The sequence below is a fragment of the Streptomyces purpurascens genome (genome assembly GCF_045040895.1).
Taxonomy (GTDB): Bacteria; Actinomycetota; Actinomycetes; order Streptomycetales; family Streptomycetaceae; genus Streptomyces; species Streptomyces purpurascens.
In genome coordinates, this window is sequence record NZ_CP108341.1 from 8822777 (window position 1) to 8880447 (window position 57671).

The 57671-nt window shown below is 70.4% G+C and carries 48 protein-coding genes and 2 pseudogenes (2 of these 50 running past the window's edge); 29 read left to right on the forward strand and 21 right to left on the reverse strand.

The features are described 5' to 3' along the window. Positions 1-19: the final stretch of a HAMP domain-containing protein gene (locus tag OHU35_RS40030; protein WP_405508891.1), read on the forward strand. The gene continues 4259 nt to the left of window position 1, outside the view; 19 of the gene's 4278 nt are visible here — the last part of the coding sequence; the start codon falls outside the window, past its left edge; it ends in the stop codon at positions 17-19. A gap of 67 nt (positions 20-86) precedes the next feature. Further along, complete coding sequence (locus tag OHU35_RS40035; RefSeq protein ID WP_405508893.1) at positions 87-2555, forward strand: SpoIIE family protein phosphatase; 2469 nt, start codon at positions 87-89, stop codon at positions 2553-2555. A gap of 21 nt (positions 2556-2576) precedes the next feature. Here OHU35_RS40035 and OHU35_RS40040 read toward each other — a convergent pair whose 3' ends face one another. Together OHU35_RS40040 and OHU35_RS40045 are read right to left on the reverse strand one after the other, a co-directional pair. Then, the gene (locus OHU35_RS40040) at positions 2577-3695 is read right to left on the reverse strand and encodes an NAD(P)/FAD-dependent oxidoreductase (protein WP_405508895.1); all 1119 of its coding nucleotides are present in this window, start codon (positions 3693-3695) and stop codon (positions 2577-2579) included. Next, positions 3692-6685, reverse strand: coding sequence for a LodA/GoxA family CTQ-dependent oxidase (locus OHU35_RS40045; protein WP_405508896.1), 2994 nt, complete (start codon positions 6683-6685; stop codon positions 3692-3694). The genes OHU35_RS40040 and OHU35_RS40045 overlap by 4 nt, the downstream gene beginning before the upstream one ends. A gap of 226 nt (positions 6686-6911) precedes the next feature. Between OHU35_RS40045 and OHU35_RS40050 the strand changes: the two genes are divergently transcribed. From OHU35_RS40050 to OHU35_RS40135, 18 genes are all read left to right on the forward strand, one after another. Continuing rightward, positions 6912-7160 (forward strand): hypothetical protein, encoded by a 249-nt coding sequence (locus OHU35_RS40050; protein ID WP_189727680.1) that lies wholly within the window; start codon positions 6912-6914, stop codon positions 7158-7160. Then, positions 7160-9439 (forward strand): heavy metal translocating P-type ATPase, encoded by a 2280-nt coding sequence (locus OHU35_RS40055; protein ID WP_405508898.1) that lies wholly within the window; start codon positions 7160-7162, stop codon positions 9437-9439. The genes OHU35_RS40050 and OHU35_RS40055 overlap by 1 nt, the downstream gene beginning before the upstream one ends. Further along, positions 9436-9960 (forward strand): copper chaperone PCu(A)C, encoded by a 525-nt coding sequence (locus tag OHU35_RS40060; protein WP_405508900.1) that lies wholly within the window; start codon positions 9436-9438, stop codon positions 9958-9960. Before OHU35_RS40055 ends, OHU35_RS40060 begins: the two co-directional genes overlap by 4 nt. Positions 9961-9969: 9 nt before the next feature. Beyond that, positions 9970-10665 (forward strand): hypothetical protein, encoded by a 696-nt coding sequence (locus OHU35_RS40065; protein ID WP_405508902.1) that lies wholly within the window; start codon positions 9970-9972, stop codon positions 10663-10665. Between the two features lie 105 nt (positions 10666-10770). Next, positions 10771-11394, forward strand: a complete 624-nt coding sequence (locus OHU35_RS40070) for a sigma-70 family RNA polymerase sigma factor (RefSeq protein WP_229873206.1) — start codon at positions 10771-10773, stop codon at positions 11392-11394. Between the two features lie 99 nt (positions 11395-11493). Next, entirely contained in the window at positions 11494-12258 is a 765-nt protein-coding gene (locus tag OHU35_RS40075) for an aspartyl/asparaginyl beta-hydroxylase domain-containing protein (RefSeq protein ID WP_405508904.1), read from the forward strand. Further along, on the forward strand, positions 12255-13673 hold the full coding sequence (locus OHU35_RS40080) for an MFS transporter (protein WP_405508906.1): 1419 nt from the start codon (positions 12255-12257) through the stop codon (positions 13671-13673). Before OHU35_RS40075 ends, OHU35_RS40080 begins: the two co-directional genes overlap by 4 nt. Before the next feature lie 21 nt (positions 13674-13694). After that, positions 13695-14585: a TauD/TfdA dioxygenase family protein gene (locus OHU35_RS40085; RefSeq protein ID WP_405508908.1), complete on the forward strand. Its 891-nt coding sequence runs from the start codon at positions 13695-13697 to the stop codon at positions 14583-14585. Then, a complete protein-coding gene (locus OHU35_RS40090; RefSeq protein WP_189727508.1) occupies positions 14582-15079 on the forward strand; it encodes an FcoT family thioesterase in 498 nt (165 codons plus the stop codon). Before OHU35_RS40085 ends, OHU35_RS40090 begins: the two co-directional genes overlap by 4 nt. Positions 15080-15097: 18 nt before the next feature. Next, entirely contained in the window at positions 15098-16615 is a 1518-nt protein-coding gene (locus OHU35_RS40095) for a long-chain-fatty-acid--CoA ligase (RefSeq protein ID WP_189727507.1), read from the forward strand. 32 nt (positions 16616-16647) lie between these two features. Further along, positions 16648-16893 carry a phosphopantetheine-binding protein gene (locus tag OHU35_RS40100; protein ID WP_189727506.1) on the forward strand — a complete coding sequence of 82 codons (246 nt, stop codon included), beginning with the start codon at positions 16648-16650 and terminating at the stop codon, positions 16891-16893. Further along, complete coding sequence (locus OHU35_RS40105) at positions 16890-21149, forward strand: amino acid adenylation domain-containing protein (protein WP_359892372.1); 4260 nt, start codon at positions 16890-16892, stop codon at positions 21147-21149. The genes OHU35_RS40100 and OHU35_RS40105 overlap by 4 nt, the downstream gene beginning before the upstream one ends. Before the next feature lie 123 nt (positions 21150-21272). Next, positions 21273-22316 (forward strand): ABC transporter substrate-binding protein, encoded by a 1044-nt coding sequence (locus tag OHU35_RS40110; RefSeq protein WP_405508911.1) that lies wholly within the window; start codon positions 21273-21275, stop codon positions 22314-22316. A gap of 56 nt (positions 22317-22372) precedes the next feature. Then, complete coding sequence (locus OHU35_RS40115; protein WP_405509420.1) at positions 22373-23347, forward strand: FecCD family ABC transporter permease; 975 nt, start codon at positions 22373-22375, stop codon at positions 23345-23347. Further along, positions 23344-24237, forward strand: coding sequence for an ABC transporter ATP-binding protein (locus tag OHU35_RS40120; RefSeq protein WP_405508913.1), 894 nt, complete (start codon positions 23344-23346; stop codon positions 24235-24237). The genes OHU35_RS40115 and OHU35_RS40120 overlap by 4 nt, the downstream gene beginning before the upstream one ends. Positions 24238-24439: 202 nt before the next feature. Next, positions 24440-25465: a magnesium and cobalt transport protein CorA gene (locus tag OHU35_RS40125; protein WP_189727503.1), complete on the forward strand. Its 1026-nt coding sequence runs from the start codon at positions 24440-24442 to the stop codon at positions 25463-25465. A 64-nt stretch (positions 25466-25529) separates the two neighbouring features. Continuing rightward, complete coding sequence (locus tag OHU35_RS40130; RefSeq protein ID WP_359892360.1) at positions 25530-26627, forward strand: magnesium and cobalt transport protein CorA; 1098 nt, start codon at positions 25530-25532, stop codon at positions 26625-26627. A gap of 56 nt (positions 26628-26683) precedes the next feature. After that, on the forward strand, positions 26684-27391 hold the full coding sequence (locus OHU35_RS40135; protein ID WP_405508916.1) for a 2-phosphosulfolactate phosphatase: 708 nt from the start codon (positions 26684-26686) through the stop codon (positions 27389-27391). A 17-nt stretch (positions 27392-27408) separates the two neighbouring features. Here OHU35_RS40135 and OHU35_RS40140 read toward each other — a convergent pair. Continuing rightward, positions 27409-27866, reverse strand: a pseudogene (locus OHU35_RS40140) (zinc-binding dehydrogenase); the annotation flags it as partial. A gap of 41 nt (positions 27867-27907) precedes the next feature. Here OHU35_RS40140 and OHU35_RS40145 point away from each other — a divergent pair. Beyond that, entirely contained in the window at positions 27908-28240 is a 333-nt protein-coding gene (locus tag OHU35_RS40145) for an alpha/beta fold hydrolase (RefSeq protein ID WP_405509421.1), read from the forward strand. Positions 28241-28399: 159 nt separating this feature from the next. Next, entirely contained in the window at positions 28400-29266 is an 867-nt protein-coding gene (locus tag OHU35_RS40150) for an alpha/beta fold hydrolase (protein WP_189727499.1), read from the forward strand. 79 nt (positions 29267-29345) lie between these two features. Here the strand turns inward: OHU35_RS40150 and OHU35_RS40155 are convergent, their stop codons facing one another. Together OHU35_RS40155 and OHU35_RS40160 are read right to left on the reverse strand one after the other, a co-directional pair. After that, positions 29346-29918: a TetR/AcrR family transcriptional regulator gene (locus OHU35_RS40155; RefSeq protein WP_189727498.1), complete on the reverse strand. Its 573-nt coding sequence runs from the start codon at positions 29916-29918 to the stop codon at positions 29346-29348. Positions 29919-30052: 134 nt separating this feature from the next. Further along, positions 30053-30520, reverse strand: a complete 468-nt coding sequence (locus OHU35_RS40160; protein ID WP_359892351.1) for a helix-turn-helix domain-containing protein — start codon at positions 30518-30520, stop codon at positions 30053-30055. 93 nt (positions 30521-30613) lie between these two features. On the opposite strand from OHU35_RS40160, the gene OHU35_RS40165 reads away from it, so the two are divergent. Beyond that, positions 30614-31111, forward strand: coding sequence for a PaaI family thioesterase (locus OHU35_RS40165; protein WP_189727496.1), 498 nt, complete (start codon positions 30614-30616; stop codon positions 31109-31111). Positions 31112-31168: 57 nt separating this feature from the next. Here the strand turns inward: OHU35_RS40165 and OHU35_RS40170 are convergent, their stop codons facing one another. Then, on the reverse strand, positions 31169-32236 hold the full coding sequence (locus tag OHU35_RS40170; protein WP_359892347.1) for an alkene reductase: 1068 nt from the start codon (positions 32234-32236) through the stop codon (positions 31169-31171). A 342-nt stretch (positions 32237-32578) separates the two neighbouring features. On the opposite strand from OHU35_RS40170, the gene OHU35_RS40175 reads away from it, so the two are divergent. Further along, complete coding sequence (locus tag OHU35_RS40175; RefSeq protein ID WP_405508919.1) at positions 32579-33424, forward strand: LLM class flavin-dependent oxidoreductase; 846 nt, start codon at positions 32579-32581, stop codon at positions 33422-33424. A gap of 89 nt (positions 33425-33513) precedes the next feature. On the opposite strand, the gene OHU35_RS40180 is transcribed toward OHU35_RS40175, so the two are convergent. Further along, entirely contained in the window at positions 33514-35277 is a 1764-nt protein-coding gene (locus tag OHU35_RS40180; protein ID WP_405508921.1) for an FAD-dependent oxidoreductase, read from the reverse strand. Between the two features lie 281 nt (positions 35278-35558). Between OHU35_RS40180 and OHU35_RS40185 the strand changes: the two genes are divergently transcribed. Beyond that, positions 35559-36179, forward strand: a complete 621-nt coding sequence (locus OHU35_RS40185) for a DinB family protein (RefSeq protein WP_405508922.1) — start codon at positions 35559-35561, stop codon at positions 36177-36179. 95 nt (positions 36180-36274) lie between these two features. Here the strand turns inward: OHU35_RS40185 and OHU35_RS40190 are convergent, their stop codons facing one another. From OHU35_RS40190 to OHU35_RS40245, 12 genes are all read right to left on the reverse strand, one after another. Further along, complete coding sequence (locus tag OHU35_RS40190) at positions 36275-37174, reverse strand: TauD/TfdA family dioxygenase (RefSeq protein ID WP_359892335.1); 900 nt, start codon at positions 37172-37174, stop codon at positions 36275-36277. A 55-nt stretch (positions 37175-37229) separates the two neighbouring features. Continuing rightward, the gene (locus OHU35_RS40195; RefSeq protein WP_189727490.1) at positions 37230-37598 is read right to left on the reverse strand and encodes a ferredoxin family protein; all 369 of its coding nucleotides are present in this window, start codon (positions 37596-37598) and stop codon (positions 37230-37232) included. Further along, positions 37595-39199, reverse strand: a complete 1605-nt coding sequence (locus OHU35_RS40200) for an FAD-binding protein (protein WP_359892331.1) — start codon at positions 39197-39199, stop codon at positions 37595-37597. Before OHU35_RS40200 ends, OHU35_RS40195 begins: the two co-directional genes overlap by 4 nt. Beyond that, entirely contained in the window at positions 39196-40551 is a 1356-nt protein-coding gene (locus OHU35_RS40205) for an LLM class flavin-dependent oxidoreductase (protein ID WP_189727488.1), read from the reverse strand. The genes OHU35_RS40200 and OHU35_RS40205 overlap by 4 nt, the downstream gene beginning before the upstream one ends. Before the next feature lie 46 nt (positions 40552-40597). After that, positions 40598-41509 carry an ABC transporter permease gene (locus tag OHU35_RS40210; RefSeq protein WP_405508925.1) on the reverse strand — a complete coding sequence of 304 codons (912 nt, stop codon included), beginning with the start codon at positions 41507-41509 and terminating at the stop codon, positions 40598-40600. Continuing rightward, positions 41506-42342: an ABC transporter ATP-binding protein gene (locus OHU35_RS40215; RefSeq protein ID WP_189727486.1), complete on the reverse strand. Its 837-nt coding sequence runs from the start codon at positions 42340-42342 to the stop codon at positions 41506-41508. Before OHU35_RS40215 ends, OHU35_RS40210 begins: the two co-directional genes overlap by 4 nt. A gap of 6 nt (positions 42343-42348) precedes the next feature. Beyond that, positions 42349-43365: an ABC transporter substrate-binding protein gene (locus OHU35_RS40220; protein WP_405508928.1), complete on the reverse strand. Its 1017-nt coding sequence runs from the start codon at positions 43363-43365 to the stop codon at positions 42349-42351. A 450-nt stretch (positions 43366-43815) separates the two neighbouring features. Further along, on the reverse strand, positions 43816-45042 hold the full coding sequence (locus tag OHU35_RS40225; RefSeq protein WP_189727484.1) for an acyl-CoA dehydrogenase family protein: 1227 nt from the start codon (positions 45040-45042) through the stop codon (positions 43816-43818). Positions 45043-45055: 13 nt separating this feature from the next. After that, complete coding sequence (locus OHU35_RS40230; protein ID WP_405508929.1) at positions 45056-45631, reverse strand: winged helix-turn-helix domain-containing protein; 576 nt, start codon at positions 45629-45631, stop codon at positions 45056-45058. A 293-nt stretch (positions 45632-45924) separates the two neighbouring features. Further along, positions 45925-46446, reverse strand: a complete 522-nt coding sequence (locus tag OHU35_RS40235; RefSeq protein WP_359892319.1) for an AAA family ATPase — start codon at positions 46444-46446, stop codon at positions 45925-45927. Between the two features lie 4 nt (positions 46447-46450). After that, on the reverse strand, positions 46451-47518 hold the full coding sequence (locus tag OHU35_RS40240) for an LLM class flavin-dependent oxidoreductase (RefSeq protein ID WP_405508931.1): 1068 nt from the start codon (positions 47516-47518) through the stop codon (positions 46451-46453). Then, complete coding sequence (locus tag OHU35_RS40245; protein WP_405508933.1) at positions 47515-48345, reverse strand: DUF1684 domain-containing protein; 831 nt, start codon at positions 48343-48345, stop codon at positions 47515-47517. The genes OHU35_RS40240 and OHU35_RS40245 overlap by 4 nt, the downstream gene beginning before the upstream one ends. Positions 48346-48987: 642 nt before the next feature. On the opposite strand from OHU35_RS40245, the gene OHU35_RS40250 reads away from it, so the two are divergent. Next, positions 48988-50262, forward strand: coding sequence for a sulfite oxidase (locus OHU35_RS40250; protein WP_359892312.1), 1275 nt, complete (start codon positions 48988-48990; stop codon positions 50260-50262). A 49-nt stretch (positions 50263-50311) separates the two neighbouring features. Here the strand turns inward: OHU35_RS40250 and OHU35_RS40255 are convergent. Beyond that, positions 50312-50416, reverse strand: a pseudogene (locus OHU35_RS40255) (ABC transporter substrate-binding protein); the annotation flags it as partial. Between the two features lie 735 nt (positions 50417-51151). Between OHU35_RS40255 and OHU35_RS40260 the strand changes: the two are divergent. From OHU35_RS40260 to OHU35_RS40270, 3 genes are all read left to right on the forward strand, one after another. Next, positions 51152-51436, forward strand: a complete 285-nt coding sequence (locus OHU35_RS40260; RefSeq protein WP_405508934.1) for a hypothetical protein — start codon at positions 51152-51154, stop codon at positions 51434-51436. Beyond that, positions 51433-51813: a nuclear transport factor 2 family protein gene (locus OHU35_RS40265; protein WP_359892307.1), complete on the forward strand. Its 381-nt coding sequence runs from the start codon at positions 51433-51435 to the stop codon at positions 51811-51813. Before OHU35_RS40260 ends, OHU35_RS40265 begins: the two co-directional genes overlap by 4 nt. Before the next feature lie 214 nt (positions 51814-52027). Further along, the gene (locus OHU35_RS40270; protein WP_405508936.1) at positions 52028-57253 is read left to right on the forward strand and encodes a family 43 glycosylhydrolase; all 5226 of its coding nucleotides are present in this window, start codon (positions 52028-52030) and stop codon (positions 57251-57253) included. A gap of 248 nt (positions 57254-57501) precedes the next feature. On the opposite strand, the gene menC is transcribed toward OHU35_RS40270, so the two are convergent. After that, positions 57502-57671, reverse strand: the end of a protein-coding gene (menC, locus tag OHU35_RS40275; protein WP_405508938.1) for an o-succinylbenzoate synthase. It continues 946 nt past the right edge of the window; only the last 170 of its 1116 coding nucleotides appear in the window; the start codon falls outside the window, past its right edge — the gene reads right to left on this strand; its stop codon occupies positions 57502-57504.

Below are 57671 nucleotides of genomic sequence, written 5' to 3' on the forward strand. Positions count from 1 at the left end.
GCACTGGCTGTCCGCGTGACGCCGAAACCCACCGACATCACGACGCCTCCCACACGGTGTGCGGGTCAGAAGGAGCAAGCGTCCACGTGAGCAACACCGATCTGTCCGGGGATCCCTTGGACGATGAGCCGCGACGGCACGGCGCCGCGGCGGGCCCCTCGGCCGACGAGCCCACCGAGGGTGACGGCATCCCGGTCGCCGAGCCGCCCGGCGGACCGCTGACCTCTCCGGTCGGCCGGCTGGCCGTCACGGTGGAACGCCTGCGCCACGAGGTCCAAGCGGCGCACGCAGCGGCCGATGGACGCGCCCTCATGGATCTCGCCAAGGGCGTGCTCGTCGAGCGCCTGCACTGCGGTCCCGCCGAAGCCGCCCGGCAACTGTCCGAACTCGCCGAACAGTCGGCGATGACCCCTCTCGAGCTGGCCGTCGACATCATCAACCAGGCGGCACACGACCGTCTGACCGAAGTCGCGGTCGACTTCGCCACGGCGGTCCGGGGCACCCCACCCGCCATCCCACCCACCGTGTCCGCCGCCGTACGCCTGCGCACGGCGGAATGCAGTGCCCTGGCCGCCGAGGACACCCAGGCGGTCGCCGACTCCCTCTTGCAGCACGCGCTGGAACCGCTCGGGGCGACCGGCGTGGCGATCTGGGCGGCCGGCGCCGACGGCTCCCTGACGCTCGCGGGCAGCTCCGGGTTTCCCGAGGGCGAGGCGGAGCGCTGGCGCTATGTGCCGCCGGGCGTGGCGACCGTCGCCCGCACCGCGCTGACCGAGCGCAGGCCCGAGTGGATTCGATCCCTGGCAGCCGGGCCTCCGTCCATCGGCCGCACCCACCACCCCGACGGAGGAAGGGTCGCCGTCCCCACCGGCGTGGGCGGACGGATCCACGGCGTGCTCGAGATCTGCTGGCCGGCCCCGCTGGCCGCGCAACCGCCCGTCGTCGTCCGCCAGTTCGAAGCCCTCGCGGAACTGTGCGCCCACACCCTGGAGATCCACTCACCCTCCGCTTCCACGACGCCCGACGGCTCTCCGCCCAGGACCGTCCTGTCGGAACTGGCGGACCTGGCCGACTCGCTGTACGACCCCGCGCTGGTGCTCATCCCCCAAGTGGACGACACCGGACATCTCACCGATTTCCGTATCCACCACGTCAACCAGAGCTTCCGCGACCCCGCGGGGCGCCCCCGCAGCACCGTCGACGGCGCCCTGCTGCTGGAGGCCTATCCCCTGGCCGCGGACGAGAGCGGCCTCTTCAGCCACCTGGAACGGGTCTACGCCACGGGCGAGCCGTTCCGGGCCGGCCACATGACACTCACCGCGCTCGTGGACCAGGTGCCGCTGTCCTCCGTCGCCGAGGTCAGCATGACCCGGCACGGCGACAGCGTGCTGCTGATCTGGCGGATCGAGGACGAGATGGCACGCCTGGCCAATCTGCTCGAGCACGCCCAACGCCTCGGCCGGATCGGCGGTTTCGAGGAGAACTTCGTCACCGGCGAGATCACCTGGAACAGCCAGCTGTTCGCCCTCTACGGCAGGGCCGAGTCCGACGGGCCCGCCCCCGTCGAGGACCTGCGGGCCCACGCCCACCCGGACGACGCCGTCGCCATCGGCCGCTTCCTGCGGACCGTACTGCACCACCGCAAGCCGGCGTCGGCGGCCTTCCGCCTGCTGCGCCCGGACGGGGTGACGCGCCACATCAGGGTGGTCGCCGAACCCGTCGTGGACATCGACGACAGCCTGCTCGCCGTGCGGGGCGCCTACCAGGACGTCTCGGCGCAGCACTGGACGGAGGTCGCCCTCGCCGCCACCCGCGACCAACTCGCCCACACCGAACAGCAGTCCGCGGAGCGGAACCGGCTGGCCCTGCAACTGCAACAGGCCATCATGCCCTCCACGGCAGCACCCCTGGACGCGCCGGGACTGCGCACGGCCGTGCGCTACCGGCCCGCCGAGACCGATCACCTCGTGGGCGGCGACTGGTACGACGCCGTGGTCCTGCCCTCGAAGCACATCCTGCTGAGCGTCGGGGACGTCGCCGGGCACGGCATCGAGGCGGCCACCAGCATGGTCGTGCTCCGCAACGCCCTGCGCGGTCTGGCCGTCACCGGAGCGGGCCCGGCCCAACTGCTGTCCTGGCTGAACAGCGTCGCCCACCACCTCTCCGACTCGGTGACGGCGACCGCGGTCTGCGCGCTGTACGACCCCTCCTCCCGTGTCCTGCGCTGGGCCCGCGCCGGGCATCTGCCGCCGGTTCTCGTACGGGACGGACAGGCGACGACCCTGCCCCTGCTCAAGGGGCTGCTGCTCGGCGCGGCGTCGGACATCACCTACCAGGAGGCCGAGATGCGGCTGGAGGTCGGCGACACCTTGCTGATGTACACCGACGGACTGGTGGAACGCAGGGACCGCTCCATGGAGGAGTCCCTGAAGCACCTCCTGATGACCGCCAGCGCCAAGAAGACCACCCTCGACCAGCGCCTCGACCATCTGCTCACCTACAGCAGATCCGACACGGACGACGACACCTGCATCATCAGCATCGAAGTCATGTAGATCGACGTCATGCGGGCGGCCTCAGGCCGTCGTGGATGAGCGGCGCTCCCAGAACGTGTGCCCCGGCCAGCGTCGCTCCTGGGCGTAGGTCTCGGCGTGATGCCGCTCGTAGGCGTCCGTGATCCCCTCGAGGAACCGGGAGTAGTCGTCGAGGGCGGCCGTCTGGCCGGACAGGCACAGGTCGACGGTTCGGCCGGCGCGGGCTCCGGTGTGCAGGGCGGTGAGGAGGCCCTGGGAGGACAGCGGGTCGAAGGCGAGGGCGGCGTCTCCGGCGGCGATCCAGCCGGGGCCCGCCGCCGGGCACAGACGCAGCCCGTGGGCCGCGGTCCAGCGTGGCGCCGGGGCATGGGCCGGGTCGTAGCCGTCGAGGCGGGTACGGACGTGGCGGGTGTCCCCGATCGCGCCGAGGAAGCCCTCGGTGGTGCGCAGGGCGGAGTGGGTCAGGTCGGTGTCGGTGAGGTGCGCGACCAGCCGTCCCGCCGGAACCCTGGCCGTGTACCACCAGCCGCCTGGGACCGCCTCGACGAGCGTGCGGAGCTCGGTGTCCTCGGTGCGCCGGCCGGGGAGCCGTCGCCCGAACAACGCGTACACGGCGACGAGCCGGTCTTGCTTGCGGCGCCGGCCCCGCCGGCGGCCGATCACGGCGCGACGGCCGGTGGCGTCCACGACCCACTCGCAGCGCACCTCTTCGAGCCGGCCGCCTTCGCGGAGCAGTACGCGCCGGTCGCCCGGGTGCGGGGGACGGGGTGGCGGCGGCGCGGCCTCGGCCCGGCGCACTTCGGCGCCGGCGGACTCGGCGGCGCCGCGCAGAAACGCGTCGAACCCGCTTCGATCGAGGTGCCAGCCGTGCCCGTGCGGGTCGTGGAGGTGGCTGCGGCCGTGGAGGGTCTCCGATCCCCAGGAGGCGTAGGTCCCCACGCATCGCAGGTGAGGCCCCGCGGCGAACTCGTCCCACAGGCCCAGATCGTGCAGCAGCGGTCCGGCCGCCGGCAGGAGGGTCTCGCCGATCCGGGACAAGGAGGACCGGGGACCGTCCGTGCCCGGGTCGACGAGCAGGACGCGACGGCCGGCCCGCGCCAGGACCAGCGCCGCGACGGCGCCCGCCGGACCGCCTCCGGCCACGACCACCTCGAAGGTCACCGCTCGTCCGGGAAGCGCTCGACCTTCTCGAAGTAACCCGCCATCACCTGCTCTTCGGGTACGTCCGTCTGGGCGAGGGCCGCGGCCACGACGCCGTCGCCCGAGTCCGCCGCCTCCGGCACATGCAGGCACCGCAGATTCCGCAGAGCGGGCGGAGGCTGCTCCGGATGGAAGCTCACCGCGGTCTCCACGAACATCGTCGTGGGCAGCTCCGGGTCGTCCGAGGCACCCGTGCGGCGTTCGACGAGTCCGAGTTTGCCGAAGTCCTTGACCATGGCGTTCATCTGCTCGATGCGGTCCGGCGGCAGCCATCTGTCCCACACGGCCCGGCGCTCGAAGGCGGTCCGGCGTTCCTCCGCCGGGCCGCCGGGGGCGATCGCCTTCTCGTAGTCCTGCTCCGTGAGGACGTGGTTGGGCACCCGGGCGGGCCAGAAGGTGGGCAGGTAGGGGTCGTAGCGCGGGCCGTACCCGAGGTAGTAGCCGGAGCGGCAGCGGGCGGTGTCGGTCTGCCAGGGCACCGCCATCCAGCGCGTGAGATCGCCCGGGCCCTGCCCGTACAGGGGACCGCCGGCGCCGAGCGCCGTCTGCGGAGTCAGCATCGCGCCGTAGTCGGGCTCGGGCGTGCCGGGATCGCGGTGCCGTACCCGGAACGGTGCCGCGTACAGGGTGCTGTGGCGCATCGGCCAGGACATCTCGCACCCCGGGTGGAACGCGTCGGCCAGACAGAACGACAGGGCCGCGCGGTCGAGCATGCCAGGCCGCTCTCTCAGCGGCACCGCGTCGAGGTTCTCGGGCGGCACCGCCGAAGGGTCGTGGTCGGCGACGAAGTCCCCCGCGGCCCATCGGGCCAGCGAACGGTACTGCAACGAGGTCAGCGTCAGATGCTGCCGCGGGTAGACCGGCCGCACACTCATCGTGTCGCCGTAGAGCGGCGGCCAGGGCACCGGCGAGAGCCCGTCGCGGTCGAGGTCCCGCATCGTGGCCCAGATCTGCTGTCGCAACTCCGCGTTGCGCGGCCCGGGGTCGGCCAGCCTGGCGAGCCGCCCGGGTGCCAGGAAGTGCTCCCGCCCGCCGTGCCCGAACAGCGCGGCGATCCCTCGATTGACCCACTGGAGGTCGCACAGACGCCGCAGGATCGGCAGGACGTCACGGGTGAAGGAGACCTTGTCCGGCGGTGGCAGGCTGCCGGCCGAGACGAAGACGTCACGCATCAGGTCGTACATCGTGCGTACGGACGTCAGCTCCGGCGCGAAGTTCGGCGGGGCCACCACCACCCAGGCCGGTTCGACGGGAACGGAACGGCCGTCGACGCGCACCATCGCGCTCACCGGCCCGTCGGAGATGTCGTCGTGCCAGCCGTCGTTGTTGGCGAAGTGCGTGGCCTGAGCGTGGTCCACCGAGGCCGAGACGCCGTGTCCGCCGAGGAACAACAGCCGGCCGACGGCGTCGGTGCGCACCTCGCCCAGCTGGACGGGCTTGCCGAGGAAGCGGCCCGTGTCGAACCGGTACTCGGGCCGGCCCAGGCGGTCGCGGCCCCGGATCGAGCGCGGACCGGGGTCGATGACCAGCTTGCCGCGCTCCGCGGGCGGCACCTTGGGATTGCGGGGCGTGGTGGTGGGCGCGGCCGTGGCTTCGGGGATGTCCAGGGCGAGCTGGAACTGGTACCAGGCGGCCTTCTTGTTGGCCACCCGCACGGTCCACCGGATGTCCGCGTTGTCCGCGGTCAGCTCGGCGACCGGTTCCCCGGCGGCGTTGTAGCCGTAGACGCGGAAGCGCGCCGCCTGCCGCTTCAGGGCGCCGGTCGCGTCCTTGTACGAGCCGGTGGGGAGCGGGGGAGGGGCGTCCACCTCCGGTGCGAGGAAGAACTCGTCCGCGCTGTCGCCGACCCGCGCCACTCCGATGGCGGGATGGATCGCGGCCCGCACGATCCGGGTGTCACGCCCGTGGGGTTCGGTGGACGGCGGCCGTGCGGGACCCGGTTCCGCGACCGGAACGCCGTTCGCGTCGCGGCGTCGTGCGGCCGACGCCCGGTACACGACCTTGCGGGCGTCGGCCACACTGCCGACCGGCCGGTGCTCGGCCAGGCAGTGCCAGGGGTTGTAGGCCAGGTTCTCGCCGTAGGCGTCCTGACCGCGCGCCCGGACATCCTGCTGATGCAGAGTCAGCCGCGCCACGCGGACCGGTGCGCTCAGCGACTCCTCCCAGCGCACGGTGGCACGGTCCAGAGGCATCCGGTCCGGGTCCGTGCGGAACTGCACCATCAGGTCGAAGGCGGCCTCGCCCGCGGCCAGCCGGTGCCGCAGATCTCCCCGCATGAAGGAGGGGTCCTCGTCCGGGGGTGCCGCCTGCGGGTCACCGGGCGGGCAGGAGACCGGTGCGAGCACGTACTTCACATGGCGGTCGGCCCCGAACGCGTACGGCAGCACGCCCCAGTACCTGGCCGTCAGCGTGCTCTCCTCGGGCTTGCGCATGGCCAGCAGGATGCTGCGGGTCTCCGGATGCGCGTTCTGGTACGCCACCGGGTCCTGCTGGAACTCGCACATGTCCCGGGCGGTGTCGACGAAGAACACGTCATGGTTCTGCAGAATGAGATCCTGCGTGTCCGTCTGGCCCTCGTCCTCCAGCAGCTTCGGGCCGGGAACGCCGAACAGCTTGATACCCATGCCGAGGGTCCGGCGGAAGTCCGGACGGTCCGGCAGGATGTCGCTGGAGAATCGAACCCAGGCGGTCAGACCGTCCTGCTGGTCCCGGGCGGCCTTGAGGAATCCGATACAGAGGTCCGGCGGCAGATCGGGGGCGACCGTGAGCACTCCTCGGGCGGTGCCGTGGTACTTGACGAAGACCGGCCGCAGCACCGGGTCCTGGCCCTGGGAGATCCGCTGCCCCATGCGCTTGTCCACGAATTCGGCCACGATGCCGGCGATCGGCTCGGCCGCGCAGTCGGCCAGGGGTCGCGAGGAGTTCTGGGGCTGGTCGGCTGTCCCGGACATGGGCGCGCTCTCCCGCTGGTCTGGCTGATTCGGCGTTCGTTCCCTGCTCATAGGTGGAACAAGTCCGCAGAAAATATGCCTAAGTCGCTCGTTCGGCGTAGTGCTCCGCCCTCGTGTGACACGCGCCATAGACACGCTCAGGAACTCACCTGACGGCCCGTCCGACCACTGAACCGTGCGGCGCGATCCGAGCGACGTCGTACGACGTGACCTGGAGACGCGGTTGATGAACGAGGCCCAGCAGTCCCCTTCGAGCGGCGTGGGCGAGGGCCTGCGGAAAGCGGCGCCTCCGCCCGCGCTCTGCGGCTTCCTTCTGCTGCTGGTTCTGATCTTCGCGGTGTCCTGTGCCGTGGGCGTCGGCGCCGGCCCTGTCGCACCCGGGATGCACGGTGACAGCACGAGCCGCGACGGCGGCGACCCGGGCGGTGGCGGGGGCATGGGAGACATGGACGGCATGCAGGGGGGACACGGCTGATGGGGGCTGAACCAGGGGCGGTGCTGGTGACGACCGACCTGACCGTCGGCGGCATGACCTGCGCGGCCTGTGTGACCCGGGTCGAGAAGAAGCTCGGCAAGCTGGACGGGGTCACCGCGACAGTCAATCTGGCCACCGGCATGGCGCGCGTGAGCCATCCGGCGGACATCGGTCCGGAGGAACTCGTCGCCACCGTCGAGAAGGCCGGCTACACCGCCGCCCTGCCCGAGCCGCCCACGGCGGAGGAGCCGGCGGACGATGACGGCGACGATGACGAGGGCACACGGCGGGAACGGAACCGCTTGGTCGTCACCGCCCTGCTCGCGTTGCCCGTGCTGGTCCTGTCCATGGCGCCCGCGCTGCAGTTCCGCAACTGGCAGTGGCTGTGCTTCGCACTCACCGCGCCCGTGGCCGTGTGGGGTGCCTGGCCCTTCCATGTGCGGGCGGTCCGGGGGCTGCGGCACTCGGCGGCGACGATGGACACGCTCGTGTCGCTGGGCGTGGTGGCGTCCTTCGCCTGGTCGGCGTACGCGCTCTTTCTCGGGGGCGCGGGCGATCCCTGGATGCGGATGCCGTTCACCCTCGTACCCACCGCCTCGGACGGCGTCGCGCACCTCTACCTCGAAGCGGCCGTGGGCGTACCGCTGTTCGTGCTCGCCGGGCGGTTCCTGGAGGCACGGGCGCGGCACGGGACGGGGGAGGCGCTGCGATCGCTGGCCAGGCTCGCGGCCAAGGAGGTCTCCGTCCGGGCGGACGACGGCTCGGAACGGCTCATCGCGATCGAGGAGTTGAGAGCCGGACAGGTCTTCCTCGTGCGGCCGGGCGAGCGGGTGGCCACCGACGGGCAGGTGACGGAGGGCAGTTCGGCCGTGGATCTGTCCCTGGTCACCGGCGAGAGCGAGCCCCTGGAAGTCGGACCGGGATCAGCGGTGGTGGGCGGCGCCGTCAACGCCGGAGGACTGCTGCTCGTACGCGCCACGGCCGTCGGTGCCGACACACAACTCGCCCGGATCACCCGGCTGGTGACCGAGGCACAGGCCGGTAAGGCACGCGCCCAGCGGCTGGCCGACTCGGTGGCCGGGGTGTTCGTGCCGGTCGTGCTCGCTCTGGCCGTCACCGCGCTCGGGTTCTGGCTGGGCGCCGGTGCCGATCCGCAGGCCGCGCTCACCGCCTGCGTCGCGGTCCTGGTGGTCGCCTGCCCGTGCGCGCTGGGCCTCGCCACACCGACCGCGCTGATGGCCGCGACCGGCCGGGGCGCTCAGCTGGGCGTTCTGGTCACCGGCCCGCAGGCCCTGGAGGGGCTTCAGCATCTCGACGCCGTCGTGCTCGACAAGACCGGCACCCTCACCACCGGACACATGACCGTCGCCCGGGTCACGGCCGTACCCGACGGGCTCGGGAGGGCGGCGGTACTGCGGCTGGCGGGAGCGGTGGAACAGGGGTCGGAGCATCCTCTGGGGCGGGCCGTCTGTGCCTACGCGCGGCGGGAGCAGGGCGAGCAGAGGCTGCCGGACGTCAGCGAGTTCAGCGCGCTGCCGGGGCGCGGAGTGCGGGGGCGCGTCGAAGGGCGGCTGGTCGAAGTCCTCGCCCCCGACGACGACCTGCCCGGCGAACTGGTGGATGCCCTGGACGGGGCCGAGGCCGCCGCTCGTACGCCTGTGATGGTCCGCGTGGACGGCACGGCCGAGGCCCTGATCGAGGTCGGGGACGTCCTGCGGCCCGGCAGCTACCGGGCCGTGGACCGGCTGCGGCGCCTCGGCATACGGCCGGTGCTGGCCACCGGTGACCGTGAGGCGCCCGCCCGGGCCGTCGCACAGGCGCTCGGCATCGAGGAGGTGCACGCCCGCTGCACCCCCGAGGACAAGGCATCTCTTGTACGGGACGTGAAGGAGCAGGGGTACCGGGTCGCGGTCGTCGGTGACGGGGTGAACGACGCGGCCGCGCTGGCGGGTGCGGATCTGGGCATCGCCATGGGCGGCGGCACGGACGTGGCGGTCGGCGCCGCCGACGTCACGCTCGTGCGCGGCGACATCGAGGCCCTGGCGGACGCGGTCCGGCTCGCCCGGCGCACGCTGGTCACGATCCGCGCCAACCTGGTGTGGGCCTTCGGCTACAACGTCGTCACCGTCCCGCTCGCCATGGTGGGCCTGCTGAACCCGATGCTCGCCGCCGCGGCGATGTCGGCCAGTTCGGTGCTGGTCGTCGCCAACAGCCTTCGGCTGCGCGCCTGGCAGCCCTCGCCCTCGACCTCCCCCGCCGCCCGGAGGCATACCCGATGAGCGGACAGCGCCCCTGGCGCCCGACCCGCCGCCGGCTCGCCGACACCCTGCTCGCCGCGGTCGCGCCCGTCGCCGCGTGCGGGCTCGCCCTCGGCGGACTGAGTGTCTGGACCGCCTTCGGCAACGCCGGCGCCCCGGCCTCGATCACGGTCACCGACGGCAAGGTGTTCGCGCCCACCGGTGCCACCCCGGACACGGCGGCCTTCTTCCGCATCACCAACAGCGGAGGCGCGCCGGACCGGCTGCTGAAGGTGACGACCGCCGAGACCGGCGACCGCGGGCCCACTCTGAGCCGTCACGTCATGACCGGCTCCAACACCGCCTCCGACCGGACGGTGTCCTCGGTCGGAATCCCGGCCGGGCGGAGCCTCGCGATGTCACCGGCGAGCCTCGACGTGATCGTGCCGGTGAGAAAGGGCTGGCAGCCCGGTGACCTCGTCGCCTTAACGCTGCACTTCGAACGCAGCGGAGCTGTGAAGACCCTCGCGGTGGTGGTCCGTCCGGGCCAGGACAGGGGGTGAGCAGCCCTCATGACTGCCGGGTGGTGTGCGCGCACGGTGCGGGCCGCGGTGTTCGCGGCCGTCTGCGTGCTGCTCGCCGCCCTCGGGCACGTAGTGATGTCGGGCTCCACCGTGCCGGGGTGGACGCGGGCCGCCGGGTTCGCCGTCACGTGCGGCGTCGGCTGGGTACTGGCGTGCCGTGAACGGGGCTTCGCGCTCGTCGTGTCCGTGGCCGTCGTCGCCCAGGGGGCGCTCCACTCGGCCTTCTCGTGGGGCCAGTCGACGGCGGCGGGCTCTGGCACGGGTGCCGGGGCGCCGCCGCACATGGGCGGCACGCACATGGACTCGATGCACATGGGGTCCATGCACATGGGGTCCATGGACATGGGGTCCATGGACGTGGGCCACGCGGCGCACGCCGAGCATCTGGGCCACATGGCCCACGGCACTGGCGACACGTCATCGCTCGGCATGCTCGCCGCCCACCTGCTGGCCGCTCTGCTGACCGGTGTGTGGCTGGCGTTCGGCGAGCAGGCCGCGTTCCGTCTTCTGCGGGCCGTCGCGGGCCGGCTCGCCGCTCCGCTGCGGCTGCCCCCGCTGCTGCCCGCCCCGCCACGTCGACCCAGCCTCCGGCCGACGCGCGAGCGCGCGGAGCGGCTCCCTCGTCCGACCTTCGCCTACACGATCACCTCTCGGGGGCCTCCGGCCGGGACCGCTGTCCGCTGAGACAGCCGGATCCATCCCACCACCGTCCCGGGACCCTGCGGCCGTGGCGCGTTCACCCGTGCCGCCTTGCCGAACCGGTCCCGGAGCACCCGAGAAGGACATCAGGTGATCACTCCTGTCCGCGACGACCGCGCCACGGCCTGGGCTCTCGCCGCCCGGACCGGCGACCCCGACGCCGTCGACCGCTTCGTACGCGCACTGCGTCCGGACGTCGTCCGCTACGTCACGTACCTCTCCGCCGACCGCCAGTTGGCCGACGACCTGACACAGGACACGTTCCTGCGGGCGCTCGGCAGCCTGCACCGATTCGAGGGCCGCTCGTCGGCCCGCACCTGGCTGCTGTCCATCGCGCGCCGCACGGTCGTCGACAGCCTGCGGTACGCCGCCACGCGCCCGAAATCGGCCGACGTCGACGACTGGACGGCATGGGTCGAACGCGCCCAGCCGACCGGTCTGCCCGGCTTCGACGACGGCGTGGCCCTGCTCGACCTGCTGGACGCGCTGCCCGCCGAGCGCCGTGAGGCGTTCGTCCTCACTCAACTGGCGGGGCTGCCCTACGAAGATGCCGCGCAAGCCGGCGGCTGCCCGGTGGGCACGATCCGTTCGCGGGTGGCACGGGCCCGGGCGACCGTTGTCGCGCTCATTGAGGAGGCCGAGAAAGCCGGCGCAAGCGGGGAACTCAAGCCCGTCCCCGACCGACTACTAGCCCGACAGAACAGCTCGAGGTGAAGGCGGTTCGGAACAGGTGAGAGGCAGACGTCTGCCGCAGTCCTCCGCGGAGTCGATCCTGGATTTCGAGCGCCGTGGAACGGTACTGCGGAGAACGGTGTGACACCAGAGATAGAGAATGCTTTCTCCGCCGTCAGGGCCGAATTCGGCGCGGAATCGATCACCCGTGTCGAGCGGATGCTGGAGCCGGGCGGGGGCGAACGGCATCCGCTGCAGAAAGCCGCGAAGTGGATCATGCCGGGCCTCTCGCCCACGCCCTGGCACGATCCGTACGCCTACGCCGAACTGGCCCCCGTCGTACAGGAGCTGGAGGCCCATCACCAGGCCATCAAGGAGGAGCTGCACAGCGCATGGGAGGCACGCCGGGAGGCGTTCGCCGCCTACGAGCACTATCTGACGCGCCAAGAGAACTGGCAGGCCCTGTACCTCTACCGCAAGGGCGGCCTCGTCGAGGAATCGGCCATCACAGCTCCGACTGCCTACCGGGTACTGAAGGACGTCGCTGTCGACACGGGCAAGATATGCCCACTCCTGGAATGCCATTTCTCCACCCTGCTGCCGGGCGCCTTCATAGAACCCCACTGCGATCTGTGGAACTTCAGCATCAATCTGCATCTCGCCGTGGACATCCCCGAAGGGTGCGGCATCACGGTCGCGGGGGAGACCCGGTCATGGGAGGAGGGGAAATGCCTGCTCTTCGACTACTCCTTCGAGCACGAGGCGCGTAACGACGGAACCAGGCCGCGGACCTGCCTGCTCATCGACCTCTGGCACCCGGAGACGACCCTTCCGGAGCGTCGGGCACTGGTCGCCCTCATGACCGAGATCCGTCGGCTCATGGGAGAGAGCGGGGCTGATCGATGACGGCCGCGACAGAGCCGGGGAAGACCACGCTGCGCAAGCCCCTCGGGCTTCCTTTGCTCGTGCTGGCGGCGGCGCAGCTCGTCATCTCGCTCGACTACAACATCGTGTACGTCGCGCTGCCCGACATCGGCACCGGGCTGGGCTTCTCCGACCACGACCTGCAGTGGGTGGTGAGCGCCTACGTCGTGGCCACCGGGGGCTTCCTGCTGCTGGGCGGCCGGGCCGCGGATCTGCTCGGCCGACGCCGGATGTTCGTCCTTGCGGCTCTGCTGTACGCGGGGTCCTCCCTGGTGGGCGGAGTCTCGGAGTCACCCGGCGTCCTGGTCGCCGTCAGAGCGGTCCAGGGTATCGGCGGCTCTCTGTTTTTCCCGGCGACGCTGTCCCTGATCAGCACCGTGTACGACGAAGGACCGCACCGGAACCGCGCCTTGGCGGTGTGGAGTGCCGCAGGCGCCGGCGGGCTCTGCTGCGGCTCTCTCCTCGGCGGCTTCCTGGTGGAGGCGTTCGGCTGGCCGGCCGTGTTCTTCGTCAACGTGCCCGTGGCCGGAGCCCTCGCGGTCGGCGCGTGGTTGCTCTTCCCCGGTGACGGACCGTTCGACCGCTCGAGGCACTTCGACGTGGCGGGCGCGCTGACCGCGACGGGCGGGGTCACACTCCTGGTGTTCCTGCTGGTGCAGGGCCCCGCGGAGGGCTGGGGCACTCCCACGGCGCTCACGAGCGCGGCGCTCTCGGTCGGTCTGCTGACGCTCTTCGCCGTCGTCGAGACGAGAGCCCGTGATCCGCTCATGCCGGCAAGGCTGTTCGCCCACCGCGGCCTGGTCACGGCCATGGGGGCGACCGCCCTGTTCAGCGCCACGTTCAGCTCGGTGCCGTACTTCCTGACCCTGTACTTCCGGACCGTCCACGGCTACAGCGCGGTCGCGACCGGGCTCGCGTTCCTCGTGCCCGCCCTGGTGGTGGCCCTCGGTACGCAGGCGGGCGAGCGGGCCGTGTCCGCCTTCGGGACACGCCGCATGCTGGTGGGCGGCATGGTGCTGGGTGCCGCCGGAGCCACGGCACTCGGTCTGGCGCTCGCCTCGGACGGCTCGTATCCCGCGCTGCTGCCGGGGATCGTGCTGCTGAGCCTCGGCCAAGGGGCCGCGTGGACGGGGATGTGGATCGCCGCGTCCGCCGGAGTGGCCCCCGATGACCAGGGCATCGCCTCGGGGCTGGCGTCGACCACCCTCCAGGTGGGCGGGGCGGTCGGCCTCGCCGTGCTGGTCGCGGTCGCCGGGGGAGTCGGGCAGAACGGATCAGGACCGGGGCTCCTCGACGGCATCCGTACCGCCGTCTTCGTGATCGCGGGCGGTATCGGCTGCGGCGCGCTCGCGCTGCTCCTATCGCCTGGCATCGACGCCCGCCGGGCAACCGTCTGAACCCACGGAAGGACACCCACTATGGAAATCAAGGAACAGCCCGGCGAAGCGATGGGCGCGACGGTCGACGGATTCGACCACACCACCGCCTCGGACTCCGACATCGCGGCGCTCAAGAACACCGTCTACACGCAGAAGATCGCGATCCTGAAGGGCCAGGACCTCGCCCCCGAGGAGTTCCTGGAACTCGGCAAACGGCTCGGCCGCCCCGAGACGTACTACGAGCCGATGTACCGGCATCCGGAGGTCCCGGAGATATTCGTCTCCTCCAACGTGCCGGAGAACGGCAAACAGATCGGTGTGCCGAAGACGGGCAAGTTCTGGCACGCCGACTATCAATTCATGCCGGACCCCTTCGGAATCACCCTCATCCACCCTCAGGTCATCCCGGAGCAGAACCGCGGCACGTACTTCATCGACATGGGCCGGGCCTACGAGAAACTGCCCGAGGACCTCAAGAAGGAGATCACCGGAACGTACTGCAGGCACTCCGTGCGCAAGTACTTCAAGATACGGCCCCATGACGTCTACCGGCCTCTCTCCGAGATCATGGACGAGGTCGAACGGAAGACCCCGGCCGTCCGCCGGCCGACCACCTTCACCCACCCCATGACCGGTGAGACGGTCCTCTACATCAGTGAGGGCTTCACGGTCGGTATCGAGGACGAGAGCGGCCGGCCGCTCGACGAGGAGCTGCTGAAGCGGCTGTTCGACGCCACCGGTCAGCTCGACGAGACCTTCGCGCACGAGAACATCCATCTGCAGGGCTTCGAGAAGGGCGACCTGCTGGTCTGGGACAACCGCAGCCTCATCCACCGCGCCCGGCACACGACCACGCCCGAGCCGACCGTCTCCTTCCGCGTCACCGTGCACGACGAGCGCGGGCTCCACGACGGGATCGGGGCGGCATGACGGACGAGGCTCTGCTGGCCCGGGTACTGACGCCGTACAAGGAGCACTGCAAGTACCTGCGTTCGGCTGTCGTGACGGAAACGGACGGTCGGGCTTCAGCCCGTTGCGAGTTCGAGATTCCCGAGTCGTGCTACATCGACGACACCGGACACCTGAATTCCGTCGAGGTGAACATCTGCTACAACCAGATGATGTATTACCTCGTCGCCAAGTCCGTGAAAGACGGGATCGGTACGGGATTCGAATCCTGGACGCTGGACGACTTCTGGAAGCACCAGCTTCCCGACATTCTCATCGCCCGTTTCTCGGCGCGTTTCCGGCGCCCGGTCGATCCCCGTGCCTTCTCCGGGGAGATGGAGTTCCGGTCCGTCACCCGGCGCACCCGGGCCGACGGCACCCCGTTCCTGCACGCCGAGACCGCCTTCCGCTACCGGGACGCCGCATCGGGACGCTGCGACGGCGAGGCGACCCTCGCGTTCGTCGACGTCCCCTGACCGCCGAAGGGTTCGCCCATGAAGACGCTCGTCCAGACCACCCGGCACCACGCCGAACGCCGGCCGGACCACCCGGCGGTGCTGTGCGAGGGCCGCAGCCTGACCTACGACGGCCTCCACCGCGAGAGCAACCGCGTCGCCCACGCCCTGCGCGCCGCCGGCCTCGCCCCCGGCGACCGGGTCGCCTACCTCGGCAAGGAGTCCGAGCACTACTACGAGATCCTCTTCGGCTGCGCCAAGAGCGGCACCGTCCTCGTCCCGGTCAACTGGCGCCTCACCGCACCCGAGGTCAGCCACATCCTCCAGGACTCCGGCACCCGGCTGCTCTTCGTGGAAGAGGAGTTCGCGGCAGCTGTCGAGTCGGAGCCCGAAACCGTCGTACATCTGGGCTCCTTGGAAGGATGGCGCGCACCGCACCCGCACCATGACACGCAGTTCGAGGCCACCCCCGACACCCCCGTCGCCCAGCTCTACACCAGCGGCACCACCGGACTGCCCAAGGGCGTCGTCCTCGCCCACCGCAGCTTCTTCGCGATCCGGGACGCTTTGGCGAGCGAGGGGCTGGACTGGATCGACTGGCGGGCCGGCGACATCGCCCTGATCGGGATCCCCGGATTCCACATCGGCGGACTGTGGTGGGCCACGCAGAACCTCAATGCCGGCACCACGGTCGTCGCCCTGCGCGCCTTCGCCGCCCGCCAGGCCGTCGACCTCATCCGCGACCTCGGCATCACCACCGCCTGCCTCGTGCCCGCCATGCTCCGCATGATGCTGACGGAACCCGGCGCCGGCGCCGAGGACTTCACCACCCTGCGCAAGACGGTCTACGGCGGCTCCCCGATCTCCGAGGCCCTGCTGGAGGAGAGCCTCGCCGTCCTCGACTGCGAGTTCGCCCAGATCTACGGCCTGACCGAGACCGGCAACACCGCCGTCTGCCTGCCACCGGCCGCCCACGTCCCCGGCAGCCCCCTCATGCAGGCCGCGGGCCGTCCCTACCCGGGAGTCCGCACCAAGGTGATCGACGGCGACGGCCGCGCACTGCCGCCGGGCACCGTCGGGGAGGTCTGCCTGGCCACGCCCGCGCACATGGTCGAGTACTGGGGACTGCCCGACAAGACCGCCGAGACCCTCGTCGACGGCTGGATCCACACCGGCGACGCCGGATACGTCGACGAGGACGGCTACCTCTTCATCCGAGACCGGATCAAGGACGCCGTCCTCGTCGCCGGCGAGAACGTCTACCCCGCCGAGATCGAGAACGTCCTGGAAAGCCACCCCGGAGTCGCCGAGGCCGTCGTCGTCGGCGCCCCCGACGAACGCTGGGGCGAGTACGTCCACGCCTTCGTCGTTCCCACGGCCGGGCAGCAGCCCAGGCCCCGGGACCTGCACGCGTTCCTCGTCCCGCAGCTGGCGAGCTTCAAGCTGCCCGCCCGCTACGAGTTCATCGACCGCGTCCCGCGCAACCCCAGCGGCAAGATCCTGCGCCGGGAACTCCGCGACCGCTTCTGGGGCGACTCCGCACGCAAGGTCAACTGACCGGCCACAACGGCCCATCGAGAGAGAACGACATGCCTGCTCCCCTCACCCTGGAGGGCTTCCGCTCGGACCTGGCGGAGCTCCTGCACCAGCAGCCCGACGAAGTCGACCTCGACGAGAACCCCTTCCACGCGGGACTGGACTCCCTGCGCGTCGTCACCCTCATCGAACGGTGGCGGGAGAACGGCGTGGAAGTGACCTTCGTCGACCTAGCCGAGTGCACCTCGTTCGCCCAGTGGTGGCAGCTGCTCTCCGTACCTCGGGGAGGAACCAGGTGACAGCGGTGCGCCATCCGTTGCTGGCCGCCCAGGAAGGCATCTGGACGGGCCAGCAGCTCGACGCGGACAGTCCCGCCTACAACACCGCCGAGTACGTCCACATCCACGGACCGGTGGACACGTCCGCCTTCGACGCCGCGCTGCACCACGTGGTCGCGGAGACGGAGGCACTGAACGTCGCCTTCGTCGTCGACGACCAGGGCCGACCCTGGCAGATCGACGCCCCGGCCGACGGCTGGCGTCCGCACACCGCGGACCTCACCACCGAGCCCGACCCGCACGCGGCGGCCCTGGCCTGGATGGACCAGGACATGGCCCGTCCCGTCGACCTGACGCGCGGCCCCCTCTTCGGCCACGCCCTGATCCGCATCGCACCGGAGGAGTACCTCTGGTACCACCGCGTCCACCACATCGCCCTCGACGGCTTCGGCCTGTCCCTGGTCGCCCGCCGGGTCGCCCGGGTCTACACGGCCCTGACGGCGGGCGAGCCGGTCGAGGACAGCGGCTTCGGCACCCTGGCCTCGGTGCGGGACGAGGAACGGATGTACCGCGCGTCACCCCGCTTCGCCCAGGACCGCGCCCACTGGACGGACCGTTACGCGGACCGGCCGCCCGTGGCCACGCCCGCCGGCCGTACGGCGCTGCCCGCGCGCACCTTCCACCGCCGGGTGGTCGACCTCGACGCCGCTCGGACGGCGCCCTTGCGCGCCGTCGCCCGCGACCTCGAGGTCACCTGGTCCGAAATCCTGCTGGCCGTGACCGCGGCCCACCTGCACCACGTGACCGGAGCCCCGGAGGCCGTGCTCAGCCTGCCGGCGATGGGACGCCTCGGCTCCGTCTCACTGCGCGTCCCCTGCATGGTGCGCAACATCCTGCCCCTGCGCGTCACCGTCACCCCCTCGGACAGCCTGCGCGACCTCGCCGCCCGCGTCTCCGCCGAACTCCGCACCGGACTGCCGCACCAGCGCTACCGCTACGAACAACTGCGGCGCGACCTCGGACTCGTCGGCGGACAGCGCCGGTTGTCCGGGCCGGGCGTCAACATCATGCCCTTCGCGTACGACCTCCGTTTCGCCGGACACCGCAGCACGGTCCACAACGTCTCGGCCGGCCCCGTCGACGACCTGTCCGTCAACGTCTACGACCGCTCCGAGGGCGGGGGCCTGCGCATCGCCGTGGACGCCAACCCCGACCTCTACGACGAGAAGGACGTCACCGCGTTCCAGGAGGGGCTGCTCTCCCTGCTCGGAGAGGCCGTCGCCGCCCCCGACCGGGCGCTCGGGGAGCTGCGCGCACGTGAGGCGGTCCAGGTCCTGGACGGAGGGCCGCTGCCCGGCCCGGCGCGTCCGGTCCTCGCCCTGATCGCCGGCCACGCGGCCCGGAGCGGTGGATCCGTCGCCGTGGAGCATGACGGGCGCGGCATCACCTACGCGCAGCTCTTCGGCGCGGCACGCGCGCTCGCCTGCCGCCTGTCCGCTCGTGGGGTCGGCCGCGATGACCTGGTGGCCGTCGCCCTGCCGCGCGGCATCGAGGCCGTCACCGCCGTCCTGGGTGTCCTGCTGTCCGGGGCGGCCTACTGCCCGCTCGATCCGACGGCGCCCCCGGCGCGCAGGGCCGAGCTGCTGGACGACGCCCGTCCCGCGCTCGTGGTGACGTCCGGCGCCCACGCCGGCGACTTCACGGACCAAACGATTCTGCGACTCGACCGGCCGGACCCCGAGTCCGCGGCCGCTTCGCCGACGACACCGGCGCTGGACGGCCTCGCCTACGTCATCCACACCTCGGGCTCCACCGGCCGCCCCAAGGGCGTGGAGATCGGCCACCGGGCCCTGGCCCATTTCGTGGCCGGCGCCACGCACCGCTACGGCCTCCACCGCGGGGACCGCGTCCTGCAGTTCGCCCCGCTCCACTTCGACACCAGCGTCGAGGAGCTCTTCCTCACCCTCTGCGCGGGCGCCACCCTCGTCCTCCGCACCGGCGCCATGACCGAGTCGGTCCCCGGGTTCCTGGACGCCTGCGCCCGGCTGCGGATCAGTTTCCTCGACCTGCCGACGGCGTACTGGCACGAACTGGCCTACGCCGTCTCGACCGGTGCCGCGACCCTGCCGACCGAGATACGCACCGTCGTCATCGGCGGGGAGCCGGCCCTGCCCGCACGGGTCGACGGCTGGCGCAAGGCCGTAGGGACGTCGGTCCGGCTGCTGAACACCTACGGCCCCACTGAGGCCACCGTGGTCGCCACCGTCGCCGACCTCCACGACCCCTCCCTGGCCCCGGGGGACGTCCCCATCGGGCTGCCGCTCCCCGGCACCCGGGCCGCGGTCGTCGACGGCGAACTGCACCTCCTGGGCGAGAACCTGGCCCTCGGCTACCGGGGAGAACCGGTCCCGGACGCCTGCCGCTTCGCCCCGCTCGACCGACTCCCCGGCACGTCCCGCGCCTACCGCACCGGTGACCTGGTGCGGATCGGCGACGACGGGCAGCTGCGCCATCTGGGCCGTGCGGACGGCGAGTTCAAGATCAGCGGACACCGGGTGCACCCGGCCGAGGTCGAGAGCGTCCTGGTGACCCACCCGGGAGTCCGCGACGCCGTTGTCGTCGGTCAGGTGCTGGGCGACGGAACACGGCGGCTGAGCGCGTACGTCGTGCCGGACGGGCCCGCCCCTGCCACGGCCTCGATCCGGGACCGTCTCCGGGCGGTGCTGCCCGCCGCGATGATCCCGTCGGCCGTCGCGTTCCTGGACCGCCTGCCCCGGACGAGCTCGGGGAAGATCGACAGGAAGGCGCTGGCCACGCCCGACGAGCAGTCGGCGGTGGCCCACAGCTCGCTGGAGCGCACCATCGCCGACGTCTGGCACCACATGCTCGGCGTGACCGCCGTATCGGCACAGGACGACGTCTTCGACCTCGGCGCCCAGTCACTCCAGGCCATCCAGGTCGCCAACCGACTCGGCGTCGAACTGCGCCGCGAAGTGAAGGTGGCCTGGCTGTTCCAGCATCCGACCCCGGCCGGGCTGGCCCGGTACCTGGAGCGGCAGGGACAGCCAACCGCTCCAGGTCTTCCGGCGGCCCTGCTCACCGACACCGTCCTCGACCCGGACATCCGGCCCGGCGACGGTTCTCGGACGGACAGCGCACCGGACAGGGTCCTGCTCACCGGCGCCACCGGCTTCGTAGGCGTACACCTGCTGGCCGAACTCCTCACGGGCACCGACGCGGAGGTCGTCTGCACGGTCCGCGCCCGAAGCGCCGCCGAGGCCACCGCCCGCCTTCACCAGGCCATGGAAACCCACCGGATCCACCTCCCTGACACAGCGAAGAAGCGCATCACGGCGGTCTGCGCGGACCTGGCCCGCCCCCGACTGGGCCTGGACGAGGAGACGTTCGGCGAACTCGCCCGCACCTGCGGGGCGATCTTCCACAACGCGGCGACCGTCAGCATCATGCGCGAGTACGCCACCCTCCGCGCCGCCAACACCCTCTCCACGAAGGACCTGTTGAGCATGGCGGCCGTGCGGTCGGCCCCCCTGCACTTCGTTTCCACCCTCTCCGTCGCCCCGCCCCTCGCCCTCAGTCCTCAAGTACCGGAGGCGTTCCTGCCGCCCCACCCCGGACTGCGCTACGGCTACCAGCAGTCCAAGTGGGCGGCCGAGCGCCTGCTCGAACAGGCCGCCGAGCGGGGGCTGCCGGTCACCGTGCACCGGCTGGGCCGCATCGTCGGCCCGGCCACCACTGGTCACGTGAACGAGCGGGACTTCCTGTGGAGCGTGCTGCGCGCGGGGGTGCCCGAGGGCATCGTGCCCGACCTGTTCGAGGAGGAGGTCTGGACGCCGGTCGACCACGCCGCGAAGGCCCTGGTCCACCTCTGCCTCGGTCAACTCTCCTCGGTGGCAAGGGTGTTCAACCATGCCGACAGCGTCCCCGTCCGACTGGGCGATGTTCATGACTGGCTGGAGGAGTACGGCTACTCCCTGCGGCGGATGCCCCTGGACCAGTGGCGTGCCGAGCTTCCACGCACGTCCGGCGCGGCGGCGACCACGCTCGCCTTCTTCGACTCCTGGGCCACCACCGAGCCCGACCTGCGCCTGGGGCGTGTCCGCGCCGACAACGTCGTGAGCGGCCTGCGCGGCAGCGGCATCACCTGCCCGCCTGTCGACCGGGACCTCTTCTTCCGCTACCTCGATCACTGCGTCGCCACCGGAGCGCTGCCCGCCCCGGCCCGGAAACACGGCCATCTCACCGCCCCCGCGAAGTAGTTGCCCTCGTCGGGAACTCAAGGGCTCCGCCCCCCGACTACTGCACCGGAACCCACCACGGCTCACGAGCAGCCCATCAGTCCGTATGCCCGTGAGCCCGTAAGTCCGTCACAAGGAGCAAGCATGTCGACGAAACGGCCGGTCGCCGCCGCCCTGGCCGGTGCCCTCTGCCTCATCACCACGGCGTGCGCCGGCTCCTCGACGGACAAGGACGGCGCTCCAGGCGGCAACGCGTCCGCGGCCGCCGCGCGGTCCGGCTACCCCGTGACCCTCGACAACTGCGGGGTGCCGGAGAAGTTCACCAAGGCGCCCGGCCGCGTCGTCGTCATGAACGGAGCCTCGGTCGCCGAGGTCTCCACACTGCTCGCCCTGGGCCTCGGCGACAAGATCGTCGCCAACCAGCAGAGCTACGGCATGTCCGAGGTCCCCGGTCGCGCCCAGGCGATCAAGGCGCTGCCCAACGGCGACGTCAAGCTCAACGACGCCTACGACATCCCGCGCGAGGCGATGATCGGCCTGCGCCCCGACCTGGTGCTGTCCACGACCTCCTACGGCTTCGACGAGAAGAACGGCTTCGCCACCCGCGAGCAGCTCGAGCAGATCGGCGCCAACACCTATGTCTCCCCGCAGGGCTGCGACCAGGACACCTCCAGGATGACCATCGCCGACAGCTACACGCTGCTGCGCGACATGGGCAGGATCTTCCACGCCGGCGACCGCGCCGAGAAGCTGATCGCCGCCTTGGAGAAGAGCATCGCCGACGTCTCCGCCAAGGTGAAGGGGGAGAAGAAGCCCAAGGTCATGGTCCTGTTCTCCAACATGGCCATGGGCGGCAACGACTTCAGCTCGGTCGTCGCCAAGGGCATCTACAACGACATCCTCGCCAAGGCCGGCGGCTCCAACGCCTTCGAGAACGCCTCCAAGACCTCCTTCGCCGACCTGAGCAAGGAGAAGGTGGCCGCCACCGACGTCGACGCCCTCGTCGTCATCGGCTACAACGACCCCGACCCGGCGGCCTACGCCAGGAAACTGCTGAAGGAGTTCCCCCAGTGGCCGGCCGCGAAGAACAAGAAGTACGTGGCGCTCTCGGACTCGATGTACCTCGGCCCGAGCAACGACCTGGCCGTGCAGAAGATCGCCGAGATGCTGCACCCCGGCAAGGTCTGAACGGCCTGCGGCTGTCCTTCGCCGTCGGCGCACTGCTGGTGGTGCTCGTCGCCGTCATGGTGGTGGCGGTGAGCATCGGAGCGGTCACCATCCCGGTGGCCGACGTGTGGCGGATCCTGCTGCACCACGTCACCGGGCAGGGCGCCACCGCCGACCCGGCGACGGACCAGATCGTCTGGAGCTTCCGGGCTCCACGCGTCGCACTCGCCGCCCTGGTCGGCGCGGGACTGGCCGTCGCCGGGGCGGTCCTGCAGACCCTGGTCTCCAACCCGCTCGCCGACCCGATCGTCCTGGGATTCTCCTACGGCGCCTCGTTCGGGGCCGTACTGGTCATCACTCTCGGCGGTGTCGCCCTCGGCGGGCTGGCCGGGCTCGGGGTGTCGGGGGCCGCGTTCGTCGGTGCCCTGGCGGCCGGGGCCCTGGTCTTCGCCCTGGGACAACGGCGGGGCCGCCTGGCCCCCACCCGCCTGGTCCTGGCCGGAGTCGCGGTCGGCTATGTCCTGCTGTCGATGACGAGCTTCGTCCAGCTGATGGCGACACCCACCGAGTTGCGGACGGTGATGTTCTGGATGCTGGGCAGCGTCGCCGGCGCCCAGTGGGACCAACTGCCCACCGTCACGGTCGTGGTCCTGACGAGCACCGTCGTACTGACCCTGTTCGGACGGCGGCTCAACGCTCTGCTGGCCGGCGACGAGTCCGCCACCGCACTCGGCGTGGACGTCAACCGGCTGCGTGCCGTCCTGCTGGTCATCAGCGCTCTGCTCACCGGCACCGTCATCGCCGTCGCGGGCGGCATCGGCTTCGTCGGCCTGATGCTCCCCCACCTGGTCCGCCTCACCGTGGGCGCCGACCACCGCAGGCTGCTGCCCCTGACCGCACTCCTCGGAGCCGTCTACCTGGTCGTCGTGGACCTGCTCTCCCGCACCGTCAACCGCCCCAACGAACTGCCGCTGGGCATCCTCACCGCCCTGCTCGGCGCCCCCTTCTTCCTGTGGCTGCTGCGCCGCAACAAGGGCCTGGACACCGTATGAGACTGACCGTGGACCACCTGCACATCACCCTGGACCGCAAGCCGATCCTCCGCGAGGTGAACCTGGAGGCCGCCAAGGGCGACATCGTCGGGCTCGTGGGGCCCAACGGCAGCGGCAAGTCCACCCTGCTCCGCACGGTCTACCGCTCACTGCGCCCGGCCGGCGGCGTGGTCAGAGTGGGGGATGACGACGTCTGGGAGCTGTCCGCGCGCACCGCCGCCCGCCGCACGGCAGCCGTGCTCCAGGACGCCGGCACCACCACCGGCCTGACCGTGACCGAGATCGTCGCCCTGGGCCGCACACCCCACCACGGCCTCATGGGCCGGGACGGCACCGAGGACCGCCGGGCCGTGGCCGAGGCCATCGACCGCTGCGGCGTCGCACCCTTCGCGGACCGGGACTACGCCACCCTCTCCGGCGGGGAACGCCAACGCGTCCTCCTGGCCCGCGCCCTCGCCCAGCGCCCGCATCTCCTGGTCCTGGACGAACTCACCAACCACCTCGACATCCGCGCCCGTTTCGAACTCCTGGACCTGATCCGCAGCACCGGGATCACCACCCTGGCGGTCCTCCACGACCTCGACCTCGCCGCCCGGCTCTGCGACCACCTCGTCGTCCTCCACGAGGGCGAGGTGGTGGCGGCCGGACCCGTACTGGATGTCCTGACACCGGACATCCTGCGCGGTGTCTTCGGCGTACTGGGCAGGACGGAGCGGCACGAAGACGGCGTCGTCCGCATCACGTACGCGGCGCAGCCGCTCGCCCTCGGCCCGTCCGGGACTGCGCATCACCGGGCCCCGGCGCGTCACGTCAGGGACGCGTCAGCATCGGCCCGATCGCCGTCAGCGTCCCGTCATGAAGGGTCGGAGGACCCGGCGACCCGGGCATAGCGTGTCCGTCAAGCGCACCGACGGCCACACCGACGGCCACACCTTCGTGGCCGTCGACGGCAGATCCGAGTCCTGTCCCGCCGGGAGGTGACCAGCCACCGACCGCGCGGCCCGCCCCTCGTCCCATGACGCTGCTTGCACGTCCATGCGATGGTGGTAATCGCGGCACGCGCGACACCCGCGTCCCGCGAGGAGGTGCGCCATGACGGCCCACGACCCGCCTCGGCAAGAGATCCCCGTCGTCGACTGTGCCCTGTACGAGTACGGGCGCCGCAGGCCCGGACGGCTGCCGTTGGACGAGGCCATGGACGCCACGCGCACCACCCCTGGCGGATTCGTCTGGATCGGTCTGCACGCCCCGACCGCCGGACAGCTCCAGATCGTCGCCCGGGCCTTCGGCCTGCACCCGCTCGCCGTCGAGGACGCCCTCAACGCCCACCAGCGACCCAAGCTGGAGCGCTACGACGACACCCTCTTCCTCGTCCTGCGCACCGCGGTCTACCTCGAACACGAGGAGCTGACGCCCACCACCGACATCGTCGGCACCGGCGAGATCATGGCCTTCGTCGGCCGCGACTTCATCGTTGTCGTACGCCACGACCCCGCCCGGCATCTGAGCGGTGTCCGCACCCGCCTGGAAGCCGACCCCGGGCGTCTGGCCCACGGCCCGGTCGCGGTGCTGCACGCGATCGCGGACACGGTCGTCGATCAGTACCTCGACGTCGTCGCCGCCCTGGAGGCGGACGCCGACCAGGTCGAATTCGACGCCTTCTCCCCGGACGCCCGACACGACGTCGGCCGCGTCTACCAGCTCAAACGCGAGCTCCTCGAACTGCGTCGCACCGTCGCGCCGCTGGCCCAGCCCCTGGCCGATCTCGCCGAGCGCCGCGTCCCCGGCGTGGACCGGCAGATTGCCGCGTACTTCCGTGACGTCGCCGACCACCTCGCCCAGGCCGCCGAACGGGTCACGGTACTCACCGAACTCGTCGACAACGCCCTGTCCATGGCCCTCGCCCAGACGAGCGTCCAGCAGAACCACGACGTGCGCCGCATCAGCGCGGCCGCCGCCCTGATCGCCATCCCCGTCGCCATAGCGGCCGTCTACGGCATGAACTTCGACCACATGCCCGAGCTGGAACGGCTGCTCGGCTACCCGGCGATGCTGATCATCACCGCGGCCCTTGTCACCCTCGTCTACCTGGTCTTCCGCAGGAAGCGCTGGCTCTGACGAGCGCCTCATCGCCATTTGGCACACTGTCCGGATCGGACGGTCCGGTGATGAAGGAGCCCGCATGTCGATGGTCGGCAACCTGCGCAAAGTCGCGAACCTGGCGCGGCGCAGTCGCCGCCGCGTGGACCTCAGCCACCCGGCCCGCTCGCCGCTCGGCTCGACGGTGGTCAACTGCGTCGTCTACCGCGACGGTCTCCGGGGGCCGGAAACGGACTCGGTGGAGGACGCCGTACGGCAGGTCCGCAAGCGCCGGGGCGGCTTCGTCTGGCTGGGCCTGCACGAACCGGGCGAGGCGGAGATCGCCGGCGTCGCGGAACTGTTCGGTCTGCATCCGCTCGCCGTCGAGGACGCCGTCCACGCCCACCAGCGTCCCAAGGTCGAGCAGTACGGCGACGTCCTCTTCGCCGTCTTCAAGACCGTCACCTATGTCGAGCACGCCGAGCTGACCTCGACCAGCGAGGTCGTCAACACCGGCGAGATCATGGTCTTCACCGGCCCCGACTTCGTCGTCACGGTCCGCCACGGCCGCCACGGCTCCCTCGGTCCCCTGCGCGAGGACCTCGAAGCCGATCCCGGGCAGCTGGCCCATGGCCCCTCCGCCGTGCTGCACGCCATCGCCGACCATGTCGTCGACGACTACGTCACGGTCGCCGACGCCGTACAGATCGACATCGACCAGGTCGAGACCGACGTCTTCTCCCCGCGCAGTCCCCGCAACGCCGACGCCGGCCGCATCTACCAGCTCAAGCGGGAACTCCTCGAACTGAAGCGGGCCGTCGTCCCGCTCGCCCGCCCTCTGGACCGGCTCGCCACCGAACCCCGCGGCTGTCTCGACAAGGAGATACAGACGTACTTCCGGGACGTCGCCGACCACCTCACCCGCGTCACCGAGCAGATCAACGCCTTCGACGCCCTGCTCGACTCCATCCTCCAGGCCCACCTCGCGCAGGTCTCCGTCGCCCAGAACGAGGACATGCGCAAGATCACCGCCTGGGCCGCGATCATCGCCGTACCCACCATGGTGTGCGGTGTCTACGGCATGAACTTCGACCACATGCCCGAACTGCACTGGCGCTTCGGCTACCCCTTTGCCCTGGTCGTCATCGCCACTGCCTGCTTCGTCATCCACCGCGGCTTCAAGCGCAACGGTTGGCTGTAGACGGCCGGACGCACGAGGCAAGCTCGCACTGCTGCACAGTTCGTCAGAATGGTGCGATGGAGCATCACTTCGTCGGCATCCCAGAGTTGACCGGCCTTCCCCGTGTCGCCGTCGTCATCGACGTCATGCGCGCCTTCACCGTGGCTGCCTGGGCCTTCTCGCGTGGCGTCGAGAGGATTGTCCTGGCCTCGACTGAGAGTGAGGCACTCGCCCTGAAGGAGAGCCGCTCCGGTTGGCTGGCTCTGAAGGACGGAGCTCCAGCAGCGGGCTTCGACGCGGTGAACTCACCCGGCTTGCTCAGGTCACGCGATTTCGCCGGTCGCACGCTGGTGCAGAAGACGACGGCAGGAACCGTGGGCGCGCTGGCCGTCGCGAACGCGCCGCTGGTCCTGTGCGCGAGCTTCGTGGTGGCCGGACCGACCGCGCGATTCCTGCAGAACGAGGATTCCGGTCCGGTGACCTTCGTTGTCACCGGCGAGGGAGGCCAGGCCGACGAGGACCTGGCCTGCGCTGAATACATCGGTCAACGCATGGCCGGAGACGATGTCGAGGCGGCCCCGTATCTCCACCGAGCGAGGACGTCTCGTGCCGCGGCAGACCTCGCCGGTGGGCTGCGGAGCGGATTCCACCCGGACGATGTCGATCTCTGCCTGGAAATCGACAGGTTCCCCTTCGCGATGGTGGCTCGCCGGGAAGAGTCTCTGACGGTGCTCCGTCCCGTCCCGGTGCCTGACCTCCCGCCACCCGCCCGTGGCTCGGGGTGACTCTCGAATCCATTTTCTCAGGTCATCTTGACGACGACTTTGCCGGCCTTCGCGCGCCCTGCCTCCACGTACTCCAGCGCTTCATGGGTCGACTCGAACGGGAACACGGTGTCCACGACGGTCGGATCCTGCCGGCCTCGACGAGAGCAGTGATCTCGCGCAGCTCGTCCCCGCTGGCCTTCATGAACAGGAACGAGTAGGTCACGTTGCGGCGCCGGGCGCGTCGTCGGGTCCGGAAACTCAGCGCGTACATCACCAGCCGGATGATCGGATTCGCTCCCAGCTCCCTGGCGAAAGCGGCGTCGGGAGGACCCGCGACGCTGATGACCTTCCCGCCGGGCTTGAGCACGTCCAGGGACTTCGCGAGCGTCTCACCGCCGAGCGAGTCCAGGACGACGTCGTAGTCGCGCAGCACCGTCTCGAACGCCTGTTTCTTGTAGTCGACGACAACGTCCGCGCCCAGACGCTTCACCATGCTGTACCTCTTCTACCCCGAGACGGAGGCGGCCCGGGCCTCTGGGTACGAGCACTTCGACCACGTCTCGGCCCGGCTCGCGAACGGCGGCCCCGCGGTCTCCGAGACGGCGGCCCAGGGGATGCTCACCGCGGTGGCCACGCTCCTGGCGGGGCCCCTTCGACCAGGTGGTGGCGGAACTGGCGGCCATCAAGCATCCCGTCCTGTACGCGAACGGTCTGGACGATGTGATGATCCCCGCCCACAACTCCTACGTCGCGGTCCAGCATCTCGACAACGCCACTCTCGTGCTCTACGCCGGCGCCGGCCACGCGTTCCTCTTCCAGTACGCCAAGGCCTTTACCCGGCAGGTGGCCGACTTCCTCGCCGCCTGACGGCCCACGGGCGAGCGATGTCCTTTCGTCCGGCTCGCACGCTTGCGGGTTCATAGGATTACGGTCATACTTTAATTATCGACGTGATGCCGAGGGGTCGGACCGCTCCGGGTTCCGGCTCCTACGGGTCTTCGACCGTCGCCACCGAAGGGAACGACCATGCCGGATTCACAGGACGTGCGAGGCGACGTGATGACGTCGTACAAGAGCGCACCGACCCGCACCGTCGCCGCCGGGGGAGTGACCTTCGCCTATCGAGAGCTCGGCCCCCGGACCGGCGTCCCGGTGGTCTTCCTCACCCACCTCGCGGCGGTTCTCGACAACTGGGATCCCCGGGTCGTCGACGGCATCGCCGCCAAGCGTCACGTCATCACGTTCGACAACAGAGGTGTCGGCGCTTCCAGCGGCTCGACGCCGCGCACCGTCCAGGCCATGGCGAAGGACGCCGTCACCTTCATACGGGCGCTCGGGCTCGAGCGCGTCGATCTCCATGGCTTCTCGATGGGCGGCATGATCGCCCAGGTGATCGCGCAGACCGACCCGGACCTCGTTCGTAAGCTGATCCTCACCGGTACCGGTCCCGCGGGCGGCGAGGGCATCAAGGACGTGACCCGGCTCTCCCACCTCGACACCGTCCGAGGGCTGCTCACCCTGCAGGATCCGAAGCAGTTCCTCTTCTTCACCCGTACCCCCCAGGGGCGCCGGGCGGGCAAGGACTTCCTGGGCCGACTGAAGGAGCGCACCCAGGACCGGGACAAGGCGATCTCTCTCGCCTCGTACGGAGCCCAGCTCAAGGCGATTCACCGTTGGGGGCTGGAGCGGCCCCAGGATCTCTCCGTCATTCACCAGCCCGTGCTCGTCGCGAACGGCGAGAGCGACAGGATGGTTCCGAGTCGGAACTCGGTCGACCTGGCGCGGCGCGTGCCGAACGGCGAGTTGGTGCTCTACCCCGACGCCGGCCACGGCGGCATCTTCCAGTTCCACCGGCAGTTCGTGGAGACGGCTCTCGAGTTCCTCGAGCGGTAGGAGGCGTGCGGCGCGGTCGTCACCTGGGCCGAGACCGGCGTGGTGGGCGCCTCCGTGGGGCGGCTGTCGGCAGCTCCCCTCACCTCATGAACGCGAGGGCGTTCTCGATTCCCTGCTCAAGGACCTCATCGGCGAACTTCCGGTCGGACAGGGCGCGGGACAGCTGCAGCGTCCCCACCATCATGGTGAAGAGCCCGATGGCCTTGGCCCGGGCGGACCCTGGGTCCTCCGGCGTCAGGCGGGCGGAGATCTCCTCCACGACTGCCCGCGCTCCGTCGGTGTAAGCCTGCTTGGTCCCCTCTTCGCAGCGGCCGATCTCGTCGAGCAGGGCGGCGGACGGGCATCCGAGGCCGGGGTGGTCCCGATGTTCGGGGGACAGATACTCGCGAATGAGGTCCTCGAGTCCCGGGCGACCGGGCCGCAGGGTGCCGTACCTGGCGACCTGTGTGCGCAGTTCGTCGGTCACGACATGGGCGACGAGGTCGTCCTTGGAGGCGAAGTGGGCGTAGAACGCTCCGTTGGTGAGCCCCGCGTCCGACATCAGCCTGGAGATGCCCGAACCGTCGATGCCGTCCTGCTTGAACCGCTGGCCGGCCTTCTCGATGATCCGTTGCCGCGTCACCTGCTTGTGCTCCTTGGCGTAGCGCACCACGAGCTTCCTCCAATCGCTCCGTGAGGCCGTCGCCTCGCATTCAAGCCCCGTCGATGGCCTGACGTACGTAATGCTATAAGCGGCAGGTGAACGCGGCTGCCGATCTGTGACCCTGCGGGCTGGGTGCCGATGGCTCACGACCGGAGCCGAGCGCCAGGTCCCAGCCGGGCCGTGACCTCCCCAGGGGTGAGGGCGGAGTGCTCCGCGGAGCACTCGACGACGACGCGGACCGGAGCGTCGCAGTCGGTGTGGCGGACGTCCAGTACAGGACCCTCGGGGCCGAGGGCGTGCCTCTCGCCCCACTGGCTCAGCGCCATCAGGACGGGCCACAGGTCCCAGCCTTTGCGCGTCAGACGGTACTCGTTGCGGGAGCGGCTGCCCGGCTCCCGGTAGGGGGCGGTCTTCAGTACGCCGGCCGAGATCAGCTTCCGGAGTCGGTCGCTGAGAACGGCCTCCGACAGGCCGATATGGCGGTGGAAGTCGTCGAAGCGGCGGACTCCGTTGACGGCGTCACGCAGGATCAGCAACGTCCATTTCTCTCCGACCACGTCAAGCGTGCGTTGAACGGGGCAGTTCTCCGTGCTCGCCTCAAGCCACTCCATCCCGCCATCGTAAGGGCCTGGCTTCGTCATTGACAGTCAGCTGAGTGGGAGTCTAGCTTCATTTGAAAAAGTCAGACGGGAAGGCGCTGGGCTGTGGGGCGAACACGTACGTATCAATGGGAAGATCCCGCGGTCCTGGCGGAGGCTGCCGGACGCATGGCCGGTATCGACTTCCTGCGCGAGCTGCAGGCCGGGCGGATGCCGGGGCCGCCCATCAGCCACACCCTCGACTTCACCCTGGACGAGGTGGAGCCCGGAAGGGCGGTCTTCTCGCTGACGCCGGGGGAGGAGCATTACAACCCGATCGGCAGCGTGCACGGCGGCGTCTTCGCCACTCTGCTCGACTCGGCGGCGGGTTGCGCCGTCCAGTCCACCCTCCCGCAGGGCATGGCATACACCTCGCTCGACCTGACGGTGAAGTTCCTGCGGCGGATCACCGCGGACACGGGAGTGGTGCGCGCCATCGGCACGGTTGTCAGTCGGGGCCGTCAAACCGCCCTGGCTCAGGCGCAGTTGCTCGACGCGAAGGACCGCCTGCTCGCCCACGCCACCAGTAGCTGCATGCTCTTCCCGGTGCCTCCCTCGCGGTGAGCCGCAGCCGTGTTGAGACGCCCGAAGGCTGAGTCCCCCCGGGCGTCAGGCGCTTCGTCAGGCGGCGTGGGAAGGGTAGTCGGTGTAACCGGCCGCGCCACCGCCGTAGAAGGTGTTGGGGTCGGGGGCGTTCAGGGGTGCGCCGGAGCGTACGCGCTCGACGAGGTCGGGGTTGGCGAGGGCCATGGTGCCGACGGCGATGACGTCGGCCACGCCGTCTTCGATGTCCTTGGCGCGGGTGGCGATGTCGGCGCCGGCCCGGTTGAGGATCAGCGTGGCCGGCCACAGCTCGCGGAGAGTGGAGAGGAGTTCCTCGTCGCCGCCGTGGCCTATGTGGAGGTAGGCGAGGTCGAGGGGTGCGAGGGCGCGCAGGAGGTGCGGGTAGAGCTCATGGGGGTCGCTCTCTTCGAGGTCGTTGAGCTGGAAGGGGTTGCCGGGGGAGATCCGGATGCCGGTGCGGCCGGCGCCGATCTCGTCGGCCACGGCCGTGGTGACCTCCACCGCGAAACGGATCCGGTTGTCGAGGGAACCGCCGTACTGGTCGGTGCGCTGGTTGGCGCTGGGGAAGAGGAACTGGTTGACCAGGTAGCCGTTGGCCCCGTGGATCTCGACGCCGTCGGCGCCGGCCGCGATGGCTGCCGCGGCGGCGCGCCGGAAGTCGTCAACCGTCGCGGCGACCTCCTCGGTGGACAACTCGCGCGGCACCGGCATCTCCTGGAGTCCGGACACGGTGAACGTGAGCCCCGCCGGCTTGATCGCGGAGGGGGCCACCGGCTGCCGGTGGTGGGGGGTGTTGTCCGGGTGGGCGATGCGCCCGGCGTGCATCAGCTGGATGACTGTACGGCCGTCCTCCTTGCGGACGGCGTCGGTGACCTTGCGCCAGCCGGCGATGTGTTCCTTGGTGTAGATGCCTGGGGTCGCCGGGTAGCCCTGGCCGTCGGCGGAGGGCTGGGTGCCCTCGGTGATGATCAGCGCGTGCGAGGCGCGCTGGGCGTAGTACTCGGCGTTCAGCTCGGTCGGTACGCCCTCCGGCGTGGACCGGCTGCGGGTCAGGGGGGCCATGGCCAGCCGGTGCGGCAGGGGGATCTCTCCGGCGACGGTCGGGTTCCACAAGGCGTTCAGCATGGGCGATTCCTCGGATGTATGAGTGGTGGATCGCTAAAGGGGCCGGAGTGGAGTCGGCCTCCTCTATAAAAGTATGATCGTAATGCTATGTGGCGGGACGTGGGACCGCAAGCGGGCCCTCGGGTGACTCGCGAAGCTTGCGGCGCCCGGTCGGCCGACCCGGGGACAGGCCGGCGGCTGGCCCTAATTGGTTTGCCCGACAGGTCAACTCGCCCTACGGTGAGATCACTTCGACGAGACGTTCCCCAGAAGCACGCCGCAGAGCGGGAGCGTCCCACCTCGCTGAGGTGCCGGAGGGGCGGCAGCAGTCTTTGGCGACCCTTCCTATCGGAGGCTTCCTTCATGAACGTCGGTATCGGCCTGCCCATCGGCGACCCTGCCACCCTGCTCACCTGGGCCCAGCGCGCCGACGCCGGGCCCTTCAGCACGCTCGGCCTGCTCGACCGGCTCGTCTACGACAACCCCGAACCCCTGGTCGCGCTCGCCGTCCTGGCGGGTGCCACCTCCCGCATCCGCGTCCAGACCGAGGTGCTGCTCGCCCCGCTGCGCGACACCGCGCTCCTCGCCAAGCAGGCCGCCACGTTGGACCGGATGACCGGTGGCCGCCTGAGCCTCGGTCTGGGCATCGGCGGCCGGGACGACGACCACCAGGTCACGGGCGTCGACATACGCACCCGAGGCCGACGCCTCGACGAGCAGATGGCGGTCATGCGCCGGCTTTGGTCCGGCGAACCGTACGGCGACGGGGTCGGCCCGATCGGCCCTGAACCCGCCCGGCCCGGCGGGCCCGAGGTCCTCTTCGGCGGTTTCAAGCCCGCCGCGATCGAACGCGTCGCGCGCTGGGGTGACGGCTTCCTCGCCGCCGCGGCGCCCTCCTGGGCAGGCGGACTGTTCGACACCGCTCGCAGGTTCTGGAAGGAGTACGACCGCGACGGCGAACCACGCCTCGTCGCCCAGGTCAACGTCGCGCTCGGCCCAGAAGACGTGATCCATGACGCCCGGACCAACATGCACGCGTACTACACCTTCACCGGCATGCCAGACCGGATGGTGGCCGGAATGCTCACCACGCCGGCCGAGGTCCGCGACGCGATCGCCGCCTTCGCCGACCTCGGCGCCGACGAGGTCATGCTCTACTGCTACGGCCTCGACCCGAACCAGGTGGACCGGCTCGCGGACGTCCTGTGACGGTGGCGCGTACGTGGCGGAGAAGTCTCCCCTCGCCGCCGCGTCCCGCGCCGGCCTGACCGGACCCGACTGAGCGGTTCCACCGGCCTTCAGCCGACGTCGAAGACATTCGGCAGCCGGAGGCGGTAACGGGTGCGGTCGTGCCGCTTGAGTGCCTCCAGCTCGGGGGCCCGGTACAAGGGGGTCACCGTGCACCGTTCGGCCGTCGAGCCGATCTGTTCCAGCAGGGCGTTGACGGCCTGCCGGGCCGAGGAGTTGGCGCCCTCCATGGTGGCGAGGTCGATGGGAACGGCCACGTAGTCGCCGGCCAGGAAGAGGTTGGGGATCTTCGTGGCCGACCGCGGGCGGTGGAGGAAGGTCCCCACCGGATGGATGAGCAGCTGCTCCTCGTTGACGGGGTGTGGCGTGCCGAGTCCGTCCACGGCCGGATCGAGGAACCAGGAGTGCAGCACGGAGTCCTTCAGGACCGTACGGCCGCTGTCGTTGAGCGCCGCCTTCAGCTGCGCCCACACCTCGCGGGCGACTTCGGTACGGGTGCACTGCTTGGCCGTCTTGCCGTACAGGATCCCCGGGCGGTCCCACTCCGAGACGTCCACGGACAGACAGTCCGCGACCGTGCCGTCGCCGAAGTCGGCGGGGAAGTCGTGGCCCGGCCAGTGCTGGGCTTGGGCGATCGCGGTCAGCGACCAGGGGGAGTCGATGAGGTCGAGGTGGCCGTGCAGGATCGGCGTGCGCTCGGTCAGATAGAACTGAATGCCGGTCATCCAGTCCGTCTCCAGCTGGTCGCACGCGGCCAGTTGGGGATCGGCGGCGCGTACGGCGGAGTTCCATGTGCGGCGGGCGTGCTCTACCGGCATCGCCGAAATGTAGTGGTCGGCGGTGACGGTCCGGCGCGCGCCTGCGGGGTCCTCCACGACAGCCCCGGCGATCACACCCGAGTCCAGGGGCAGGTCCCGTACGGTCCAGCCGACGCGGAACTCGACGCCGAGTGACCTCAGGTGCGTCACCCAGGGGTCGATCCAGGCCTCGTTGGTGGGCGCGTTGAGGATCCGGTCCAGCGGTCCGTCCGCGCCCCGCCCGAGGAGGTTGAAGGCGAAGGCCTCCAGCAGAGTGGCGACCGTACGGGTGCTGGCCTCCTCCGCCTTGGTGGCCACGATGTTGCGGGTGATGCCGACGGCGAGGATCCGCTGGTAGTCGTAGGACATCCGTCCGGCCCGTACGAACTCCCACCACGGCGTCCGCTCCCAGACGTCGTCGCGGCGCTCGTCGCAGCTGGTGAGGAAGACCAGAAAGCGGTTGGCGAAGTAGAGAGCCTCGTGGAGGGGGAGGTTGAAGGCCGTGTCGAGGACCGAGGTGAAGGCGCGGCGGATCTCGTCGGGGGTGAGTTCGGCCGGGGTGTTGCCGGGCCAGGGCAGCGGTATCCGGATGTCCTCGCGGCCGCCCGACCGGGCGAACAGCATCTCCTTGGGGGCGACGAGGTTGTCGTGGACACCGTTGGGGTTGCCGGGGAACGGGATGCGCCGCATGGTGTCGGGCAGGTTGTGGTAGATGCCGGGGATGAAGCGGAAGCCGTGCTCTCCTGGCAGGGGGCGGCGGCCGCCCGTGCCGCTGCCCGGTACGTCCATGCTGCGGGCCTTGCCGCCCAGTGCCTTGCGTTCGTAGACCGTGACCCGGAAGCCGCGCTCGGCGAGTTCGTGCGCGGCCGTGAGCCCGGCGACGCCCCCGCCCAGTACGGCCACGGTCCGCTCTGCTGCGCCGTTCTCGGCCGAAGCCCGCTCGGGGGTTCCGAGGGCGACCCCGCCGCCGGCGGCCGCGGCCGTGCCCAGGAACCCTCTGCGCGTGGTGCCGCCCATCGCTACCCCTTACCGTCGGTAACACCGGCGCACGAGGATATGGGCGAGGCAACAATCCCGGAAGACGGACGACGCAACTTTGACTTGATGCCGCGTCCGCCGAGGCGAGCGTGGTGTGCAGGCACCCGTGCGCTGGTCCGGGATGTCAGTGTGTCGGGGTCGGGCGGTGAGGGACAGGCGTAAATCAGGACTGCTGGGGTGAGCGATGGCCAGGTGAGATGCCCCTCACTGTGCCAGGCTGGCGGATCGCACAGGACCAGTTTCGAACACAGGAGCACTCGATGACGGCACCGTCCCGCCTGTCTCCCTTGCTGGAGCAGTTCGACTTCGCACGCGAGCGCCTCGTCCACCGCATGACAGGACCCGTCATGGACAGCGGCGACGGGACGGATACGAACGTCGACCCCATGACCGACGAGGAGTACCTCTGGGAGCCGGCGCCCCGCTGCTGGTCGGTACGGCGTCGCGTGAACGGGCCGGGTCCTCACGCGACTCTCCTTGCGGGTACCGGCGACTGGGGACGCGACGCTGCCCCGTACCCGCACCCCTGGCCCCCGCCCATCACCACCATCGCATGGCGCCTGAGCCACCTCAGCGAGATGCTGACCCTGCGCGCCGACCACACGGCCGGCGCCCACGCGCTGACCCGCGACGACTTTCCCGTCGTCGGGGATGCCACAGGGGCGGTCACCGCCTTTGACGCCGGTGCCGCGGCCTGGCGGACGGCGCTGCTGAGCGTGGACGAGGCAGCACTCGACACCGTGGGGTACTGCACCTACCCGCACGGCAGCGACCCGGACGAGCCGTTCATCGACATCGTGTGGTGGGTCAACCAGGAACTGCTGCACCACGGGGCCGAGATCGCCCTGCTGCGCGACCTCTACCGCGCCCGACAGCACTGACCCCCGCCACCAGCCATTTGTGCGGGATGTCCTGGGCGTCGGCGACAGGGCGGGCAGCCGGGAGGGGACTCGCCCCTCCCGGCTGCCCGGGTGGTTCAGGAGGCCGCGGGTGTGTAGTGGGAGGCGTCGTCTCCTTCGAGGGCGTGGCTGTGGGTGCCGTCGATGCCGGCGGGGACGTCGCCCGCGACGGTGACGCGGTGGAGGAGGCGGGGAAGGTCGCCGTAGTCGTCGGGGGCGTAGTGCTGGGTGATGCGGTTGTCGAAGAGGACGACGTCGCCGGGTGTCCAGGTGACGCGCACGATGTTCTCCGGGCGGGTGACGTAGGCCTGGAAGATGCGCAGCAGGTCGCGTGAGTCGGACGGGCCGAGGCCGACGATGCTCTGGGCGAAGCCGCCGATGAACAGGCCCCGTTCCCCGGTCTCGGGGTGGACGCGGACGACCGGGTGGGCGGTGCGGTACTTGCGGGAGACGAACCGCTTGCGGTGTTCGGCGGCCTTGTCGTTCTTCGGGGCGGCGTAGTCGTAGTCGTTGGTGTGGACGGCCCACAGCTTGTCGGCCAGCTCGCGCAGCGGCTCGGGCAGGTCCCGGTAGGCGGCGGCCGAGTTGGCGATGAGGGTGTTGCCGCCGTAGGGCGGGACCACGATGCTGCGCAGCGTGGAGGCCTTGGGGGGTGTCCGCACGAAGGTGACGTCCGTGTGCCAGCGGTTGGCGCGGATACCTTCGTCGCCGTCGACGGGCAGGATCTGGGGCTGGCCTTCGACGGAGGGCACGGTGGGGTGTGCGGTGGTGAGTTCGCCGAAGAGGGAGGCGAAGCGGAGCTGGCCGGCGTCGTCGAGGTTCTGGTCGCGGAAGACGAGTGCCTTGTGCTCCAGGAGGGCGGAGTTGATCTCGGTGACGATGGCGGGGTCGAGGTCGCCGGAGAGGTCCACGCCGAGGATCTCGGCGCCGATGCGGCCGCCGATCCTGCGGATGTCGAAGCCGGTGCTGGTGGTCATGTGCGGGTCTTCCTTTCGGGGTGCGAACGGTGGAGAGGTGAGTCGTCGGAGGGCATCAGGACGTGATCGGCGGGGAGGTTCCCTTGGATCCCGGCGGGCCGAGGGAAGGGCCGACGGCCCGGAGCGCACCGGGCGTGCGGCCTTGCCCCCAGCCGATGTGCCGGCGGTAGCTGCCGAGCAGGCCGGCGCGGTCCAGGTTCTCCTCGTCCCGCGCGGTGGAGTCGTCGGACAGCGGGCTGGTCAGGGGTGCGACGTACAGCGCGTCGGCCGGGCAGTTCGCCTCGCACTGGAAGCAGGTCTGGCAGTCGTCGCGGCGGGCGAGCACCGGGATGCCGTCCTGACCGCGGTCGAAGACGTTGGTCGGGCAGACCTTGATGCACTTGTCGCAGGTGATGCAGCGCTCCGCCGAGACCAGTTCGATCACGAGGCCACCTCCAGCGGTGCCGTCGGTGCGGCCGACAGGGGCTCGGTGCGGGTCCACACCCGGTCGAGGCCTCCCGTGACGATGCGGTGGTGCTGCTCGGGGTCCTGTGCCGGGTGGTCGAGCCGTTTGGCCATGCCGCGGGTTTCCGTGCGGGCCAGGGCCGAGGCGTACATCCAGCGGGCATGCGCCGCCATCGCCGCGGCCTGCCTGGCCCGTACGGTGTCCCCGCTCCCGGCGTGCAGGGCGGTGCGCGACTCCTCCCACACGCTGTCGAGCACCTTCATCGAGGCGGTGAGCCGGTCGCCGTGGCGCAGATAGTTCTTCTCGTACGGGAGCACCTCGCGCTGGACCGCGGTGACGATCGCGCGGAAGCCGTCGGCCGGGCCCGGGGTACCGGTGGGGCGGAGCCCCGCCCCGCCCGCCGCCACCAGGCGCCTCGTACCGGCGCGGACTCCGAGCGTGCGGGCATGGCGGGTCGCGCCCCGGCCTGCCCAGGTGCCGGAGGCGATGGCCCAGGCGGCGTTGTGGCTGCCACCGCCGGTGAAGCCGCCGCAGATCAGCTCGCGGGTCGCCGCGTCGCCGGCCGCGTACAGTCCGGGCACGGTGGTGGAGCAGTCGTCGCCGGTGATGCGGATCCCGCCGGTGCCGCGCACGGTGCCCTCGGCGAGGAGCGTGACGGCGAACAGCTGGGTGAACGGGTCGATACCGAGCCGGTCGAACGGGAGGAAGAAGTTGGGCTGGGCCAGCCGCATCGCCTTCTGGGCCGCGGCGTCCGCCCGGTCCAGGCGGCAGTACACCTTCTCGCTGAGCAGTGCCTTCGCGATCACGGACCGGCCGCCCTGGCTGGCCGCGCCCTCCAGGACCGTACCGTCCGCGTGGTAGAAGGTCGCGAAGGAGTAGAACGCGGTCTTGGTGACGGAGGTCCCCTCGGGCGCGATGCCGTAGGCGTTGGAGAACTCCATTCCGGACAGCTCCGCGCCCACCTCGGCGGCGAACAGCGCTCCGTCGCCGGTGTTGACGTTGCAGCCGAGCGCACCGCTGAGGAACGCGCAGCCGCCGGTGGCCAGGACGACCGCCCCGGCGCGCACCCGGTACGGCTCCCCGGCCTGGCGCCGGTGCCCCCTGGCCCCGGCGACCGCTCCGGAGGGATCGGTGAGCAGCTCGGTGACCGGGCTGTGGTCGAGGACGCGTGCCCCGGCGCGCTGGACGCGGATCCGCATCCTGCGCATGTACTCCGGTCCCTGCAGGCCGTTCCTGAGCTGCTTTCCGTCCGGCCCTGTGGGGAACGGGTAGCGTCCGGCCGCCGCCAGCTCGTTCACGCCCGCGTACGTCTGGTCCAGCACCCGGGTCATCCAGCGCCGGTCGGCCAGAAATCCACCCAGGGCCTCTCTGCTCGCCATGGCCGCCTCCCGCGCCGCCGGCTCCGGGGGGACGTACCAGACACCGGTTCCGGCGGAGGCGGTGGCGCCGCTGGTGCCGCAGTAGCCCTTGTCGGCGAGGACGACATCCGCTCCGTCCTGAGCCGCTTTGAGCGCGGCCCAGGTGGCTGCCGGGCCGCCGCCGATCACCAGGACGTCGGTGGTGAGTTCCAGTCCGGTCATACCGGCCGCCCTTCTCCTGCGGTCGCTGCGGCCAGCCGGTTGGCGGGGCGGGGCAGGCCGTAGTGCTCGCGCAGGGTGCGGCCGGTGTACTCGGTGCGGAACAGGCCGCGCCGCTGCAGGATCGGTACGACGTGGTCGACGAAGTCCTCCAGGCCTCCCGGCAGATGGGGCGGCATGATGTTGAATCCGTCCGCGGCGCCCTGGGTGAACCACTCCTCGAGCTGGTCGGCCACCTGCTCCGGGGTGCCGGCGAACACCCGGTGGCCACGGCCGGCACCGAGGCGGGCGATGAGCTCGCGCAGGGTGAGGCCGTCGCGGCGGGCCAGTTCGGCGACGAGCGTGAAACGGCTCTTGTTGCCGTTGATGTCCCGCTCCTCGGGCAGCTCGGGCAGCGGCCCGTCCAGCGGCAGCCCGGTCAGATCGGTGCCGAGCATCGCGGACAGCTGGGCGAGCCCGTACTCGGGTACCTGTAGCTCCGTCAGCTCCTGTTCCAGCGCGCGGGCTTCGGCCTCCGTCGAGCCGATGACCGGGGCGATGCCCGGAAGCACCAGCAGCTGGTCCTCGGTGCGGCCATGGCGGACGAGCCGTGTCTTGAGGTCCTTGTAGAAGGCCTGGCCGTCGGCGAGGGTCTGCTGGGCGGTGAAGACGGCCTCGGCGTACCGGGCGGCGAACTCCTTGCCGTCCTCCGACGAGCCTGCCTGCACCAGCAGCGGGTAACCCTGAGGTGTGCGGGGGACGTTCAGCGGGCCCTGTACCCCGAAGTACTCCCCGCGGTGGTTGATCTCCCGCACCTTGGCGGTGTCGGCGTAGACGCCGCGCTCCCGGTCGAGCAGGATCGCGTCGTCCTCCCAGCTGTCCCACAACTTGGTGGCCACGTCGACGAACTCCCGGGCCCGCTCGTAGCGCAGCGCGTGCTCCAGGTGCTCGTCCTGCCCGAAGTTGCGGGCCTCGTTCACGGTGCCGGAGGTGACGATGTTCCAGCCGGCCCGGCCTCCGCTGATGTGGTCCAGGGAGGCGAACTTGCGGGCGGTGTGGAAGGGCTCGTTGAAGGTGGTGGAGACGGTGGCGATCAGGCCGACGTGTTCGGTGACCGCCGCCAGGGCCGACAGCAGGGTGAGCGGTTCGAAGCCGCCCAGGACGTTGTGTCTGACCTTCCCCCACAGGGCGAGGCCGTCGGCGAGGAAGACGGAGTCGAACAGGCCGCGCTCGGCGGTCCGTGCGAGCTGCTGGAAGTAGCGCAGATCGGTGACCCGTTCGGGCTGGGTACGGGGGTGGCGCCAGGCGGCGTCGTGGTGGCCGGCGTTCATCAGGAAGGCGTTGAGGTGCAGGCGTCGCGGGCTGGTCGCGGTCATGGGGTTCCTCGGATCGGGGCGGTGAGACACAGGTGGCGGGGCGAGGTCAGCCGTCGGCCGGGAGGCGCCAGGTGCTGAGCCGTCGTTCCACTGCGACCAGGAGTTGGTTGAAGGCCACTCCGATGGCGGAGATGGTGACGATGCCGGCGTACATCTGCGGGATCGCGAAGTTGTACTGCGAGGCGTTGATCAGGTAGCCGAGGCCCGCCTTGGCGCCGATCATCTCGGCGGCGACGAGTACGAGGATGGAGACTGCTCCGGCCAGTCGGATGCCGGTGAAGACGACCGGTACCGCGGAGGGCAGGATGACCTTCTGGAACAGCCTGGGCGCGGACAGGTCCATCGACTTCGCCAGCTTCAGCAGCGTCGGGTCGACGCCCCGGACCGCGCTGATGGTGTTGAGCAGGATGGGCCAGGTGCAGGCGTAGAGCACGATGGAGATCTTCGAGGTCTCGCCGATGCCGAGCAGGAGCACGAAGACGGGCAGCAGGGCCAGAGCCGCGGTGTTGCGGAAGACCTCCAGCAGCGGGCCGAGGAGGTCGGCCACCGGCCGGTACCAGCCGATCAGCAGGCCGAGGGGCACGGCGACGAGCACGGCGAGGCCGAATCCGCTGAACGAACGCACCAGACTGGCACGGGCGTTGTCGGCGAGCTGGCCGTCGGCGGCCAGTTCCCACCAGGCGCGGGCGACCTCGCTGAACGGCGGCAGGAACGTCCGGTCGACCAGCCCGAGGCGCGGCGCGGTCTCCCAGAGCAGGAGCAGGGCCACGATCGCCGCGGACCTGGTCGCTCCGCTCACCAGCAGATCCGGCAGCCGGCGGACCACCCGGCGGGCCCGGGCCGTCGTGACGGGGACCCGGCGCGCATGCGGCGACACCTCGGGGGAGGGGACCGGGGCGAGCTCGATGGAGCCGGACGTGGTGCTCTTGTCGGTGACCGTTCCGGTTGCGGGGCTCATACGGCAGCCGCCTCCTTCTCCAATTGCTGGGCCCTGGCGACCTCGTCGTGCAGCAGTGACCAGATCTCGTGGCGGTGGCGTGCGAACTCGGGGCTGGAGCGCAGGTCGTCCGTGGCGTCACGGGAGCCGAGGGCGACCGGCACGATCTGCTTGATGCGGCCCGGCCTGGATGTCATGACGGCGACGCGCTGTCCGAGATAGACGGCCTCGTCGATGCCGTGGGTGATGAAGACGACGGTCTTTCCGGTGCGCTGCCAGATGCGCAGCAGCTCGTCCTGGAGCGACTCGCGGGTCTGGGCGTCCAGCGCGGCGAACGGCTCGTCCATCAGCAGCACATCGGGGTCGTAGGCGAGGCTGCGGGCGATCGCCACGCGCTGGCGCATGCCGCCCGACAGTTCGTGCGGATGGCGGTCCTCGAAGCCGGTGAGGCCGACGAGGTCCAGGAACTCCCTGGCCCGCTGGGCGCGTTGGCGTCGTGGAACCCCGGTGGCTTCCAGGCCGAACTCGACGTTGCCCTGCGCGGTGCGCCAGGGCAGCAGCGCGTACTGCTGGAAGACGATGCCGCGGTCCAGGCCCGGTCCGGTGACGGGTGTGCCGTCCAGCAGGATGCGTCCGCCGGAGGGCCGGGTGAGGCCGCCGAGCAGATCCAGCAGGGTCGACTTTCCGCAGCCGCTCGGGCCGACGAGGACGACGAATTCACCGGCCGCTATCTGCAGATCGATTCCATCGAGTGCGGTGAACCGGGTCGTCTGCCGAGCCCCCTTCCGGTCCTTTACGGTGAATTCCTTCGTCACGTTCTCGAACTCGATCTTGGGTGTGGTGGATTCCGGCATAAGGGGTCAGCTCCCGCTGGCGTTGAACTCGTTGGTGTAGAGGTCCGACAACGTGACCTGACCCTTCTTGATGTCACCGCGCTCGGCCAGCCAGTCGATCCACAGCTTGAGCTCTTTGCCGGTGATGCGGCCCGCCTTCTCGGCGACGCCGAAGGACTGCCAGTACTTGAGGGGTGCGGGGTCCTCGTTGCGGCCACGCTCCTTCACGATGTCCGTCATACGGGCGACGACTTCCTCGCGTGGAGTGGAACGGGCCCATTCGATGGCTTTTCCGACGCCGGTGACGAAGACGCGGGCGGTGTCGGGGTTCTGTTTGAGGAAGCGGTCGGTCATCACGTAGGTGCCGGCGCTGAAGGCGCCGAGCAGCTGGTAGTCGGTGAACAGCGGGCGGATGCCTCCGGTGGCGAGGGCTTTGTCCCGCAGGAGGCCGCCGAGTACGGCCACGTCGATCTGCTTCTGGCGCAGGGTCTGCTCGGTGTTGACCGGCGGGACGACCAGGGGCTCCGTCTTGCCGATGTCCGACTGGGACAGGCCGCCCCGTTGGAGGTAGATGTCGAGCATGGCCTCGGAGTGGGCTCCGAGGGTGTTCATCCCGATCTTCTTGCCGATGAGGTCGCGGGCCGAGCGGATGGGGCTGTCCTTGAGGACGTAGAAGCCGTTGTAGGCGTACTTGTCGGCGCCGTAGTAGCTGATGACGGCCTTGATGGGGGCCTTGTTCGCGGCCAGTTTGACGACCGCGCCGTTGAACGCGCCGCCGAAGTCGACCTGGCCGGTCGCCGCGGACTGGATGTCCTGCGGCCCGCTGATGGTGTTGCCGACCCAGTCCAGCTTCACGTCCTCCAGATAGCCGAGGTCCTCGGCCAGCTCCGGCAGAGTGACCTGTCCCGCCCAGCCCTGATAGCGCAGCGTCTTGGTCCCGCCCTTGCCGGACGAGGCTCCGGCGGTCGTGCCGCAGCTCACGGCCACCGCCGAAAGGCCGAGCAGGGAGAGGAATTGACGTCTGGTCGATGCCGTCGTGGCCATGAAAGGATCCTGTTCAAGGGAATGGGGAAACGGACGTGCCGAGAAGGTCGCCTGTGGCGTGCCGAGAGCACGGGAAACCGCGGCGAAACAGCGGGAATATGACCTCGGCAGAGAGAGAACTGCGAGGACTGCGGCGTTCTACGGCGACATCAGTGCGACGTGACAGCCGACTGTGAAATGGAGCGAGGGAGAGCGGTGCCCGTCAGGGGCTCAGATACCGACGGCACAGATGGCGCTGGCCTGGCGTCGCAAGTCGACGTGCAGGCGAGCGGCAAGGTTCTCGGAATGGCTCACAGCCAAGAGAGTTGCAGCGAAAACCAGCCACGTCAATGTCGCTTGCGTACACGTCTCATGTTCGCAACTGTCCGACACGCGAGTGAAGTACAGCGTTCACAATCGCCCGGCCGCGCGGCGACGCGATCAATCCCGTTGGGCCGGCACGCCGGTTTGTCAGACGGGCAGGATGAACGGAGGGTGCGCCCCGTTGAGGAAATAGTCCCCGACATCCCGGAGCCGGTGAGTGACGGGCTCGTACAGGGTGTGGGTCCGGGCATTGCGCCAGAAGCGGTCGAAGCCCAGCCGCGCGGACGCGGAGCGGACACCGATGATGTCGAGGGCACGGGCGGTGGTCTCCTGCGCGGCCTTGGACGCCGCGGCCTCGGCCATGGCCACGAGGACGGAGATCTCCGCGTACTCGTCGTAGGTGATGTCCTCGCCGCATACGAGCCCGCGCTGCACCGCGTCCTGTGCCTGGTCGGTGAGTGCGGAGGCGGAGCGGGTGAGGACGGTGATTTCCCCGTACGCGGTCAGCACCTGGGGGTCCTGCGGCGAGCCGACGGGCCGGTCCGGGTGCCAGGGGGAGTGGCCCGCCCTGCTGTAGTCACGGGCTTCGGCGAGCACTCCCTCGGCCATGCCGAGACAGAGCTGGACGGAAAGGAGCCGCCCGACCGGCGAGGCCAGTGCGGTCAGGGGCGACAGGACGTCCTCGTCTGCGGACAGAGAGCCGAGTACCTCGTCGGCGGCGATCAGCACACCGTCGAACTCCACGCTCCCGCCGGCCGCGAGCCGCTGTCCGAACGGGTCGGCGTCGCCGTCGATCCTCACACCGTGACGGGCGGGGTCGACCACGACGGCGAACGGCTCGCCGGTATCGGGCCGTACGGCCCGCACGGCGAGGCGGTCGGCGACCAGGACCCCGGTGGCGTAACTCTGCCGACCGTCGAGCACATAGCCGGCGGTTGTCCTGGCCAGCGCCAGGGGCAGGTCCTGGCGGGCGAGACCACCGCCCCAGCACCACTGCTCCGCCGCGGACCGCTCGACCTGAGCGGCGAGAGCTGGCTCGGTGAGGAACCGGGCGCTCCACGACAGGAAGTAATGACAGCTCAGGAGTTGCCCGATCGCGCCGTCGGCGGCGGCGATTTCCCGGACGACGGCGTAGGCCGTCGGCCAGTCCGCGCCGCCGCCCCCGAACTCGGCCGATACGAGGAGGGTCAGCAGTCCCGACTCGCGCAGCCGGGACACCTCGTCGAACGGGGGCTTGCCTGCCTGCTCCCTGGCCACGGCGTCCGTGGCCAGATCGTCCGCCGTCTCACGGGCCACCCGCAGCCAGTGCGCACGGCCGGGCCCGGTCCGGTCGGATGCCGAGGCGGGGTCGGCCGGCGCAGTGGCAACGCCCATGGTGGTGGTCTCCTCAGGGTCGGCGGCACGTTGCGGTGGTGGGGTGCTCCTGCTGGTCGGGCACGTACTTGTAGCCCACGCGCCGCACGGTGACGACCTGGTGCCGGTGAGCCGCGCCGAGCTTGCGGCGCAGGCGCGCGATGTGGACGTCCACGGTGCGGCCGTCGCCGATGTGGTCGTAGCCCCAGACGCCGGCCATCAACTGTTCGCGCGAATGCACTTGGTGGGGATGCTGTACGAGGTGGGCCAGCAGCCCGAACTCCAGGTAGGTGAGGTCGAGTTGGCGTCCGTCCAGCTCGGCGACACGGCGTGCCGGATCGACGCGGACGCCACCGCCTCCCGCTCCCGTCCGGTGCGGGGCAGGCGAGTCCGTGTAGGCGACCGGCCGGATCTCCGGCCGTGTCACGTCCTTGGCGAAGAGCTGGGCCGGGTCGGTGCCCTCGGGTACGAGCACGAGATAGCCGACGAGGGGTGCGGAACCGCTCCCCTCGTCGCCCTCCTGGGCGGTGTCGCCCACGAGTCGGAGACGGCGTATGTCGGGGAGCGGGGAATCCGACGGGATGGCGTGGGTCGGAAGTGCCGTGGTCATGGCGGTCGTCCTTCAGAAGTACGTCGGGCCATCAGGCGCAGCGGGTGCGCCCGGGCACCTGGGCGAAGAGAGAAGGAGCGGAGCGGCACGCGCTGTCGGTGAGCCGCGTGCCTCACACGTGACAGCAGGCGGCGCTGACGACGTGACCAAAGTCGACATGCCGACGACGAACGAGTCGTTGCTGCGTGTGGGGCATGTACATCATCCTGCGCACCTGCTGGGTAAGCCGTCAACGTTTCCCTAGTAATTCGATGGGAAATGTAGGGAAGGCCACATCGAGGTGGACGGCACCGCTACCCGGATTCACCGGCAGCCGCCGACAGCACAGCCCCCAGCAGCACGGCCGACGACGCCTCCGGGCGCTGTCCCGCGGTGTCGACGACGACACGGTCCCGGTCCCACGGCTCGTACTCCCGCTCGAGGTTCCGCTGCCAGTCGGGCAGCGGCAGGTCCGGGATGTCGACCGACCTCGACGTCACCCGGCGCCGGTGCTCGACCGGATCGGAGCAGACGACCTCCACCTCGACGGACGGCACACCCGCCCGTGCGGCCGCACCACGCCAGGCGTCCCTCGTCACCGCCAGCGGGTTCACCGACTCCGCGATCACGCTCAGACCCTGCCGCAGTTGCTCCTCGGCCAGCGCGTACCCGACGACGTAGCCCGCCGGACCGACCGGATGCCGGGCCAGGCCGGACCGGACCAGTGCCTGCTCGATGGTGTCCACGCGCAGGTGGACCGCGCCGATCTCCGCCGCCAGCAGGCGGGCCAGCGTGGTCTTTCCGGTGGCGGGCAGACCCCCGATCACGACGAGCACGGAGTCATCCCGCCGCCTGCGACCGGGCGACGATGCGCTGACCGTGGTCCCGGGCAGGCCGCCATCCCAGCCGGGGAGCGATGTGCCGGCGCACATCGTGCAGGATCTGCTCGTAGTCGCCCAGTCCGCACTCGTACGGCAATTCCAGGCGCAGCTCCGACACCTCCGTGAGTGCGGCGTCGGCGTTCAACACCTCCAGGATCTCCTCCGACGTCCCCACCACGTCGGGGGCGAACAGGGTGCGTTTGGCCCCCTGCGGTTTCAGGGTCCGCTCGTGGCGGCTCGCCGCGTAGGCGCGGTAGCGCCGCCGGGTCGCCGTGTCCGCGCTGTCGAAGGGCACGATCACCCGGCCGATCGCCACCCGTCCCGGTCGCTCCGGCCCGAGCAGGCGACGGTACTCGTGGATCAGTGCCAGCTGCGCGGTGGAGAAGTCGTCGGTGCCTTCACCGGCGACGATGTTCCCACTGAGCATGCTCAGCCCCTGTTCGCCCGCCCACCGTGCCGATCGCAGGCTGCCGGCTCCGTACCAGGTGCGGTCGACCAGCCCGGGGCTGTACGGCTGCAGGCGTGGCCGCTGTGCGCCGCCCGGCGTCTGGATGACGGTGTCCTCACTGCCCATGAGGCCTCCGCGCAGATGGTCGCGCACCCGGGCGATACGGCCGTACGACAGATCGAAGGTTCGCCAGTCGCCGTCATGGACCAGTTGCGCCATCAGCTCCGCATGCGGCATGCCCGTGCTGAAACCGACCTGCAGCCGCCGCCGGGAGAGCACATCGGCGAGCGCGAGGTCCTCGGCGAGCCGGAACGGGTTCTCGTACCCGATCGGGATCACGGCGGTGCCCAGCTCGATATGCTCGGTGCGCTGGCCCGCGGCGGCGAGGAACACCGCCGCCGAGGACACTCCGTGCTCCAGGTGCCGCTGCCGCACCCAGGCACCGTCGAACCCCGTGCGCTCGCCGTACTCGAACAGCCGCAGGGTGGCCTCGAGACCCGCGTACGGGTCGTCATCCGCGTAGTTGCCCGGCGTCAGGAACGACAGCGAGCGGATCCGGGGGAGGGGCGAGGAGCTCACTGCGCGATCGGCTTCCGCTCGTGGGGGATTTGCTCACCGGCCTCGATCGCCACCGGCAGCCGGTTCTCGCCGGGCGGCAGCGGGCAGGTCGCGAAGTCGGTGTAGGCGCATGGAAGGTTGGTGGCACGGTTGAAGTCCAGCACCACGGTGCCGTCGGGTCCGGGTGCGTCGATCCGCAGGGCGCGATTGGCCGCGTACGTGGTCACGCCGGAGGTCGCGTCGGTGAACAGCACCATCAGGCTGCCTGGTGTGTGCCCGTTGAACGCGGTCAGGCCCAGCGTCCGGCCGTCGATCCGGAAGCGGATTCTGCCGGACGCGTCGTAGACGTGCTGCAGTCCCTCGACTGCGGCACCCACGGTGGTCGGTCGCGGCTCCGGGAACGGCGTGTACGTGCCGGTGACCACCCACCGCGGGTCCGGTGCGTACGCGGGTGTCCCGGTGAACGCGGTACGCAGTGGATGTTCCGGGTGCCGTGGCCGGATCACGTCGTGGCCGCCGCGTTTGGCGATCTCGATCACCGCATCGCCCCAGCCGGCGGTGACGGCACCGCGTTCCGGGATGACACCGAAGGTGTGCCGTCCGTGCACCGCGGTGCCGTCGATGACGAGTTCCTCCCCGTCTTCGAGCACGACGGTGACGCCGTCGTCGCCCGACGACCAGGTGCCGGGTGCGCCGGGGAAGCGCTGGGGGTCGCTGGTGGGCCAGTGCAGGCCGGTGACGGCGAGGAATCCGTGCTCATGGGCGAGGGCGGAGTCCCTCAGCTGATGCCATGCCTCCCATGCGGCGGCGAAGGCGTCGATGTCGGTGGGGGTGTCCTGGACGGTCATGTGTGCTCCTGCTGGATTCGGCGCTGATGGTCAGGAGGGTGCGGGCACGGGCTGGGGCGCGCTGCGGTACTCCCTGTGCTGAGGGCAGAGAAGACGGCAAGCGCGAGGACACCGCTGGACAGGCGGCCGCGCCCGTGTGCGTCCAGGACAGCGGTCAGCGTGATGCGGTGGAGGAAATGCGGGTCGGAAGCCGGAGCGAGGCGTCAGCTCACGGCGGAACAGCCCGTGGTGGTGACACGCACGTAATCGACGTGGCGGCGGGTCACGAGCACGGTCATGGGGCCAGGTAACCACACGGGGGCGGCAACGCACCAGATCGGCCGGGCAGTCTCAGCCGATGGGCGCATGGTCGACACCCCTCGGGCAACTGGCGGTCAGAGCAAGGCCGTCGTGGCCCGTGGCGCGCCGGCGAGATGCTCCGTTGACACCCTCCGGCCCACGTGCTTGCATCCCGCCATGCCGTTGTCGGAGCCTCTGACCCGCCGCCGCGCCGTGGACCTCGTCCGCATAGCCGCCGCGCTGTGTCGGACGACCGGCTGATCGCGCGCTCCCTGACGACTCCGTCAACGACCGTGCCGCACACGCCCGTTGTGCCGTAGAGCCCCTGTCGTGCTCCTTCGCTCCCCATGACGAGGACCCGCCATGCCGTCTCCCACCCCTGCCGGTCACCGCCCCGAAACCGACTACGACCGCCGAAGGCTGCGCCAGTGGCTCGCCGGTGAGGCCAGGGCCGACGGGGTCAGCCGCCGCCGGCTGCTCACCCTGCTCGCCGCCACCGCCGCGGGGACCGCACTCGGCGCCCCGCGGCCCGCCCATGCCGCCGACGCACCGATCGTCAAGCCCCTGCCGCCCGAGTGGTTCATCCAGCGCGGCACCAACGCCGAGACCCGCTGGGAGGCGCTGCGCGGAACCGGCCACCACACCCCCAACGAGCTGTTCTTCGTACGCAACCACACCGCCACCCCCGTCCTGGAGGCCGGTGACTGGCGGCTGCGGCTGTGGGGGAGCGGGCTGCGCGGCACCCCCGGCGAGGACCGGCCGGTGGAGTTCGGGTACGACGATCTGCGAGCGCTGCCGGCCGTCACCCGGACGGCCTTCGTCGAGTGCGCGGGGAACGGCCGCTCCTCCTACACGACTCAGCAGGGCGAGACGGTCAGCGGCACCCCGTGGACCTTGGGAGCGATCGGCGTCGCACGCTGGCGCGGGGTGCGCCTGGCCGATGTGCTGCGCCGGGCCGGGCTGTCCCCCTCCGCCGTGGACGTGCAGCCGCGCGGCCTGGACGCCGAATACGTCAGCGGCGGCGAGAACCTGGGCCGGGTACGGCGTCCGCTGCCGCTGGCCAAGGCCCTGGACGACGTGCTGCTCGCGTACGAGATGAACGGTGAGCGGCTTCCGTACGACCACGGATACCCGGTGCGGGTGCTGGTTCCCTCCTGGGTGGGCATCTCGTCGATCAAGTGGGTCGGCGACATCGAGGTGTCCGCGCAGCCGCTCTACTCGCCCTGGAACACCACCTTCTACCGGCTGTTCGGTCCCTCCCACCCGGAGGGCGGCAGCGCGCCGCTGACCCGGCAGGCCACGAAGAGCGCCTTCGAGCTGGCGAGCGGGGCCACGTTCACCGTGGGGCGGAGGCACGTGCTGCACGGACGGTCGTGGTCGGGCGCGGGCGCCGTCGCCCGGGTCGACGTCAGCACCGACGGCGGGGCGAACTGGCGGCCCGCCCGCCTGCACGAGCGTCCCCGCACCGCTACCTGGACCCGCTGGTCCCTCAGCTGGCAGCCCGACGCACCCGGCGCCACCCACCTGCTGGCCCGCGCCACGGACACCGCCGGCCGTACGCAGCCGGACTTCGCGGTGCCCAACACACAGGGCTACCTGTTCGACGCGGTGGTGCGGCATCCGGTCAGCGTGGTGTGAGGACAGTCGTGCCGGAATGTCACGGGTGCATGGCATGCGCACGAAAGTGGGTAGGCAGCCAGACGCAGGCGGCGTCGATGTCGCCCCGCTGCCACGCGGCGAGGAGCGGCTGCGGCTGCAGGTCGATGAGCTCGCCGTCCGACGGCTTGAGGCCGACGAGCCGCGGCAGCGGGAGTGCGCATGCGTCGCACGTCGGTAGCGTCCGCCTCCTCCTTACTGACTCAAGGCACGGTGCACGCCCGCCCGCTCCTGTCGGCCCATGACCGTCGGGGGCGGCCCTCCGGCGCCGCGGGACGCGTTTCACTTCGCGGGGTGCCCGCGGACCGTGTCGCGGAATGCGATCGGGGTCTGGCCGGTGCGGTGGTGGAAGTGGCGCGGGAGAGGGTGCGGGCCGAGTAGCCGAGCGATTCGGCGTACTCCTCCACCCGGCGGGTGCGCGCGAAGTCCTTTTCCACGGCATCGCGGAAGCGCAGGTAGGTGGCGTCGGGTTCGGGCGCGGCCCTGCTGTGGGGCTACTGGGCCGTCCATATCGACGACATTCGCTTCTCCACCGCCCCCAACCCCTGTACCTGCGGCTGCGCGCACTGGTCGACGGCAAGGACCACTGGGTGATGACGTCCAACGTGGACGGTCTCTTCGCCCGGGGCGGCTTCGCCCCCGACCGGATCTCACCCCGCAGGGCGACTACGGCCGCTACCAGTGCGGTACCCCCTGCACCCCCACCACCTGGGACAGCCGCCCTCTCGTCGAACGGCTCCGCGCCGCCTACGACCCGGCCACGGGCGCCGTCACCGACCCCGATGCCCTGCCCCGATGCCCGAACTGCGGAGGCGAGGCCGAGATCAACGTCCGTACCGGCCCCCGGTTCGTCGACACCCCCTACCTTCCCGTGGGCCACCGCCTCCAGGAGTGGCTGGGCTCGGCCCCCGCCGACACCCGCCTGCTGATCCTGGAGTTCGGTGCCGGATTCAACACCCCGGGGGTGATCCGATGGCCTGGCGAACACCTCACCCGCCGGTTCCCCGCCGCACGCCTCGTCCGGGTCAACCCCGACCGTCCCGAAACCCCCGCCGACCTCGCCGGCCGGGCCCTGCCCGTCCCCGCCGGCGCCGACCGGCTGCTCGACGTACTCACCGCGCCGCACCCGGCGCTCGACCCTACGGTGGCACCATGAGCGACCCCGAGAAGAACAAGGCCACGGCCCAAGCGTTCTACGACCTGATGTTCAACCAGTGCCGCCCGGCCGAGGCCATCGACCGGTTCGTCGGCGACACCTACATCCAGCACAACCCGCATGTCGCCGACGGCAAGCAGGCGTTCATCGACTACTTCGAACGCATGGCCGCCGAGTATCCCGGCAAGCGCGTCGAATTCCAGCGGGCCTTCGCCGAAGGCGACCACGTCATCCTGCACTGCCACCAGGTCTGGCCCGACGAGGAGTACGCGGGCATCGACATCTTCCGCTTCGACGCGGGCGGCAAGATCGTCGAACACTGGGACGTCCTCCAGGTCATCCCGCCCATCTCCAAGAACGACAACACCATGTTCTAGCGCCACCGCTAGCGGGGCGGACGTGTTCGACCTGTCGGACATTGTTCGAAACCTATTGACGCTGCCCTGGGCGTCGGCTGAGACTCTCGCAACACACACGTCACCCGCGTGTAACGGCAGGCCCACGGCAAGGACTTGCCGTCGCCTCGTCGGTTCCTCGTTTCCGCGTTCCGCCTTGCCCGTCATCAGCCATGCCTCAGCAGGGAACCTCGACATGACGCACGTCGCACGATGCGCACGACCTCACAGCCGCGCGAGACGTTGGGCGGGCCATCTCGCCGGACTGACCGCCGCGTCGATGCTGCTCACCCTCGCCGGACCCGCCGCTCCCGCGCAAGCGGAACCAGCGGCCCCGGCGGCCGAAGCCGCGGACATCACCGACGGCCTGGCCCTGTGGTACAAGCTCGACGCGAGCTCCGGCGGCACCGTCACCGACGTCTCCGGCAACGGCCGGAACGGCACGGTCAGTGGCACCGCCGACTGGTCGGCATCCGGTCAGGGGCTCGCCTTCAACGGGTCGGACACCTACATCAAGGTGCCGGACGACGTCATGAAGGGCATGGACTCGATCACCGTCTCCATGGACGTACTGATCGACTCCGCCCAGAGCACGCCCTACTTCCTCTACGGCTTCGGCAACACCAGCGCGGGCACGGGCAACGGCTACCTGTTCACCACCGGGAACTCCTTCCGCACCTCCGTCGCGACGGGCAACTGGTCGACCGAGCAGACCACCAAGCCGTCCGACTCCCACAACCTGACCCGCGGGGTGTGGAATCACATCACCTACGCCCAGACCGGCTCCACGGGCGTGCTCTACGAGGACGGCGTCGAGGTCGGCCGCAACAGCTCGGTCACCACCACGCCCGGCGCCATCGGCTCCGGCACCACCAAGGCCAACTACATCGGCAAGTCCGTCTACGACGGCGACAAGCTCTTCAAGGGCCGGATACGCGACTTCCGTGTGTACGACCGGGCACTGGACGGCCCGGAGGTCGAGCAGCTCTCCCTCCCCGTCGCCACACAGGGCGTCGCCGACGACAAGGACGCCCTCAGCCTCGGTGACACCAGCGGCGTCACCTCCGACCTCGACCTGCCCGGAACGGGACCGGCCGGCGGCTCCTCCATCAGCTGGGACAGCGACAACCCGTCCGTGGTGTCCGACACCGGCCAGGTGACCCGCCCCGAGGCCGGCTCACCGGACGGCCGCGCCACGCTCACGGCGACCCTGAAGAAGGGCACCGTGACCGGCACCAAGACCTTCGACATCACGGTCCGGCCCGCGCTCGACGACGACGCCGCCACCCGGCAGGCCGCCGAGGCGCTCACGGTCCACAACCTCGATGACGCACGCGGCAACCTCACCCTGCCCAAGAGCGGCAAGTACGGCACGGCCGTCACCTGGTCCTCCGCGAGGCCTGACGTCCTCTCCGCCGACGGCGAGGTCCACCGCCCCGCGCACGGCGACGGCGCCACCACCGTCGAGCTGACCGCGACCGTCACCAAGGGCGAAGCGAAGGCCACCCGCGTCATGACGGCCGAGGTGCCCGAACTGCCCGCCGAGGCGGCCCTCAAGGGCTACATGTTCAGCTACTTCACCGGCGAGGGCACCTCGGACGGCGAACAGCTCTACGCAGCCCTCAGCAAGGGCAACGACCCGCTGCACTGGCGCGAACTGAACGACGGCAAGCCGGTCCTCACCTCCACGCTCGGCGAGAAGGGCCTGCGCGACCCCTTCATCATCCGCTCCCCGGAGGGCGACAAGTTCTACCAGATCGCCACCGACCTCAGGATCTACGGCAACGGCGACTGGGACGCCTCCCAGCGCACCGGCAGCAAGTCCATCATGGTCTGGGAGTCCACCGACCTGGTGCACTGGACGAACCAGCGCCTGGTCAAGGTCTCACCCGACAGCGCGGGCAACACCTGGGCGCCGGAGGCGTTCTACGACGCCGAGCGCGGCGAGTACGTCGTCTTCTGGGCGTCGAAGCTCTACGACAACGCCGACCACTCCGGCGACACGTACAACCGCATGATGTACGCCACCACCCGCGACTTCTACACCTTCAGCGAACCCAAGGTCTGGATCGACCGCGGCTACTCGGTCATCGACTCCACGATGATCCGGCACGACGGCACGTACTACCGCCTGTCCAAGGACGAGCGGAACAACAGCTCCTCGACCCCCAACAGCAAGTTCATCTTCGAGGAGAAGAGCGACTCGATCCTGAACCCGTCCTGGACCGCCGTCGCCGAGGGCATCGGCAAGGGCGCGATGAACGCCGCCGAGGGACCGCTGGTGTTCAAGTCCAACACCGAGGAGAAGTGGTACGCCTTCCTCGACGAGTTCGGCGGCCGCGGCTACATCCCCTTCGAGACGACCGACCTCGACTCCGGCACCTGGACCCCCTCCACCGGCTACGACCTGCCCGCCAAGCCCCGCCACGGCACCGTGCTCCCGGTCACCCAGGCCGAGTACGACCGGCTGCTGCGCGCCTACCAGCCGGACCAGGTCGTGCGGAGCGTCGAAAGCGTCTCCGTGAAGACCGGGATCGGCCGGGCGCCGGTGCTTCCGGCCACGGTGATCGCCGAGTACGCCGACGGCGTCAAGCGTCCCGTCGCGGTCACCTGGGAGAACGTACCGGCGTCGAAGTACGCCCAGGCCGGCACCTTCACCGTGACCGGCAGTCTGCCGGACGGCGCCGCGCTCCCGGTCCGGGCCGAAGTCACCGTGTCCGACGAGGGGCCGGACATCCCGGCCGACCTGCTGCTGCACTACGACTTCGACGAGACCGGCGGCAGCATCGCCCGTGACTCCAGCGGGCACGGACACCACGGCACCTATGTACGCACGCCCGAGTTCGGCACCGGTGTCGAGGGCGGCTCGTTCAAGATGTCCGGCGACTCCGACTCGCCGTACGTGAAGATCCCGAACGGTGTGCTGAAGAACGCCGACAGCGTGACGGTGTCGACGTACGCCAAGTGGAAGGGCGGCAGCAGCTTCCAGTGGCTGTTCGGGCTCGGGCCCGACAGCGACAAGTACCTGTTCGCCACCCCGTCCAACGGCGGCTCCAGCCTCTACTCGGCCATCACGAAGGCGAGTTGGTCCGCAGAGTCGAAGCTGACGGCCGGCTCGCAGCTCACGCCCGGGCAGTGGCGGCACGTCACGGTGACGCTGGACGGCACCACCGGCACGATGGTCCTCTACGCCGACGGCGTCGAGGCGGCCCGCACGACGACCACCATCAAGCCGTCCGAGCTGTACGACGCGGCCAAGGACCACAGCGGCTACATCGGCCGTTCCCTGTACGCGGCCGACCCCTACTTCGGCGGCGAGGTGGACGACTTCCGCGTCTACGACCGCGCCCTCTCCGGCGCCGAGGTCATGGAGCTCAGCGGCAACACCACGGGCATCGCCAAGGCGACGCACCCGCAGCTCAAGGTCGACGCGCTCATCGACAACGCGGGCGGCACGATCACCCTGCCGATGAAAGCGGGCGCCGATCTCACCGCCCTGGCACCGGAGTTCGCGCTCGCCGAGGGCGCGAGCATCAGTCCCGCCTCCGGCAGCGTGCGCGACTTCACCCGGCCGGTGACGTACGAGGTCACCGGGTCGGACGGCAAGAAGCGCACCTGGAAGGTCTCGGCGCTGATCATGAAGACGCCGGTCCTGCCGGGGCTGAACGCCGACCCGAACATCGTGCGCTTCGGCGACACCTTCTACATCTATCCGACGACCGACGGCTTCGAGGGCTGGAGCGGCACGCAGTTCAAGGCCTACTCCTCCACGGACCTGGTCCACTGGAAGGACCACGGCGTCATCCTCGACCTGGGGCCGGACGTCAGCTGGGCGGACAGCCGGGCCTGGGCGCCGGCGATGACGGAGAAGGACGGGAAGTACTACTTCTACTTCTGCGCCGACGCGAACATCGGCGTCGCGGTGTCCGACTCGCCCACCGGCCCGTTCAAGGACGCCCTGGGCAAGCCGCTGCTGAAGGCCGGTGACTTCCGCGGTCAGATGATCGACCCGGCGGTCTTCACCGACGACGACGGCAAGCAGTACCTCTACTGGGGCAACGGCCGCGCCTACGTCGTCCCGCTGAGCGACGACATGACCTCCATCGACACCTCGAAGGTCACGGACATCACCCCGAGCGGCTACAACGAGGGCACCTTCGTCATCAAGCGCAAGGGCACCTACTACTTCATGTGGTCGGAGAACGACACCCGGGACGAGAACTACCGCGTCGCCTACGCGACCGGCCCCTCGCCCACCGGCCCGTGGACGAAGCAGGGCGTGATCCTGGAGAAGGACCTGTCTCTGGGCATCAAGGGCCCGGGCCACCACTCCGTCGTCCACGTCCCCAACACCGACGACTGGTACATCGCCTACCACCGCTTCGCCATCCCCGGCGGTGACGGCACCCACCGCGAAACGACCATCGACAAGCTGGAGTTCGACTCCGACGGCCTGATCAAGAAGGTCGTCCCGACCCTCGGCGGCATCGACCCGGTCACCGTCGTCCGCGCCGGGCCGGACGCCGGCGGCACCGAGGGCGAGGCGATCACGCTCGCCGGCACCGTCTCCGGGGCCGGCACCCCCAAGTGGACCGTGCAGGACGGCGCCCCGTGCGCCGTCAAGGACCCCGCGGCGGCCCGGACGACCCTCACCTGCACCGACGACGGCACCTTCCAGGTCACCCTGACCGGCGGGCGCGGCACCGACACCGCGACCGTCAAGGTCTCCAACGCCGCCCCGACGATCACATCCGCCAAGGGCCCCGGCTCGCCCGTCCCGGTGGGCAAGGCCGCCGTGGTCACGGCCTCCTTCGTCGACGCGGGCACGGCCGACCGCCACACCTGCAGAGTCGACTGGAAGGACGGCAGCCGGCCGACGACCGGCACCGTCACCGACTCCGGCTGCCGCGCTGCACACGTCTACGACGACGCGGGCATCCACCGCCCGGTCGTCACGGTCACCGACGATGACGAGGGCACGGACACCACCACGCTCGCGGAGCTGATCGTCTACGACCGTGCCGCCGGGCCCGCCGCCGGCGCCGGGACGATCACCTCGCCGGCCGGTGCCTACCCGGCCAGGCCGGGGCTGACCGGAAAGGCGGCGTTCACCCTGGGCGCCCAGTACCGGAAGGGAGCCACTGTCCCCACCGGCAAGGCCACGTTCGTCCTCGGCTCCGCCCGACTCACCTTCCGCTCGACCGGCTCCGACTGGCTCGTGGTGAACGGCTCCCAGGCCGTCTACCAGGGCACCGGCACGGTGGGCGGCAAGAGCGGCTACGCCTTCAGAGTCACCGCCACCGACGGCCCGGACAGCTTCCGCATCAAGATCTGGAAGAAGTCCACCGGCGATGTCCTCTACGACAACAAGACCGGCGCCAGGACGAAGGGCATCATCACCATCGGAAATCATCGGCGTTAGGTCCGTCTCCAGAGACACCGGCCGGTGGGTCATGGCGGCTTGATGCCACGCCATGACCCACCGGCCGAGGCCGGCGAAGGGCAGTCCATTCGTCCGCGCCGGTTCCGACGGCTTGTGCAGGCGGTTCGCAGGGCTGGCGGGCTGCTCACCTCACCCGTGTCCACGTGCGACACCGACCGGGGTACGCGAACTCTGTTGGCCTGCGGGCCGATCTCGCTGCTTCCGCTGTCCTCCGATCGAGCTCGACGTCACCGCCGTACCGCGTACAGCTCCCGCCTCGACATCGTGAAGCGCGCGAGTGCGTCCGTGAGGGGGATGATGCCGATGCCGGGGGACGTGGGGACGGGGAGGTGGCCGTCGTGGAGGGTGAAGGGTTCCGTGATGTCCTCTGCGAAGTAGCGACGGGAGGCCGAGGTGT

Coding starts and splice junctions, on each gene's coding strand:
- OHU35_RS40110 (WP_405508911.1), top strand. CDS start 21,273: ATGTCGACGAAACGGCCGGTCGCCGCCGCCCTGGCCGGTGCCCTCTGC.
- OHU35_RS40090 (WP_189727508.1), top strand. CDS start 14,582: ATGACGGACGAGGCTCTGCTGGCCCGGGTACTGACGCCGTACAAGGAG.
- OHU35_RS40095 (WP_189727507.1), top strand. CDS start 15,098: ATGAAGACGCTCGTCCAGACCACCCGGCACCACGCCGAACGCCGGCCG.
- OHU35_RS40250 (WP_359892312.1), top strand. CDS start 48,988: ATGCCGTCTCCCACCCCTGCCGGTCACCGCCCCGAAACCGACTACGAC.
- OHU35_RS40205 (WP_189727488.1), bottom strand. CDS start 40,551: ATGACCGCGACCAGCCCGCGACGCCTGCACCTCAACGCCTTCCTGATG.
- OHU35_RS40215 (WP_189727486.1), bottom strand. CDS start 42,342: ATGCCGGAATCCACCACACCCAAGATCGAGTTCGAGAACGTGACGAAG.
- OHU35_RS40170 (WP_359892347.1), bottom strand. CDS start 32,236: ATGCTGAACGCCTTGTGGAACCCGACCGTCGCCGGAGAGATCCCCCTG.
- OHU35_RS40210 (WP_405508925.1), bottom strand. CDS start 41,509: ATGAGCCCCGCAACCGGAACGGTCACCGACAAGAGCACCACGTCCGGC.
- OHU35_RS40225 (WP_189727484.1), bottom strand. CDS start 45,042: ATGGGCGTTGCCACTGCGCCGGCCGACCCCGCCTCGGCATCCGACCGG.
- OHU35_RS40120 (WP_405508913.1), top strand. CDS start 23,344: ATGAGACTGACCGTGGACCACCTGCACATCACCCTGGACCGCAAGCCG.
- OHU35_RS40055 (WP_405508898.1), top strand. CDS start 7,160: ATGGGGGCTGAACCAGGGGCGGTGCTGGTGACGACCGACCTGACCGTC.
- OHU35_RS40115 (WP_405509420.1), top strand. CDS start 22,373: ATGGTGGTGGCGGTGAGCATCGGAGCGGTCACCATCCCGGTGGCCGAC.
- OHU35_RS40175 (WP_405508919.1), top strand. CDS start 32,579: ATGAACGTCGGTATCGGCCTGCCCATCGGCGACCCTGCCACCCTGCTC.
- OHU35_RS40080 (WP_405508906.1), top strand. CDS start 12,255: ATGACGGCCGCGACAGAGCCGGGGAAGACCACGCTGCGCAAGCCCCTC.
- OHU35_RS40190 (WP_359892335.1), bottom strand. CDS start 37,174: ATGACCACCAGCACCGGCTTCGACATCCGCAGGATCGGCGGCCGCATC.
- OHU35_RS40085 (WP_405508908.1), top strand. CDS start 13,695: ATGGAAATCAAGGAACAGCCCGGCGAAGCGATGGGCGCGACGGTCGAC.
- OHU35_RS40135 (WP_405508916.1), top strand. CDS start 26,684: ATGGAGCATCACTTCGTCGGCATCCCAGAGTTGACCGGCCTTCCCCGT.
- OHU35_RS40060 (WP_405508900.1), top strand. CDS start 9,436: ATGAGCGGACAGCGCCCCTGGCGCCCGACCCGCCGCCGGCTCGCCGAC.
- OHU35_RS40130 (WP_359892360.1), top strand. CDS start 25,530: ATGTCGATGGTCGGCAACCTGCGCAAAGTCGCGAACCTGGCGCGGCGC.
- OHU35_RS40245 (WP_405508933.1), bottom strand. CDS start 48,345: ATGACCGTCCAGGACACCCCCACCGACATCGACGCCTTCGCCGCCGCA.
- OHU35_RS40065 (WP_405508902.1), top strand. CDS start 9,970: ATGACTGCCGGGTGGTGTGCGCGCACGGTGCGGGCCGCGGTGTTCGCG.
- OHU35_RS40160 (WP_359892351.1), bottom strand. CDS start 30,520: ATGGAGTGGCTTGAGGCGAGCACGGAGAACTGCCCCGTTCAACGCACG.
- OHU35_RS40220 (WP_405508928.1), bottom strand. CDS start 43,365: ATGGCCACGACGGCATCGACCAGACGTCAATTCCTCTCCCTGCTCGGC.
- OHU35_RS40150 (WP_189727499.1), top strand. CDS start 28,400: ATGCCGGATTCACAGGACGTGCGAGGCGACGTGATGACGTCGTACAAG.
- OHU35_RS40045 (WP_405508896.1), bottom strand. CDS start 6,685: ATGTCCGGGACAGCCGACCAGCCCCAGAACTCCTCGCGACCCCTGGCC.
- OHU35_RS40125 (WP_189727503.1), top strand. CDS start 24,440: ATGACGGCCCACGACCCGCCTCGGCAAGAGATCCCCGTCGTCGACTGT.
- OHU35_RS40265 (WP_359892307.1), top strand. CDS start 51,433: ATGAGCGACCCCGAGAAGAACAAGGCCACGGCCCAAGCGTTCTACGAC.
- OHU35_RS40270 (WP_405508936.1), top strand. CDS start 52,028: ATGACGCACGTCGCACGATGCGCACGACCTCACAGCCGCGCGAGACGT.
- OHU35_RS40200 (WP_359892331.1), bottom strand. CDS start 39,199: ATGACCGGACTGGAACTCACCACCGACGTCCTGGTGATCGGCGGCGGC.
- OHU35_RS40185 (WP_405508922.1), top strand. CDS start 35,559: ATGACGGCACCGTCCCGCCTGTCTCCCTTGCTGGAGCAGTTCGACTTC.
- OHU35_RS40100 (WP_189727506.1), top strand. CDS start 16,648: ATGCCTGCTCCCCTCACCCTGGAGGGCTTCCGCTCGGACCTGGCGGAG.
- OHU35_RS40180 (WP_405508921.1), bottom strand. CDS start 35,277: ATGGGCGGCACCACGCGCAGAGGGTTCCTGGGCACGGCCGCGGCCGCC.
- OHU35_RS40230 (WP_405508929.1), bottom strand. CDS start 45,631: ATGACCACGGCACTTCCGACCCACGCCATCCCGTCGGATTCCCCGCTC.
- OHU35_RS40050 (WP_189727680.1), top strand. CDS start 6,912: ATGAACGAGGCCCAGCAGTCCCCTTCGAGCGGCGTGGGCGAGGGCCTG.